Annotated in this window: 56 protein-coding genes (2 of these 56 cut by a window edge); 35 read left to right on the plus strand and 21 right to left on the minus strand. The window is 66.5% G+C overall.

Translation table 11 applies throughout. The features are described from left to right. From EZM81_RS00755 to ureC, 5 genes are all read left to right on the plus strand, one after another. Nucleotides 1-1171: the 3' portion of a phosphomannomutase gene (locus EZM81_RS00755; RefSeq protein WP_136644430.1), read on the plus strand. The gene continues 173 nt to the left of window position 1, outside the view; 1171 of the gene's 1344 nt are visible here — the last part of the coding sequence; its start codon lies beyond the left edge, outside the window; it ends in the stop codon at nucleotides 1169-1171. A gap of 146 nt (nucleotides 1172-1317) precedes the next feature. Next, the gene (locus EZM81_RS00760) at nucleotides 1318-2118 is read left to right on the plus strand and encodes an urease accessory protein UreD (protein WP_136644431.1); all 801 of its coding nucleotides are present in this window, start codon (nucleotides 1318-1320) and stop codon (nucleotides 2116-2118) included. Continuing rightward, on the plus strand, nucleotides 2115-2417 hold the full coding sequence (locus tag EZM81_RS00765) for an urease subunit gamma (protein WP_135447210.1): 303 nt from the start codon (nucleotides 2115-2117) through the stop codon (nucleotides 2415-2417). The genes EZM81_RS00760 and EZM81_RS00765 overlap by 4 nt, the downstream gene beginning before the upstream one ends. A 123-nt stretch (nucleotides 2418-2540) precedes the next feature. Then, a complete protein-coding gene (locus EZM81_RS00770) occupies nucleotides 2541-2846 on the plus strand; it encodes an urease subunit beta (protein WP_135447208.1) in 306 nt (101 codons plus the stop codon). 21 nt (nucleotides 2847-2867) lie between these two features. Then, nucleotides 2868-4589, plus strand: coding sequence for an urease subunit alpha (gene ureC / locus EZM81_RS00775; RefSeq protein WP_136644432.1), 1722 nt, complete (start codon nucleotides 2868-2870; stop codon nucleotides 4587-4589). 4 nt (nucleotides 4590-4593) lie between these two features. On the opposite strand, the gene EZM81_RS00780 is transcribed toward ureC, so the two are convergent. Further along, a complete protein-coding gene (locus EZM81_RS00780; protein ID WP_135447204.1) occupies nucleotides 4594-4785 on the minus strand; it encodes a hypothetical protein in 192 nt (63 codons plus the stop codon). Nucleotides 4786-4850: 65 nt separating this feature from the next. On the opposite strand from EZM81_RS00780, the gene EZM81_RS00785 reads away from it, so the two are divergent. From EZM81_RS00785 to EZM81_RS00800, 4 genes are all read left to right on the plus strand, one after another. Further along, complete coding sequence (locus EZM81_RS00785) at nucleotides 4851-5303, plus strand: urease accessory protein UreE (protein WP_136644433.1); 453 nt, start codon at nucleotides 4851-4853, stop codon at nucleotides 5301-5303. Next, nucleotides 5293-5922 carry an urease accessory protein UreF gene (locus EZM81_RS00790; RefSeq protein ID WP_136644434.1) on the plus strand — a complete coding sequence of 210 codons (630 nt, stop codon included), beginning with the start codon at nucleotides 5293-5295 and terminating at the stop codon, nucleotides 5920-5922. The genes EZM81_RS00785 and EZM81_RS00790 overlap by 11 nt, the downstream gene beginning before the upstream one ends. Then, the gene (gene ureG, locus EZM81_RS00795; RefSeq protein WP_136644435.1) at nucleotides 5919-6530 is read left to right on the plus strand and encodes an urease accessory protein UreG; all 612 of its coding nucleotides are present in this window, start codon (nucleotides 5919-5921) and stop codon (nucleotides 6528-6530) included. Before EZM81_RS00790 ends, ureG begins: the two co-directional genes overlap by 4 nt. A gap of 100 nt (nucleotides 6531-6630) precedes the next feature. Further along, nucleotides 6631-7740, plus strand: a complete 1110-nt coding sequence (locus tag EZM81_RS00800; RefSeq protein ID WP_136644436.1) for a hypothetical protein — start codon at nucleotides 6631-6633, stop codon at nucleotides 7738-7740. Nucleotides 7741-7801: 61 nt separating this feature from the next. Here the strand turns inward: EZM81_RS00800 and EZM81_RS00805 are convergent, their stop codons facing one another. The 15 genes from EZM81_RS00805 to bchF all read right to left on the minus strand — a co-directional run bounded on the left by EZM81_RS00805 (nucleotide 7802) and on the right by bchF (nucleotide 23787). Continuing rightward, nucleotides 7802-8275: a cytochrome c family protein gene (locus tag EZM81_RS00805; protein ID WP_135447193.1), complete on the minus strand. Its 474-nt coding sequence runs from the start codon at nucleotides 8273-8275 to the stop codon at nucleotides 7802-7804. Between the two features lie 74 nt (nucleotides 8276-8349). Next, complete coding sequence (hemA, locus tag EZM81_RS00810; protein ID WP_136644437.1) at nucleotides 8350-9558, minus strand: 5-aminolevulinate synthase; 1209 nt, start codon at nucleotides 9556-9558, stop codon at nucleotides 8350-8352. A 5-nt stretch (nucleotides 9559-9563) separates the two neighbouring features. Next, complete coding sequence (gene puhE, locus EZM81_RS00815) at nucleotides 9564-10364, minus strand: putative photosynthetic complex assembly protein PuhE (protein ID WP_136644438.1); 801 nt, start codon at nucleotides 10362-10364, stop codon at nucleotides 9564-9566. 97 nt (nucleotides 10365-10461) lie between these two features. Beyond that, complete coding sequence (gene acsF, locus EZM81_RS00820) at nucleotides 10462-11556, minus strand: magnesium-protoporphyrin IX monomethyl ester (oxidative) cyclase (RefSeq protein ID WP_371685704.1); 1095 nt, start codon at nucleotides 11554-11556, stop codon at nucleotides 10462-10464. Next, the gene (locus tag EZM81_RS00825; RefSeq protein WP_135447186.1) at nucleotides 11553-11849 is read right to left on the minus strand and encodes a hypothetical protein; all 297 of its coding nucleotides are present in this window, start codon (nucleotides 11847-11849) and stop codon (nucleotides 11553-11555) included. The genes acsF and EZM81_RS00825 overlap by 4 nt, the downstream gene beginning before the upstream one ends. 12 nt (nucleotides 11850-11861) lie before the next feature. Then, on the minus strand, nucleotides 11862-12323 hold the full coding sequence (gene puhC, locus EZM81_RS00830; protein ID WP_136644439.1) for a photosynthetic complex assembly protein PuhC: 462 nt from the start codon (nucleotides 12321-12323) through the stop codon (nucleotides 11862-11864). Between the two features lie 13 nt (nucleotides 12324-12336). Then, a complete protein-coding gene (gene puhB, locus EZM81_RS00835; protein ID WP_136644440.1) occupies nucleotides 12337-12972 on the minus strand; it encodes a photosynthetic complex putative assembly protein PuhB in 636 nt (211 codons plus the stop codon). 65 nt (nucleotides 12973-13037) lie between these two features. Then, entirely contained in the window at nucleotides 13038-13808 is a 771-nt protein-coding gene (gene puhA / locus EZM81_RS00840) for a photosynthetic reaction center subunit H (RefSeq protein ID WP_135447180.1), read from the minus strand. 18 nt (nucleotides 13809-13826) lie between these two features. Continuing rightward, nucleotides 13827-15260 carry a PucC family protein gene (locus tag EZM81_RS00845; RefSeq protein ID WP_136644441.1) on the minus strand — a complete coding sequence of 478 codons (1434 nt, stop codon included), beginning with the start codon at nucleotides 15258-15260 and terminating at the stop codon, nucleotides 13827-13829. Next, a complete protein-coding gene (bchM, locus tag EZM81_RS00850) occupies nucleotides 15257-15922 on the minus strand; it encodes a magnesium protoporphyrin IX methyltransferase (RefSeq protein ID WP_136644442.1) in 666 nt (221 codons plus the stop codon). The genes EZM81_RS00845 and bchM overlap by 4 nt, the downstream gene beginning before the upstream one ends. Further along, nucleotides 15922-16824 carry a ferredoxin:protochlorophyllide reductase (ATP-dependent) iron-sulfur ATP-binding protein gene (gene bchL, locus EZM81_RS00855; protein ID WP_136644443.1) on the minus strand — a complete coding sequence of 301 codons (903 nt, stop codon included), beginning with the start codon at nucleotides 16822-16824 and terminating at the stop codon, nucleotides 15922-15924. Before bchL ends, bchM begins: the two co-directional genes overlap by 1 nt. An 88-nt stretch (nucleotides 16825-16912) precedes the next feature. Next, on the minus strand, nucleotides 16913-20491 hold the full coding sequence (locus EZM81_RS00860) for a magnesium chelatase subunit H (RefSeq protein ID WP_136644444.1): 3579 nt from the start codon (nucleotides 20489-20491) through the stop codon (nucleotides 16913-16915). Beyond that, a complete protein-coding gene (bchB, locus tag EZM81_RS00865; protein ID WP_136644445.1) occupies nucleotides 20481-22019 on the minus strand; it encodes a ferredoxin:protochlorophyllide reductase (ATP-dependent) subunit B in 1539 nt (512 codons plus the stop codon). Before bchB ends, EZM81_RS00860 begins: the two co-directional genes overlap by 11 nt. Beyond that, the gene (locus EZM81_RS00870; RefSeq protein WP_136644446.1) at nucleotides 22016-23293 is read right to left on the minus strand and encodes a ferredoxin:protochlorophyllide reductase (ATP-dependent) subunit N; all 1278 of its coding nucleotides are present in this window, start codon (nucleotides 23291-23293) and stop codon (nucleotides 22016-22018) included. The genes bchB and EZM81_RS00870 overlap by 4 nt, the downstream gene beginning before the upstream one ends. Further along, a complete protein-coding gene (gene bchF, locus EZM81_RS00875) occupies nucleotides 23290-23787 on the minus strand; it encodes a 2-vinyl bacteriochlorophyllide hydratase (RefSeq protein WP_136644447.1) in 498 nt (165 codons plus the stop codon). The genes EZM81_RS00870 and bchF overlap by 4 nt, the downstream gene beginning before the upstream one ends. 331 nt (nucleotides 23788-24118) lie before the next feature. Between bchF and EZM81_RS00880 the strand changes: the two genes are divergently transcribed. From EZM81_RS00880 to idi, 8 genes are all read left to right on the plus strand, one after another. Next, on the plus strand, nucleotides 24119-24898 hold the full coding sequence (locus EZM81_RS00880) for a B12-binding domain-containing protein (RefSeq protein ID WP_169052268.1): 780 nt from the start codon (nucleotides 24119-24121) through the stop codon (nucleotides 24896-24898). A gap of 70 nt (nucleotides 24899-24968) precedes the next feature. Then, nucleotides 24969-26360: a transcriptional regulator PpsR gene (gene ppsR / locus EZM81_RS00885; protein WP_135447456.1), complete on the plus strand. Its 1392-nt coding sequence runs from the start codon at nucleotides 24969-24971 to the stop codon at nucleotides 26358-26360. 83 nt (nucleotides 26361-26443) lie between these two features. Continuing rightward, the gene (gene bchE / locus EZM81_RS00890) at nucleotides 26444-28114 is read left to right on the plus strand and encodes a magnesium-protoporphyrin IX monomethyl ester anaerobic oxidative cyclase (protein ID WP_136644449.1); all 1671 of its coding nucleotides are present in this window, start codon (nucleotides 26444-26446) and stop codon (nucleotides 28112-28114) included. Further along, nucleotides 28115-28693, plus strand: coding sequence for a bacteriochlorophyll 4-vinyl reductase (gene bchJ, locus EZM81_RS00895; RefSeq protein ID WP_136644450.1), 579 nt, complete (start codon nucleotides 28115-28117; stop codon nucleotides 28691-28693). It abuts the gene before it with no gap. A gap of 118 nt (nucleotides 28694-28811) precedes the next feature. Continuing rightward, nucleotides 28812-29711: a chlorophyll synthase ChlG gene (gene chlG, locus EZM81_RS00900; RefSeq protein WP_136644451.1), complete on the plus strand. Its 900-nt coding sequence runs from the start codon at nucleotides 28812-28814 to the stop codon at nucleotides 29709-29711. Next, nucleotides 29708-30994, plus strand: coding sequence for a BCD family MFS transporter (locus EZM81_RS00905; RefSeq protein ID WP_136644452.1), 1287 nt, complete (start codon nucleotides 29708-29710; stop codon nucleotides 30992-30994). Before chlG ends, EZM81_RS00905 begins: the two co-directional genes overlap by 4 nt. A gap of 2 nt (nucleotides 30995-30996) precedes the next feature. Continuing rightward, a complete protein-coding gene (locus EZM81_RS00910) occupies nucleotides 30997-32178 on the plus strand; it encodes a geranylgeranyl diphosphate reductase (RefSeq protein ID WP_136644453.1) in 1182 nt (393 codons plus the stop codon). Next, complete coding sequence (gene idi, locus EZM81_RS00915; protein ID WP_136644454.1) at nucleotides 32178-32726, plus strand: isopentenyl-diphosphate delta-isomerase; 549 nt, start codon at nucleotides 32178-32180, stop codon at nucleotides 32724-32726. Before EZM81_RS00910 ends, idi begins: the two co-directional genes overlap by 1 nt. On the opposite strand, the gene EZM81_RS00920 is transcribed toward idi, so the two are convergent. From EZM81_RS00920 to EZM81_RS00930, 3 genes are read right to left on the minus strand one after another with little or no spacing between them, the layout of a single operon-like run. Further along, nucleotides 32723-33235 carry a TspO/MBR family protein gene (locus EZM81_RS00920; protein ID WP_371685705.1) on the minus strand — a complete coding sequence of 171 codons (513 nt, stop codon included), beginning with the start codon at nucleotides 33233-33235 and terminating at the stop codon, nucleotides 32723-32725. The two genes, idi and EZM81_RS00920, sit on opposite strands and share 4 nt — an antisense overlap. Nucleotides 33236-33241: 6 nt before the next feature. Further along, complete coding sequence (crtB, locus tag EZM81_RS00925; RefSeq protein ID WP_136644455.1) at nucleotides 33242-34249, minus strand: 15-cis-phytoene synthase; 1008 nt, start codon at nucleotides 34247-34249, stop codon at nucleotides 33242-33244. Continuing rightward, a complete protein-coding gene (locus EZM81_RS00930; RefSeq protein ID WP_136644456.1) occupies nucleotides 34246-35790 on the minus strand; it encodes a phytoene desaturase in 1545 nt (514 codons plus the stop codon). Before EZM81_RS00930 ends, crtB begins: the two co-directional genes overlap by 4 nt. Before the next feature lie 121 nt (nucleotides 35791-35911). Here EZM81_RS00930 and crtA point away from each other — a divergent pair, with 121 nt between their 5' ends. The 4 genes from crtA (at nucleotide 35912) to bchO (ending at nucleotide 40565) form a co-directional block, all read left to right on the plus strand. Continuing rightward, complete coding sequence (gene crtA, locus EZM81_RS00935) at nucleotides 35912-36676, plus strand: spheroidene monooxygenase (RefSeq protein WP_135447147.1); 765 nt, start codon at nucleotides 35912-35914, stop codon at nucleotides 36674-36676. Between the two features lie 8 nt (nucleotides 36677-36684). Then, the gene (gene bchI, locus EZM81_RS00940) at nucleotides 36685-37701 is read left to right on the plus strand and encodes a magnesium chelatase ATPase subunit I (RefSeq protein WP_135447145.1); all 1017 of its coding nucleotides are present in this window, start codon (nucleotides 36685-36687) and stop codon (nucleotides 37699-37701) included. 185 nt (nucleotides 37702-37886) lie between these two features. After that, the gene (locus EZM81_RS00945) at nucleotides 37887-39713 is read left to right on the plus strand and encodes a magnesium chelatase subunit D (protein WP_305791166.1); all 1827 of its coding nucleotides are present in this window, start codon (nucleotides 37887-37889) and stop codon (nucleotides 39711-39713) included. After that, nucleotides 39714-40565, plus strand: coding sequence for an alpha/beta fold hydrolase BchO (gene bchO / locus EZM81_RS00950; protein ID WP_136644458.1), 852 nt, complete (start codon nucleotides 39714-39716; stop codon nucleotides 40563-40565). It abuts the gene before it with no gap. A gap of 60 nt (nucleotides 40566-40625) precedes the next feature. Here the strand turns inward: bchO and crtC are convergent, their stop codons facing one another. Both crtC and crtD read right to left on the minus strand, forming a co-directional pair. Next, nucleotides 40626-41465, minus strand: a complete 840-nt coding sequence (gene crtC / locus EZM81_RS00955; protein ID WP_136644675.1) for a carotenoid 1,2-hydratase — start codon at nucleotides 41463-41465, stop codon at nucleotides 40626-40628. A 2-nt stretch (nucleotides 41466-41467) separates the two neighbouring features. Continuing rightward, a complete protein-coding gene (gene crtD, locus EZM81_RS00960) occupies nucleotides 41468-43024 on the minus strand; it encodes a 1-hydroxycarotenoid 3,4-desaturase CrtD (RefSeq protein WP_136644459.1) in 1557 nt (518 codons plus the stop codon). Between the two features lie 140 nt (nucleotides 43025-43164). Here crtD and EZM81_RS00965 point away from each other — a divergent pair, with 140 nt between their 5' ends. The 14 genes from EZM81_RS00965 to EZM81_RS01030 all read left to right on the plus strand — a co-directional run. Continuing rightward, nucleotides 43165-44058 (plus strand): polyprenyl synthetase family protein, encoded by an 894-nt coding sequence (locus EZM81_RS00965; protein ID WP_136644460.1) that lies wholly within the window; start codon nucleotides 43165-43167, stop codon nucleotides 44056-44058. After that, nucleotides 44055-45173, plus strand: coding sequence for a methyltransferase (locus EZM81_RS00970; RefSeq protein WP_136644461.1), 1119 nt, complete (start codon nucleotides 44055-44057; stop codon nucleotides 45171-45173). The genes EZM81_RS00965 and EZM81_RS00970 overlap by 4 nt, the downstream gene beginning before the upstream one ends. 117 nt (nucleotides 45174-45290) lie before the next feature. Further along, nucleotides 45291-46235, plus strand: coding sequence for a chlorophyll synthesis pathway protein BchC (gene bchC, locus EZM81_RS00975; RefSeq protein ID WP_136644462.1), 945 nt, complete (start codon nucleotides 45291-45293; stop codon nucleotides 46233-46235). Continuing rightward, entirely contained in the window at nucleotides 46232-47233 is a 1002-nt protein-coding gene (locus EZM81_RS00980; RefSeq protein WP_136644463.1) for a chlorophyllide a reductase iron protein subunit X, read from the plus strand. The genes bchC and EZM81_RS00980 overlap by 4 nt, the downstream gene beginning before the upstream one ends. Nucleotides 47234-47377: 144 nt before the next feature. Beyond that, nucleotides 47378-48895 carry a chlorophyllide a reductase subunit Y gene (bchY, locus tag EZM81_RS00985; RefSeq protein WP_211195373.1) on the plus strand — a complete coding sequence of 506 codons (1518 nt, stop codon included), beginning with the start codon at nucleotides 47378-47380 and terminating at the stop codon, nucleotides 48893-48895. Further along, nucleotides 48895-50370, plus strand: a complete 1476-nt coding sequence (gene bchZ / locus EZM81_RS00990) for a chlorophyllide a reductase subunit Z (RefSeq protein ID WP_136644464.1) — start codon at nucleotides 48895-48897, stop codon at nucleotides 50368-50370. The genes bchY and bchZ overlap by 1 nt, the downstream gene beginning before the upstream one ends. Beyond that, nucleotides 50367-50600 (plus strand): cytochrome PufQ, encoded by a 234-nt coding sequence (gene pufQ, locus EZM81_RS00995; protein ID WP_136644465.1) that lies wholly within the window; start codon nucleotides 50367-50369, stop codon nucleotides 50598-50600. The genes bchZ and pufQ overlap by 4 nt, the downstream gene beginning before the upstream one ends. 231 nt (nucleotides 50601-50831) lie before the next feature. Continuing rightward, nucleotides 50832-50981, plus strand: a complete 150-nt coding sequence (gene pufB, locus EZM81_RS01000) for a light-harvesting antenna LH1, beta subunit (protein ID WP_135447125.1) — start codon at nucleotides 50832-50834, stop codon at nucleotides 50979-50981. 13 nt (nucleotides 50982-50994) lie between these two features. Beyond that, on the plus strand, nucleotides 50995-51168 hold the full coding sequence (pufA, locus tag EZM81_RS01005) for a light-harvesting antenna LH1, alpha subunit (protein ID WP_135447123.1): 174 nt from the start codon (nucleotides 50995-50997) through the stop codon (nucleotides 51166-51168). Between the two features lie 122 nt (nucleotides 51169-51290). Further along, nucleotides 51291-52139, plus strand: a complete 849-nt coding sequence (gene pufL / locus EZM81_RS01010; RefSeq protein WP_135447121.1) for a photosynthetic reaction center subunit L — start codon at nucleotides 51291-51293, stop codon at nucleotides 52137-52139. Further along, entirely contained in the window at nucleotides 52132-53055 is a 924-nt protein-coding gene (gene pufM, locus EZM81_RS01015; protein ID WP_136644466.1) for a photosynthetic reaction center subunit M, read from the plus strand. The genes pufL and pufM overlap by 8 nt, the downstream gene beginning before the upstream one ends. 12 nt (nucleotides 53056-53067) lie before the next feature. Then, nucleotides 53068-53298, plus strand: coding sequence for an RC-LH1 core complex protein PufX (pufX, locus tag EZM81_RS01020; protein ID WP_135447117.1), 231 nt, complete (start codon nucleotides 53068-53070; stop codon nucleotides 53296-53298). Nucleotides 53299-53465: 167 nt separating this feature from the next. Then, nucleotides 53466-55400: a 1-deoxy-D-xylulose-5-phosphate synthase gene (gene dxs, locus EZM81_RS01025; RefSeq protein ID WP_136644467.1), complete on the plus strand. Its 1935-nt coding sequence runs from the start codon at nucleotides 53466-53468 to the stop codon at nucleotides 55398-55400. Nucleotides 55401-55495: 95 nt separating this feature from the next. Further along, nucleotides 55496-55560 carry the 5' end (the start) of a hypothetical protein gene (locus EZM81_RS01030; RefSeq protein WP_248298091.1) on the plus strand. 877 nt of this gene lie beyond the right edge of the window, so only the first 65 of its 942 coding nucleotides appear in the window; the start codon lies at nucleotides 55496-55498; its stop codon lies beyond the right edge, outside the window.

Raw genomic sequence — 55560 nt, forward strand, 5'->3', positions numbered from 1 at the left:
GCTGATGGCCCATGGGGTGCGGGTGCTGGACCTGGGCCTTGCCGGAACCGAAGAGATGTATTTCGCCACCGCCCATCTGGGCACGGGCGGCGGGATCATGGTCACCGCCTCGCACAATCCCCGCGATTACAACGGGATGAAGCTGGTCGGGCGCGGAGCGGTGCCTCTGACCGATGCGGCCTTTGCCCAGGTCATGGCGTTGGCTGACGCGAACCCCGACCCTCTGCCAGGCGGAAGCCGAGAGGATGCAAGTGCCGTCCGCCAGGCCTATGTCGCCCATGTCGCCGGGCTTGTCGGTCCGGTCGGGCGGCTGCGGGTGCTGGTCAATTCCGGCAACGGGGCGGCCGGGCCGACACTGGATGCCCTGGCCGACGGCCTGGAAAGTCGGGGCGCGCATCTTGACCTGTTGCGGATGCATCATCACCCCGATGGACGTTTCCCGCACGGCGTTCCGAACCCGCTTCTGCCGGAAAACCGCCCGCAGACCGAGGCCGCCGTGCGCGCCGCCGGGGCCGATATGGCTGTTGCTTTCGATGGCGACTTCGACCGTTGCTTTCTGTTTGACGGGTCGGGCCGGTTCCTTGACGGCGAACATGTGGTGGCGCTGCTGGCCCGTGCGCGGTTGGCCCGGCACCCTGGGGCGGCCATCGTGCATGATCCGCGCGTGCTCTGGGCAGTGCAGGACACCATTGCGCAGGCGGGGGGGCGGTCGGTGCTGGCACCCACTGGGCATGTGTTCCTCAAGGCCGCGATGCGGGCAGAGGGTGCCGTCTATGGCGGCGAGATGTCGGCCCATCATTACTTCCGTGATTTCATGTGTTGCGACAGCGGCATGATCCCCTGGCTTCTGGTCGCGGGTCTGATCGACCGGACGGGTCAGAGCCTGGCCGAGATGGCCTCGGCGCTGCGCCGCGACTATCCGTCCTCGGGCGAGATCAACTTTGCCGTCCCGGATCCCGGGGCCATCGTCGCGCGGGTGCAGGCGGCGCTGGCTTCGCGGGCGCTGGGTCAGGACCGGACGGACGGTCTGTCGCTGGATTTCGGCGACTGGCGGCTGAACCTGCGCGCCTCGAACACCGAACCCCTCTTGCGCCTGAATGTCGAGGCAAGGGGAGATGCCGGGCTGGTTGCCGCGGGCGTGGCCAGGGTTCGGGCGCTGATCGAGGGCTGATTTCATCACGTGCCCTTAAATGGGGCGATTTGCCTGGAAAATGGGCGAAAGTGATCGCGGATCCCCCCACCGCAGGTTTGCCGCCGGCTGCGGCGTTGCCATCGCCGGCCCGACCATCCGACAGTGCCGCGCAACGGGGGGACCGGATGACGGCATTACAGGCCATCGAGACCATGCAGCGCGCAAGGGGCGAGGCGCTGGTCAGGCTTGGCCCCGAGCGGCTGATGAGGCTGCGCACCGAGGGCAGTGCCAAGGCGATCCTGCCTGGTGGGCACATGGGCCGCGAGGTTGTTTTCCTGAATACCGCCGGCGGGTTGACCTCGGGCGATTATCTGTGCTTCGGGCTTGAGATCGCTGGTCAGGCCGTCGCAACGACCCAGACTGCCGAACGTGCCTATCGCGCCAATGGCGGCCCGGCGCGCATGGATGTGCGTCTGTCGGTTGGACCCGGCGGCTGGCTTGACTGGCTGCCGCAGGAGACCATCCTGTTCGATCGCGCCGCGCTGGACCGCCGCACCATCATCGAACTGGCCCCCGGTGCCGGATGCCTTGCGCTGGAGGCGGTCGTGCTGGGCCGCGCCGCGATGGGGGAAACAGTGCGCGACATCCGTTTCCGCGACCGGCGCGAGATCAGGCGCCAGGGTGTGCCGCTCTGGCTGGACCCGCTGGCGATTGATGCATCGGCCCTTTCGGGGGCGGGGACGCTGAACGCGGCGCGGGCGCTGGCAAGTATCGTGATTACCGAAGAGGTTGCTCTGACCCCGCTGCGTGCCGTGCTGGATGAACCCGGTGTCGCGGCCGGGTCCAGTGCCTTCGCCGGGCGGACAGTGGTGCGGATGCTTGCCGCCGACGGCTTGCCGCTGCGGCGCCAGATCGCCCGCGTCCTGCACATCCTGCGGCGGGGCCAGCCCCTGCCGCGCGTCTGGCAACATCAGGGACCGCCATGAACCTGACTCCCCGCGAAAAGGACAAGCTTCTGGTCAGCCTTGCCGCAATGGTCGCCCGGGCGCGCCTGGCCCGGGGTGTCAAGCTGAACCACCCCGAGGCGGTAGCCCTGATCACCGATTTCGTCATCGAGGGTGCGCGCGACGGGCGTAGCGTGGCCGATCTGATGGAAGCCGGCGCCCATGTCGTCTCTGCCGGGCAATGCATGGCTGGCGTGCCCGAGATGATCCACTCCGTCCAGGTCGAGGCGACCTTCCCCGATGGCACCAAGCTTGTCACTGTCCACCATCCGATCCGATAGGAGGCCATGATGAACCCGGACCGCGTCGCTGTCATTGCCCTGCCGTTGCCCCGCAGCTGCGGCGCCGAGTGGCTGGTCGCCCTGGCGATCCTTGCCGCGCTGCCTGTCCTGCCGGTGTAGAAGATGATCCCGGGCGAGATCATCCCCGCGCCGGGCGATCTGGTGCTGAACGCCGGCGCCGAGGTCACCGTATTGACCGTGGCAAATACCGGCGACAGGCCGGTGCAGGTCGGCAGCCATTACCATTTCGCCGAAACCAATGCGGGACTTGCCTTCGACCGCGCCGCCGCGCGGGGCAGGCGGCTGGACATTCCCGCCGGAACGGCGGTGCGCTTCGAGCCAGGCCAGACCCGCGAGGTGCGCCTTGTGCCCCTGTCGGGCGCGCGGGTGGTTCATGGATTCAATCAGCAGGTGATGGGGCCCTTGTGACCGCCCCGCGAAGGATTTGACATGCCCTTCACGATCAGCCGCCGAACCTATGCCGACATGTATGGCCCCACTCTGGGCGACAGGGTGCGGCTGGGCGACACCGAGCTTGTCATCGAAGTCGAACGCGATCTGATCGCCGAACGCGGCGGGTACGGTGAAGAGGTCAAGTTTGGCGGCGGCAAGGTGATCCGCGATGGTATGGGACAGTCGCAGCTGACGCGGGCGCAGGGGGCAATGGACACGGTCATCACCAATGCCCTGATCGTGGACTGGACGGGCATCCTGAAGGCCGACGTCGGCCTGCGTGACGGCCGGATTGCCAGGATCGGCAAGGCCGGCAACCCCGATACCCAGCCCGGCGTCGATGTCATCATCGGACCGGGGACCGAGATCATCGCGGGCGAGGGCCGCATCCTGACGGCAGGCGGGATCGACGTGCATGTCCACTTCATCGCGCCGCAGCAGATCGACGATGCGCTGCATTCCGGCATCACCACCATGCTGGGCGGCGGCACGGGCCCGGCGCATGGCACGTTGGCCACGACCTGCACGCCGGGGCCCTGGCACATCACGCGCATGTTGCAGGCCGCGGATGCCTTTCCGATGAACCTGGCCTTCGCGGGAAAGGGCAATGCCTCGCTTCCCGCCGCACTGGAGGAACAGGTGCGGGCGGGCGCGTCCTGCCTGAAGCTGCACGAGGACTGGGGCACCACCCCCGGCGCCATCGACTGCTGCCTGACCGTGGCCGATGCGATGGACGTCCAGGTGATGATCCATACCGACACGCTGAACGAAAGCGGCTTCGTGGAAAACACGCTTAAGGCCATTGCGGGCCGCACGATCCATGCCTTCCACACAGAAGGTGCGGGCGGTGGTCATGCGCCCGACATCATCAAGGTGGTGGGGTCGCAGAACATCCTGCCCAGTTCCACAAACCCGACCATGCCCTACACGGTCAACACGATCGAGGAACATCTCGACATGCTGATGGTCTGTCACCATCTGGACCGCCGGGTGCCCGAGGATGTGGCCTTTGCCGAAAGCCGCATCCGTCGCGAGACGATTGCGGCCGAGGACATCCTGCACGACATGGGCGCCTTTTCCGTCATGGCATCGGACAGCCAGGCCATGGGCCGGGTGGGCGAGGTCATCACCCGCACCTGGCAGACAGCGCACAAGATGAAGGTGCAGCGCGGGCGTCTGGAAGGTGAGACGGGCGACAACGACAACCTGCGCGTCAGGCGCTATGTGGCGAAATACACGATCAATCCGGCCATCGTGCATGGGCTGTCGGCTCATATAGGCAGCGTCGAGGCAGGCAAGCGCGCCGATCTGGTCCTCTGGTCGCCGGCCTTCTTCGGGGCCAAACCCGAGATGGTGCTGATCGGCGGCTGCATCGTCGTGGCCCAGATGGGCGATCCAAATGCCTCGATCCCCACGCCGCAGCCTGTACACACCCGCCCCATGTTCGGGGCCTTTGGCGGCAGCCTGGCCCGTAACGCGGTGACCTTCGTCAGCCGGGCCGCCCAGCAGGCGGATGTCCGCTCGACCTATGGCCTTGTCAAGGAAACCCTGGCCGTCGAACATACCCGGGGCATCGGCAAGCGCGACATGAAGCTGAACGATGCGACGCCTACAATCGAGGTGGACCCCGAAACCTATGAGGTCCGGGCGGATGGCGTCCTTCTGACCTGTGAACCAGCACGGGAGTTGCCCCTTGCGCAGCGCTACTTCCTGTATTGATCTGTCAGGCATGCGCCGATGCAGCGCAGTTCGCCCCTTGCAGGGTGCGCTCCGCCGACCGTTGCCGACGGAAGACGGGCACCTTGGGAAAACAGTGTTCCAGCGAGGCAAGCGCGGTTTCCCGCTGCTTCAGGCGGGCGATTTCGGCCCGGATTTCGGCCAGTTCGTCAGCAAGTGCAAGCCGGGAAGCGGTCATGCGATCCTCCTTCGTTATGTGGGCCGCAGACTGCACCCCGAATCTGAAGGAATCGCTAAGGACAGATGATGACCCTTCCCGTTGCCCGGACCCTGCACCGTTCAGGCCACTGGCCGCGTCTGGCCACGGAGCGCGTTGTGCTGGACTATGACAACCGCTTCCTGCGGCGCAGGCGGCTGCTGACGGCAGCAGGCGAGCCGTTTCTTGTGGATCTGCCTGAAACGATGAACCTGCTGGCCGGCGATGCCTTCGAGCTGTTGGACGGTCGTCTGGTGGAGATCGCTGCGGCGGCAGAGCCGGTGCTGGTCATCCGGGGCGACCTGGTGCGCCTGGCCTGGCACATCGGCAACCGGCACACCCCCTGCCAGATCGAGCCCGACCGCCTCGTGATCCGTGCCGATCATGTGCTTTCCGACATGCTGCGCGGCCTGGGTGCCACCGTGACCGAGGCGCTCGAGCCCTTCAGCCCGGAAGGCGGGGCCTACGGGATGGGCCGCACGATGGGACATGCGCACTGACCTCCTGGTCATTCTGCAATGGCTGTCCCCGGCGTTCCCGACCGGCAGCTTCGCTTATTCGCATGGGCTGGAGGCAGTGATCGGCGCCGGAGAACGCTCTGCCTCGGGGATCGGGGCCTGGATCGAGGGGGTGCTGCGGCATGGAGCCGGGCAGTCTGATGCGGTGCTGCTGGCGTCGGTTCTGCGCGGCGGCGACGCAGCGGGGATCGACATGCTGGCGCGCGCCATGGCCGGAACGAAAGAGCGTCTTGCCGAGACGGTCGAGCAGGGCGCGGCTTTCGCGCGGACCGTCGCGGCCCTGACTGGACGCGACCTTCCTCCGCGCTGCCTGCCGGTGGCGGTGGGCGAGGCGGCCTGCGTGCTGAAGCTGCCTGTGGAGCAGGTGGTTGGGGTGTACCTGCACGCCTTCGCGGCAAATCTGGTGGCCTGCGCGACGCGCTTTGCCCCCCTAGGCCAGACCGAAGGGCAGGCGGTGCTGGCCAGGTTGCATCCGGCCGTAGCCGAACTTGCAGCCTGGGCTTCGGTTTCGGAAGTTGACGATATCGGGACGGCTGCGCTGGCGGCAGAGATGTCGGCCATCCGGCACGAGGAAATGGACGTAAGGATTTTCAAGACATGAACGGACCGCTCAAGGTGGGCATCGGTGGACCGGTCGGTGTGGGCAAGACCAGCCTGACCGAGGCCCTTTGCCGCGCACTGGCGCAGCGCTGCTCCATGGCGGTGATCACCAACGACATCTACACCCGGGAAGATGCCGAATACCTGATGCGGGCCCAGGTGCTGCCCCTGGACCGGATCCGGGGGGTGGAAACCGGCGGCTGCCCGCATACCGCGATCCGCGAGGACGCCAGCATCAACCTGGCCGCAGTCGCCGATCTGCGCGCGGCACATCCTGACCTCGACCTGATCCTGATCGAAAGCGGCGGCGACAACCTTGCGGCCACCTTCAGCCCCGAACTGGCGGACCTGTCGATCTATGTGATCGATACTGCTGCGGGCCAGGATATTCCACGCAAGCGCGGCCCCGGTGTCACGCGGTCGGACCTGCTGGTGGTGAACAAGACCGACCTTGCCCCGCATGTCGGCGTGGACCTAGCCCTGCTCGAGGCTGACACCAGGCGCGCCCGGGGCGACCGGCCCTATGTCATGGCCCGTGTCCGCCAGGGCGTGGGGATCGATGCTGTCGTGCAGTTCCTGCAAACCGAGGGCGGCCTGACGCTGCGCTGAACGGACACGAGGGCGTTGACATGGCCCGGCGCTGCCCTAGCATCGAAGGCATTTTTCAGCGGCGCCCCGGCGCCGATGTCTTTGCCGAAAGGAATTGCCGATGCTGCACAGGCCCATTTTCGCCCCGCTTGCCTTTCTTGTCGCAAACCTGATGGTCGCGGTTCCGGCGCTTGCCGGTCCACCCGCCTGTACCTGCACGCATCTGGAAAGTCTTCAACAGGAATACCGGAACGCAATCTACCTGGAAGGGTTCATGCGCCAGATGGCCGAAGTGCTGAAGGCAGAAGAACAGCGCCTGCGCAACCTGAAGCTTACGTCCAACGCCGATCCGGACGGCAATCTGGATATCCAGAGCACGGTTCTGGCAATGCGGGACCGCTATGTGGCGCAGAAGATGAGACTGCCCTTTCCCAAGGTCAAAGGCTACATGGGCCCTGACGAGGTTACCATGCCTCACGGCAGCTGCCAGCAGCCGGAGACCCAGCTCAAAGCAATGGTGGCAGGAGCGCCCTGCGACGCCATTGCCGACGCCACGGCTGCGCACGAGTTGATGCATCGTGACCTGTGCAGGGCCATGGGTGCTCATGCCTATTGGAGCCGGCTGCCCAGCGTCATGACCCTGGAAGAGGCAGAGCGCTACCGGGCGCAGGCGGCCAACCTGAAAAGCGAGATCGGCCGGGTGCTGGAAAGGTCCGAACTACGGCTGCACGGGGAATGGCATTACACCATCACCGGTCCCGACGTGGAGATTTCCTATAGCAACATCTTCGAAAGCGATAATCTCTCAAGGCTTCTGCAAGGGTCGGAAATCCTCAGCTTCTTCGGCCAGGGCAAGCATACGGCGGCCCTGGAACGCATGAAGGCCGCCGACATGACCTGCACAAGCGACAGCGTCATAAGCAACGACTTCCGCGTGACGGTCCAGACGGATGGTCTCAGTTTCGATCTGGACTACGAGGCCGGAGAGCAGAAGTTTGGAATGACTGTCCAATGCAAATCGCCCTATGGCGAAGGCTTCGGCATGTCGCTGCCAATCGAGGGGGCTGGCATCGGCTCGGGGCGGCTGGCCTCGTCGCAACCTCTGGTCGTCGGCGACAACGTGGTTGCGAACGACTGGGTGGATGGCGTTCGGGCAATTATCGAGGGTGGCGGCATGCGGCTGACAGGCGATCCCAGGACGGTGCTCAGCCTGACCTGCAATCGCAGCTGAAGAACCAAAGGCCCCCGCCCCGGCTGGGGACGGGGGCCTGGTCCGCGCGGGGCGGATCAGATCATTCGGTTGCCGGGGCCGCCTCTCCTTCGGCCGGAGCAGCCTCGGTCGGCGCCGGGGCCGGCGACAGCGATGCGATGAAGGCCCAGACATTCGCCGCGTCTTCCGGCTTCTTCAGCTGGAAGGCCATCTTTGACTTGGCCTTGTCGTCGCCCAGCCGCTCTTTCAGGAACTTGGCCGGGTTCTGGACGTATTCGACGAAGCTCGCCTCGTCCCAGACCGCGCCGGTCTGACCCAGAGCGACAATGGAGTCTCCGTACTTGAACCCCTCATAGCTGCCGATCACGCGGCCGGGCAGTCCGTAGAGGTTCGGCCCGGTCTTGGCATTCTTGCCCGCCAGCGTTTCGCCCGCCTCGTTCTGGATGACGTGGCATGTCTGGCACTGGTTGAAGGTCTTGGCCCCGGCCTCGATGTCCTGGGCCAGGGCTGGAACGGACAGGCTGGCGAAGACAAGGGCAGTCATAGTGAAACGCATGGGATCCTCCCGTTTCGGTTTCGGCTGTATTGTGATCCGCCCATCAGGCTTGACAAGGGGCCATCCACCCAAATTCACGCAACTGCGTGTGATATTGCGCAACGGCTCCACAGCGCGGTAAGCGCGGCGATCAGGTGATCGATGTCGGCATCGGTGTGATGGGGCCCCGGCGTGATGCGCAGACGTTCGGTGCCCTTCGGGACCGTGGGGTAGTTGATCGGCTGGACGTAGATTCCCCAGTCGGCCATCAGGATGTCGGAAATCATCCTGCATTTCACCGGATCGCCGATCATCACCGGAATGATGTGGCTTTCGTTGGCCATGTGCGGGATGCCCGCGCGGTCCAGCCGGGCGCGGACCTTGGCGACATTCGCCTTCTGGCGCGCGCGTTCCTCGCCCGACACTTTCAGGTGGCGGATCGAGGTGGTGGCCGCAGCGGCGACGGCCGGGGGAAGTGCTGTGGTGAAGATGAAGCCGCTGGCGAAGCTGCGGACGAAATCGACCAGGGCGGCGGTTCCGGTGATGTAGCCGCCGACGCAGCCAAAGGCCTTGCCGAGCGTGCCCTCGATAACGTCGATCCGGTGCGCGAGCCCCTCGCGTTCCGAGACCCCGCCGCCATGGTCGCCATACATGCCGACGGCGTGCACCTCGTCGATGTAGGACAGTGCGCCGTGCGCCTCGCAGACCTCGACGATTTCGCGGATGGGGGCGATGTCGCCGTCCATGGAATAGACGCTCTCGAAGGCCACGATCTTGGGCCGGTCGCCCACGGCGTTCAGCTTGCGGTCCAGATCGCGCCAGTCGTTGTGCTTCCAGATCACCTTGTCGGCGCGGGAATGGCGCACGCCCTCGATCATGCTCGCGTGGTTCTTCTCGTCAGACAGGATGACCGCGTTCGGGATGCGCGCCCCAAGCGTGGACAACGCCGCCCAGTTCGAGACATAGCCCGAAGTGAACAAAAGCGCCGCCTCCTTGCCGTGCAGATCGGCCAATTCCGCCTCGAGCGCACGGTGTTGCACCGAATTGCCGCCGATGTTGCGCGTGCCGCCGGCCCCTGTGCCGCAGGCCCGGACCGTCTCGATCATGCTGACCACCACCTCCGGATGCTGGCCCATGCCGAGATAGTCGTTCGAGCACCAGACGGTGACCTCTTCCACCGTGTCGCCATGGCGGTTCGCGCGGGGGAATGCGCCGCAGCGGCGTTCCAGATCGGCGAAGGTGCGATAGTTGCCTTCGGCTTTCAGGGCGTCGAGCTGGCTTTGGAAGTGGCTGGCGAAATCCATGGGCGTCACTTTCTTGCAGGGATCGAGGTGTCGGTGCCGGCGCTGTCGGGCAGCATCCAGCGCCAGAGCTTCTGGTCGGGCAAGGGCAGGACCATGAACCAGTGTTCCAGAAGGGCGAGGGCGGTCAGGACGGCCAGCAGGATGTGGCCGATCATGATGGCATCGGTCGGGGCGGCGTAGGCGCGCTCCAGCCAGCAGCCGGTGGCGAAGGTCAGCCCGGTGACCGAGAACGGGAACAGCCAGTTCATCCGGGCATGGCAGAAGTGGCTGGCAAGATGTGCCAGCGGGCGCGGCAGGAATTCGACGTTGATCCGGGGCACCCCGAGGTAAAGGTTCAGCTTGGCCGAGGCGCGGGCGAAGAACAGCAGCGCGAAGGTGTACAGGCCGAATGGATTTGCAGCGTTCCAGGCGGCGTAGGTCAGAAGGGCAAGGGCGGCCACCAGCGTCGCCTCATGCCAGATCAGCGTGAGGGTCGCGCGCCAGAACCGGTCCCAGCCGCGCGCGAAGGGGGGGCAGGGGTCGGTGTTCGGGCCGGTGATGACGCCGGACAGGAAGGCAAGCTCGATCCAGCCCCAGACGGCCAAGGCCGACAGGAAGGCGATGTAGGTGCCGATGGAACTGTCTTCGTCCAGCGACGTGCCAAGACCCCAGATTCCGCCGAGCAGCAGCGGCAGGCCCAGCAGGACAGAGGTCTGGTGAGCAGTGCCGCCCGCGCGGTCGGCATGGCGCACCCGCCACAGGATCACGCCGGTGGAGAACCACCACAGGAACAGAGTCACCAGCGCGGCGATCCAGGGATTTGTCATGTGCGGCCCCCCCGCAAGGAGGGGCCGCACAGGCCTGCGGACCGCGCCCAGTCCGCAAGGCCACCCGCTGCCGGAACAGCGGTATGGGGGGTGGCAGTCAATAGCTTGGCTCCAGCCGCACCGAGGCGGGCAGCGCGTGACGCTTGACCGGGATCGTATAAAGCGCGGCAAAGGCCAGCGTCGCCCGTGCACCCGCGGCCCAGCCCTTCAGCCTGCCCACGATGCCACCCTGCCGTTTGGCCGCATCCATGTCGCGGAAGGCGGCCTCCATCGCCCTCAGGCGGGGCTTCCAGCGCGGGTGGTCAATGTCCAGTTCGATCGGGAAAATCTGACGGCTGATCGTCGAGGTCTTGCGGAACACCTCCTGGTCATACCATTCGATGTCCACCCCCAGCGCCTTGTGGAATTCGGGCCGGGCATGGTCGCGAACCCACATGGTGGAATAGACCGCGGTCAGGAAGAACTTGATCCACAGCTTGTTGACGAAGCTTTGCGTCAGCTTCGGGTCGGTCTTCATCAGCAGGGCGAAGGCCTCGCCATGGCTGAACTCGTCGTTGCACCATTCCTTGAACCACTTGAAGATCGGGTGGAACCGATGCTCGGGGTGCGCTTCGAGGTGGCGGTAGATCGTGATGTAACGGGCGTAGCCGATCTTTTCCGACAGATAGGTGGCGTAGTAGATGAACTTCGGCCGGAAGTAGGTGTATTTCTTGGCCTTGGTCAGGAAGCCGAGGTTCACCGCCACCCCGGCCTCGCGCAGCGCGTCGTTGATGAAGCCCGCATGCCGTGCCTCATCCCGCGACATGTAGCTGAACAGCTCGCAGATGTCGGGGTTGTTACCGCGGCGCTTCATCTCCTTGTAAAGGACGCAGCCCGAAAACTCGGCGGTGCAGGAACTGACCAGAAAATCGATGAACTCGCGCTTCAGGCCCGGTTCCATCCCCTCCCAGTCGATCTGGTTCCAGTCGGCTGTCTTCTTGAAATGGCCCTTGTTCGGGTCGGACTTCATCTGTGCCAGAAGCGCGTCCCATTCCTTGCGGACCGGGGTCACGTCGATGCGGTCCATTTCATCGAAATCCGTGGTGTAAAAGCGCGGGTTCAATAGCGTGGTTTCCGTCGCCATCGCGGTGGTGTCGAACTGGCCCGCCACCTCGGCATGCAGTTCGTCATGTGCGCTGTTGTGCATGTTCATAGCCGGATCTCCTCGGAGAAGGAAAACTCGCACAGTTCCATGAAGCCGAAATCGCCGGTCAGCCGGGTCCACAGGCGTTCGATCGGCGTGGCGCGGGTGATGGTGGCGGTGCGGTCCTCGACGATGACCTCGCCGAAGGCGGCCATGATCGGTGCCCCGTGTACCAGCACCTCATCCCCCGGATGGACGACGGCGCCATTGTTGAAACGGACGTGGGCGTGCAGGCTTTCGAAACGGTGGCTGACCTCGACGGTGCAGGGCACCCTTTCCTTGGTTCGCGTAAAAAGTCCCATGAGCGTGGTTCCCTATTTCTGATCCAGAAGCCGTTCGAACGCGGCCTTGTTGTCGGCCCCGAAGGCGTAAAGCTCGATGCTCCAGCCGGTCAGGGGGTCTTCGGCAGCAAGTCTGCCGTTGGCATATTCCACGATCCGCAAGGGAGAGAGCGGGTCGAGCCTGTGCTTGCGCCTTTCGGTCGCAAGCCCGTTCTGGATGACCGTGACGAATCCGCCGTGCGCCAGGTCCAGAAGCACCGAACCATCGGGGTTGCGCACGGTGACAGCCTGGGCATCGCGGCCTTCAAGCACGATCCAGCGTTCGCGGATGACCTCGGCCTGGGCAGGCTGGGCCACGGGCTCGCGCCCGGTGACGACCGCGAAGGTGGTGATGGCAAGAGAGGCCATGGCAAGCCCGAACATCGCCCAAAGAAGCGTGCGCGGGACCATTTCCTTGTCACGGTTGCGGAAGGAGGGGCTGGGGGATTGCGTCATGATCCGCCTCTCTCTATTCCGCTGCGACCGGCGACAGCGCCGGGTCGCGGACGATTGCCGGCTGGGTCAGACGTGCCTCGGCGGCCTCGGCCAGCATGCGCGCAACATTCCCCGCATCGGGGATGGAACGCAGCGCAGGCTGGGTCTTCTTCCAGTGTCCAGGGCGAAGGTGCGGCCAGGCTACCAGAACGGAGATCCGCGTCTCGCCAATGGTTTCGAGCGCGATGGTCCCGGTGCCGTCGCGACGCAGATCGAGGCTGGCTGCGCCCACCTGCCTGAAGGGGATGTTGAAGGTCACGGGCAGGGCCGCGCCGATCCGCATCACCACGCGAGCGGTCGTCAGCGTGTAGGTTGTCGCCCGCGCCTGAGCCCATGCGAGGGCATAGATCACTGCGAGGCCCAGAAGGCCGAGCGCCAGATAGGGCAGCCCGACGGCAACTGAAAGCGACAGCCCGCCATCGGCCCAGGCCGCGCCTGCGCGCCAGATCACGATCAGCGCGAAATAGACGGCGAACCAGCGGATCTTGTAGGCGTCCCGCGCCAGTGCCCAGGGGTCGGGGCGCCCTTGCCACAGGATCAGCTCGCCTCGCGGGGGCCGTTCCGGCAGCCCTGGTAGCGCGTCGAAGGCGAAATCGTCATGGCCTGACATGTCAGACCCTCCGTATCTGGGGTGAAAGCCGGGGGCCCGGGCGCGGGTCCCCGGCTGTCAGCGTGTCAGAAGCCCCGCTTGCGCTTGGGGGCGTCATACATCCAGCCGCCGGCAATGAAGCCCGATATCTTGTCTTCCTCGAGCTTGGTCACCTCGGTCGAGGACCGGGTGGCGGGAATGTTCTCGAAGCTGTCCGATGCGATGAAGTTGATGCGCACCCGGTCTTCCCAGATGCGGGCCATCGTCATCGGCACCAGCCGCTTCTTGCCGGAGTTCAGTTCGATCTCCAGATAGCGGACCAGCTGTTCCGGCGCGTCGACCCAAAGGTCGGAGACGCGGCCCACCACCTCCAGGTCGGCGGCCTGCACCGGCAGCCCGCGCGGGTCGCGCCCGGCGCTGATGGCAAAGCCTTCCAGCCTCGACATGGGCACGATCTTGTTGTGGCCGTGGCCGTCCAGTTCCGGTTCGTCCCGGCGCGGCACCCACGAGGCGGGGCCCACGCCATCCAGCATCGGGTTGCCGGTCGGTGCATGTGGGAAACCTTCGCTGATGGCGGTGCGGGCCAGCGCCAGGTTCTCGCGGCGGTGGGCGGCTTCGTTTTCGGCCGACGGCACGGTGACCTCGCCGCGTCCGTGTGGAAGGCGGAAGGTCTTGGGTTTGGGCACGGGGAAGGGGCCCTGGTTCGGGGCGGGCGAGCCATCCTCAAGTTCCAGCGGATAGCCTTCGCGCATGTTCTCGGTCTGCAGGTAATAGATCAGCAGGGCGAAGAAGCCCCAGAACAGCCAGATTGCCAGACTGGCCAGGTCGAAGTTGCCGAAGAAGTTGACACCTACCATTGGGTGGTCCTCCGTGGGTCAGGTGGGAAATTCGGCGATGCCGAAGCGGTCGCCGGAGTTCGGGGTTGCGGTCAGGGGCTGCACGCGGACCAGCGGGCCGAGTGCGACGAGGGTCAGGAACAGAAGGGCTATCTCGGCGTGATAGACGAAACTGTAGCCGAGGGTCGGGTCGGTCAGGGCGGGGCCGAGATAGCCATTCTCGGCCAGATGGCCGACGATGTCGCGCATGGCGCCACCAATGAAGATCGAAAGTCCCGCCGCCGTCGCCTGCGCCGCGCCCCAGGCGCCCAGCGCAAGACCCGCGCCCGTGCCCGAGGTTTGCAGCGTCATGGCGGCGGTCAGGGTAGAGACGGCGAAAAGCCCGGCACCCAGGCCGATCAGGAAGGCCCCGCCATAAAACAGCGCCGTGCTGCCCAGAGGCCCCGCGAAAATGACGGCCGAAAAGGCCGCCAGCCCGACCAGCAGACCGCGCGCCGCGGTACGGTGCGGATCGCGGCCCTGCGCCAGCCAGCGCGCGGCCAGCAGGAAGCCGACCAGGGCGCCGAAGGCATAGGTGCCTGTCAGTAGCGTGGTCATGCCGACCGAAAGGCCCAGCACCTCGCCGCCATAAGGCTCCAGCAGCACGTCCTGCATGTTGAAGGCAAGCGTGCCCAGCACCACAACCGCAAGAAGCCGCCCGGCCCGCCCACCCGCCATCAGGTCGGCCCAGGCATCGCGGAAGCGGGGCCGGGGGGCCTCGCGTTCCTCGCGGGTCATCGGGCGGACCTTCTCCTGCTTCCACAATGCGATCAGGTTCAGCGCCAGTGTGGCCAGGGCGCAGCCCTGAACGACCCGGATCAGACGGATCGGTTCATAATCCCGCAGAAGCCAGCCGACGATGATTGCCGACAGACCCATGCCCAGCAGGAACATGACGTAAAGCAGCGCGACGACGCGGGGGCGTGTCTCGTCCGTGGCACGATCGCTGGCCAGTGCCAGACCCGCGGTCTGGGTCATGTGCAGGCCAAGGCCGGTCATCAGGAAGGCCAGGGCTGCCAGAACCTCGCCAGCCCAGGCGGGGCCGTGGAACTGGTCACCCGACAGCACGATCAGTGCGAAGGGCATGACCGCAAGGCCCCCCATCTGCCATAGCGATCCGAACCACAGATAGGGAATCCGTTTCCAGCCGATCGCCGACCTGTGGGTGTCGCTGCGGTGACCCAAGAGCGCGCGGAACGGGGCCACAAGCACGGGAATCGCGATCATCAGTGCCACGACGATGGCGGGCACCGACAGTTCGACGATCATCACCCGGTTCAGCGTGCCCAGAAGCAGCACGGTGGCCATCCCGACCGAGACCTGGAACAGCGACAGCCGCAAAAGCTGGCCTAGGGGAAGCCCTTCGGACGTGGCCTCGGCAAAGGGCATCCAGGCAGGCGACAGGGCCTTGATATGCTTCTGCCGAAGGATCATGGCACATACTCCAGGCAGTCCGAGATGTAGAAGCCGCGTGCCACGCGGCCGACGCGCGACAGGCCGGGGCCGGCGGCACGGGTCAGATCCTTCAACCCGTGCGGGATCATCACGGGCGATCGGTCCGATCGCGGGAAAAGCTTGCCTGCTTGCCACATGATCATCAGCAGGGGTGTGCGCGGCGCGACGGTGAAGACCACCTGATCGGCCCGTTTGCCCAGCGATCCAAGCGTGCTGGCGATGTCCTGGGCGGTGTAATAGATCAGGCTGTCCATCGCCATCACGGCATCGAAGACCCCGAGCGCCGGATCGGTCATGTCGCCGGCGTGGAAGGTCACCTGCTGCCTCAGGGCCGTAGCCAGCCGGTCATGAGCGATCTGCACCAGCCTGGGCGAGATGTCAGCCGCGACCACTTTTGCGCCGCGTCTGGCCAGCTCTTCGGTCATCGTCCCCGTGCCGCAGCCGGCATCCAGCACCCTTGCGCCGCGCAGGTCGGCCGGCAGGCGCGACAGCATCAGCGCGCGCATCCGGTCGCGCCCCTCGCGCACCGTCTGGCGGATGCGGGACACGGGCGCGTCCGAGGTCAGCCGCTCCCAGGCCTTGGTGGCGGTGCGGTCGAAATAGGTCTCGACCCGGTCGCGCGTGGTGGCGTAGTCGGCCATCAGTCGAACCCCAGCAGTTCAAAGATCTCGCGGTCGGGCAGCGGTTCGGGGAAGGTCTCGGGCAGGTTGACCGAGGCCCACAGCGTTTCCGCAAGCCGCAGGTATTCGGCGCGGGCGATCAGGATGTCCTCCTCGTCCGGCATTTCGAAAAGCGTCTTCTTCTTCAGGCGCGAGCGGCGGATCGCGTCGATGTCGGGCATATGGGCCAGGCGGTTGAAGCCGACCCTTTCGCAATAGCGGTCCACCTCGTCGGTGGCGCGGCTGCGGTTGGCCACACAGCCCGCAAGCCTGACCTTGTAGTTCGACGATTTCGCCTGCACGGCGGCGATGATGCGGTTCATCGCGTAGATCGAGTCGAAGTCGTTCGCGGTCACGATCACCGCGCGGTCGGCATGTTGCAGGGGCGCGGCAAACCCGCCGCAGACCACGTCGCCGAGGACGTCGAAGATCACCACGTCGGTGTCATCCAGAAGGTGGTGCTGCTTCAGAAGCTTCACCGTCTGGCCCACGACATAGCCGCCGCAGCCGGTGCCGGCCGGGGGGCCGCCCGCCTCGACGCATTTCACCCCTCCGAAGCCTTCGGTGACGAAATCCTCGGGCCGCAGCTCTTCGGCGTGGAAATCGACCTCTTTCAGGATGTCGATCACCGTGGGCTGCAACCGGCCGGTCAGGGTGAAGGTCGAGTCATGCTTCGGGTCGCAGCCGATCTGCAAGACGCGCTTGCCCATCATGGCAAAGGCGGCCGACAGGTTCGACGATGTGGTCGACTTGCCGATCCCGCCCTTGCCGTAGACCGAGAACACCTTGGCCCCCTCGATCCGCTGCGTCGGGTCCAGATGCACCTGGACCGAGCCCTCTCCGTCCAGCCCCCTGAGGTTGGGAATGTCGTCTCTCGGGCTCATCTCTGATCCCCTTTCATCTGTCCACAAATATCCCGGGGGTGTGGGGGCTGGCCCCCACTCTGCCGGGTCCGAAGGGTGCCATGCCGGGTCATTCCGCCGCGATCCCTTCCATGCGATCCTCAAGCTCGTCGGCAGCGCGTTGCAGCGCGGCGAGCGTTTCGGCATCGGGCTGCCAGTAGTTGCGGTCCGAGGCTTCCAGCAGTTTCGAGGCCATCCGCACCGAGGCCTCCGGGTTCAGCCTGGCCAGCCGGTTGCGCATTGCCTCGTCCAGCACGAACGTCTCTGACAGGCGCTGATAGACCCAGGGCTCGACATGTCCCGTTGTGGCCGACCAGCCCATCGTGTTGGTCACATGCGCTTCGATCTGGCGGACGCCTTCCGCCCCATGGCGCAGAAGGCCCTCGTAGAACTTGGGGTTCAGGCTGCGGCTGCGGGTTTCCAGCGCGATCTGGTCCCGCAGCGTGCGCACCTTGCCGCCGCCCCGGGTCTGGTCGCCGATGTAGACCGGCGTCGCCTCGCCGCCGCGGGCGCGCTTCACCGCGCGGGCGATGCCGCCCAGCGTGTCGAAGTAGTGATCGACCGTGGTCACCCCCAGTTCGACCGACTCCAGGTTCTGATAGGCCAGGTCCACGTCTCGCAGCGCCTTCTGAAGCAAGGCGGGCTGCTTCACGGGCTTGCCGTTCACGCCATAGGCAAAGGACTTCCGCGCCTCGTAGGCGTCGGCCAGTTCGTCTTCCTCGCCGAAGGCCGAGGATCCGACCAGAACGTTCACGTTCGCCCCGTAGGCGCCTTCGGCGTTGGAAAACACCCGAAGCGCGGCGGTGTCGAGGTCCACGCCCATCTCGTCGGCATAGGCCAGCGCATGGGCGCGGATGAAGTTCTGGGCGAGCGGCTCGTCGGCATGGGCGGCCTTCCAGGCAGCCTCGGCCAGCATCCGGGTCTGAAGGGGCAGAAGGTCGCGGAAGATGCCCGAGAGCGTCATCACCACGTCGATCCGCGGGCGTCCCAGTTCGGAAAGCGGGATCAGGTCGGCGCCCGAGAGGCGGCCGTAATGGTCGAAGCGGGGACGCGCGCCCATCAGGGCCAGCGCCTGGGCGATGGGGCCGCCGTCCGACTTGATGTTGTCCGACCCCCATAGGACCAGCGCCACAGTCTGCGGCAGCCGCTCATGCGCGTCCAGCAGGCGCTGCGCCTGGGCCGCGCCATCGGCCAGCGCAAAGGCCGTGGGCATGCGGAACGGGTCGAAGGCATGGATGTTGCGGCCCGTGGGCAGGATCGCGGGCGAGCGGATCAGGTCGCCGCCGGGAACGGGCGGGATGTAATGGCCGCCCAGGGCGCGCAGCAGCGCGGGAATTTCCGTGTCCTGCGTCAGATGCCGCGCGGCCTCGGCCCGGGCCTCCTCTGGGATCAGCGACAGAAGCTCTTCCAGCGCCGCCGGATCGGGCTTCTTGCCCAGGACATGCAGCCCGTCGGTGATCAGCGCGCCTTCGGTTTCCAGCACCTTCAGCCACAGCGTCTCGGGGTCGCCCGACAGGTCGACCACGGCCGCCTGTTCGGCTGCCAGTAGGGCCAGCTCCTCGCGCTCGGGCGCATCGGGGGCCACAGCGCGCAGGCGGGTCAGCGTGTCCTTGAGGTCGGCGAGCCCCTTGTACAGGCCGGCGCGGGCCAAGGGCGGGGTCAGATGCGTGACCGTGATCGCATTCGACCGGCGCTTGGCCAGCGTCGCCTCGGACGGGTTGTTGGCCGCATAAAGATAGACGTTGGGCAGGTTGCCGATCAGCCGGTCAGGCCAGCAGGAACCGCCGACCCCCGCCTGTTTGCCTGGCATGAACTCCAGCGCGCCATGCATCCCGAAGTGCAAAAGCGCATCGGCCCCGAAATCCTCGCGCAGCCAGCGGTAGAAGGTGGTGAAGGCATGGGTCGGCGCGAAACCCTTCTCGAACAGAAGGCGCATCGGGTCGCCCTCGTAGCCGAAGACAGGCTGCAACCCGACAAAGACCTTGCCGAACTGCGCCCCCAGAACGTGCACCCCGCGCCCGTCGGTCTGGATACGGCCGGGGGCGGGGCCCCAGGCAGCTTCGGTTTCCTGCAGCCAGCGGCTGCGGGCGACGATCTCGGAGGCCGGGATCGTGACATGCACGTTCGCTGGCTGGCCGTAGCGGGCGGCGTTGCCGTGCAGTACGGCCTTGCGCAGCGCCTCGACGCTGGCAGGCGGGGTCAGATCGTAGCCCTCCCGCGCCATGGCGTGCAGGACGTTGTAAAGGCTTTCGAAGACCCCAAGATAGGCGGCGGTTCCGGCAGCCCCGGCATTTGGCGGAAAGCCATACAGGATGACGGCGATCCTGCGGTCCCTGGCCTGTGATGCCCGCAGCCGCGCCAGCCGGGCCACCTTGTCGGCAAGCGCATCTACCCGTTCAGGGCAGGCCGCCATGACGCGCGTTTCCAGCGCCTCGGCGCTGACGGCACGACAGGTCCGGCCGCAGCCGTTGCACCCCTCGGCCCCGTGGCGGCCGGCAAAGACGGTTGGATTCGACGCCCCGTCGATTTCCGGCAGGGCCACAAGCATGGTGGTTTCCACCGGGCCGAGGCCGCCCGAGGAGGCCTGCCACTGCCCAAGCGTCTGGAACTCCAGCGGATGCGCGGCGATATAGGGCACATCAAGCGCCGTCAGGGCCGCGACTGCCGCCGGACTGTCGTTGTAGGCCGGGCCACCGACCAGGCTGAAGCCGGTCAGCGACACCAGCGCTTCGACGCGGCCCTGAAGGTAGGTGTCGATCGCGGGGCGGCCGTCCAGCCCCCCGGCGAAGGCGGGCAGGCAGGCGATGCCCTTCGCCTCGAAGGCGCGGATCACGGCGTCGTAGTGCGCGGTGTCGCCCGCCAGGATGTAGGAGCGCAGCATCAGAAGGCCGACCGTGGCCGTCGCCCCCTTGGGTTGGGGCAGATCGCGCGGGTCGGTGGTGATGCGGGCCTTGAGGTCCGGATGGTAAAGTCCGACCTCCGGGTAGTCGATGGGCTCTGCCGCCTTGACCTTGCGCCACTCCGGGTTCGCGGCATAGCGCGAGACGAGAAAGCGGATCATCGCCTCCAGATTGTCGTCCGAGCCGCCCAGCCAGTATTGCATCGACAGGAACCAGGCGCGCATGTCCTGTGCCTTGCCCGGGATCCAGCGCAGGATCTTCGGCAGGCGGCGCAAGAGCGCCATCTGCTTCTGCCCGGACGAGGCGGAGGGGGCCGAGTTCCCGCGCAGCTTCTTCAGAAAGGCCATGGCGCCGGAGGCGGGCCTGGACATGTCCAGATCGCCCATCCTCGTCAGCTTGACGATCTGCGGATCGGCGATCACGCCCACCATGGCATCGAGACGCGGCCGCGCCTCCTGCAAGGCAGGCAGGATTGCAGTGATGTGCTCCTCGATGAACAGAAGGTTCGCGACGACGATGTTCGCCTCGGCCACGGCGGCGCGCGCCCGGGCGAGGGCCGAGGGGTTTTCGGCCCATTCGGCGGCCGCGTGGACGCTGACCTCGATCCCGGGAAAGACCTTCGTCAGTCGTGGGGCGATGCGGGCGGCGGGGCCGGCGGCATGGGCATCAAGCGTCAGGATCACGAAGCGATAGGACACCCGTTCCTTCGCCGTAACCCTTTCGGCCTGGATGTGCCGGTCATCGCGCATAATGGGCCTTCGCCTCGTAGAGAGTGTCGATCGAAATCGCGGTGACCCCGCGCTCGACAGCGAATTTCTCGGTGTTGCGCTTGGCCTTGCCCCGCACGAAGAAGGGGATCTTCTTCAACTCGCGTTCGGCATCGGCCAGCCAGATGACCTCGCCCGAAGCGGCCTCGACAGGCGCTTCGCGCTCCAGAATCTCAACCTCGGCCTCTGCTTCGCGAGCCACGGCCTTGGCCCCGTGGTGGCTGGGGCCGGCGGCGTCGTGGAATTCGAAATCCTCGCGGAACATGGTCAGGAGGTGTTCCTCCAGCCCCATGACCAGGGGGTGAACCCAGGTGTCGAAGATCACGTTCGCGCCCTCGAACCCCATCTGGGGGCTGTAGCGGGCCGGGAAGTCCTGCACATGCACCGGCGCGCTGATCACGGCGCAGGGGATGCCCAGCCGCTTGGCGATGTGACGCTCCATCTGCGTGCCGAGGATGAGTTCTGGTTGCAGGCGGGCGATCTCGGCCTCGACCTCCAGATAGTCGTCGGTGATCAGCGCCTCCAGGCCATAGGTCTTGGCGGCGGCGCGGACCGGGCGGGCCTGTTCGCGGTTGTAAGCCCCCAGGCCCACGACCTCGAACCCGATCTCCTTTGCCGCGATCTGGGCGGCGGCGATGGCATGCGTTCCGTCGCCGAAGATGAAGACGCGCTTGCCGGTCAGGTAGGTCGAGTCCACGCTGGCCGCATACCAGGGTTGGCGGAGGCCGGTCTCTGGCGGCAGCGGCAGGCCGGAAAGCTGGGCGACCTCGGCCAGGAAGTCGCGGGTGGCATGGGTGCCGATCGGGACGACGCGGGTGAAGGGCTGGTTCAGCGCCTTTTCCAGATGCCGGGCAGCGGTCTCGGCGGTCTCGGGATACATCAGCACGTTGAAATGCGCCGCGCCGAGGCGCGCGATGTCGGCAGGCGTCGCATCGAGGGGCGCGCAGACGTTGACCGCGATGCCCATGGAGCCGAGGAGTTTCGTCAGTTCCGCCACATCGTCGCGGTGGCGGAAGCCAAGCGCGGTTGGCCCCAGAAGGTTGCAGGTCACGGCCTCGGTCCGCTCTACCGGCCGGGCCAGCGCCTTGACGATCTGGAAGAAGGTCTCGTCCGCGCCGAAGTTTTCCTTGCGGCTGTAGGAGGGCAGCTCCAGCGGGATGACCGGGACGGGCAGCGCCAGCGCCTCGGCGAGGCCCCCGGGGTCGTCCTGGATGAGTTCCGCGGTGCAGGAGGCGCCGACGATCATCGCCTGCGGGGCAAAGCGCTGGAATGCATCCCGCGCCGCATCCTTGAACAGGTTCGCCGTGTCGGCGCCCAGATCACGGGCCTGGAAGGTGGTGTAGGTGACTGGCGGGCGATGATTGCGCCGCTCGATCATCGTGAACAGAAGGTCGGCATAGGTATCGCCCTGCGGCGCGTGCAGGACATAGTGCAAGCCCTTCATCGCCGTGGCGACGCGCATCGCGCCAACATGGGGCGGGCCTTCATATGTCCAGAGCGTCAGCTTCATGCCGCGACCTCCGGCGCAAGCAGCGCGCGACGGCGCAGGGGCCTGGCGAAAAGGCCAGCCAGATCAGCGGCCTGTTCGTAGAAATGGACGGGCGTGAACACCAGTTCGATGGCCCATTTCGTGGCCAGCCCCTCGGCCTCAAGCGGGTTGGCAAGCCCAAGGCCGCAGACCGTGAGGTTCGGCCGCGCCGCGCGGACCCGGTCGAGCTGGCGTTCGACGTCCTGGCCTTCCGACAGGACCGGGCCTTCCGGCAAGAGGTCCAGCTCTGGTTCCATCAGCTCGCGGTGCAGATATGGCGTGCCGACCTCGACCGCGACCATGCCGCATTCGCGGACGAGGAACCGGGCCAGCGGAATTTCCAGCTGGCTGTCGGGGAAGAAGAAGATGCGTTTGCCGCGCAGGGTCTCGCTGACCGAGGCGAGTGCCCGTTCCGCCCTGGCACGCGGGGCGGCGATCACCGCCTCCACCCGCTCGCGCGGGATGCCGAAGGCGGCGGCCACGGCATGAAGCCAGAGCGTCGTGCCCTCGGCGCCGAAGGGGAAGGGGGCCGAGATATGCTGCGCCCCGCGCTTCACCAGCGCCGCATGGGTCGCGCCAAGGAAGGGCTGAACCAGCGCGACACGGGTATTCGGACCGACTGCTGGCAGATCGGCCGAACGGCGCGCAGGCAGGCAGCGGACGTTCGGTACCCCGATTGCGGTCAACAGGCCAAGCATCTGGTCTTCCACCACATCGGGCAGGGCGCCCACGACAAGAAGCCCGGCGTCCAGGGTGGACGGCAGGCCTGGCACCATCGCGGCAAGGCAGGCATCCTCGCCCTCGGTGAAGGTGGTCTCGATGCCCGAACCGGAATAGTTCAGCACCCGCACATGCGGGGCATGGGCGGCATTCAGCCGTTCTGCTGCGCGGGCCAGATCCAGCTTGATGACCTCGGACGGGCAGGAGCCGACCAGGAACAACTGACGGATTTCAGGGCGGCGTGACAGCAGGCGCGCAACCTCGCGGTCAAGCTCGGCGTTTGCGTCGGCAAGGCCGGCCAGATCCCGTTCTTCCAGAATCGCCGTGCCAAAGCGGGGCTCGGCGAAGATCATCACCCCGGCGGCGGCTTGCAGCAGGTGTGCGCAGGTGCGCGACCCCACGACCAGGAAGAAGGCATCCTGCATCTTGCGGTGCAGCCAGACGATCCCCGTCAGACCGCAGAACACCTCGCGCTGACCACGTTCCTTCAGGACCGGCGTGTCGCGGCAGGATCTGATCGGGGTGTCGAGGCTCATGCCCGCGCCCCCTCTGCCGGGACCATGTCCAGCCGGGCGCGGCGCAGCTTCCACAGGAACTGTCCGGCATTGACGACATAGGCAAGATAGGCGGCAAGGGCGATGAACATCAGCCCGTGCGGCGTGAAGCGTTCGCCCAGCAGTGCGTAAAGATACAGCGTGTGCAGGGCGATGACGGCAAAGCTGAACGCGTCTTCCCAGAAAAAGGCTGGGGCAAAGAGATACTGGCCGAAGACCTCCTTCTCCCATATCGCGCCGGTCACCATGATCAGATACAGGAACCCGGTCTTGACCAGGATCGAGACTGTCGCCGCGCCATAGCCTTCGTCGGTCCAGAGAAACCGCAGCACCAGCGCCAGCGAAATCAGGAAGACCAGAAACTGCGCCGGAGCGAGGATTGCCTGCACCACAGTCCAGCGCGAGGCATCGCGGCGCGCGCGCTCTTCGGGCGTGTAGAGCAGTTGCCTTGAGCCGTTGACTTGGGTCGTCCGCATCGCCTGCATGCCCCTCCCCAGGGCCGGTTCCGATACTGAGCCTAGATCAGCAGGACAGTGTGTCAACTAAAACTTACATAGATGACCCTGACATGTCGTGCAGCATTTTGGTGGCGCGGGGAAAGACAGATGTAAACATACTCAATTAAAAACAAGCTGTTGATGCAATAACTTGCAGTGATTTCGCAAAATGCGGCTGTCAGTGTCAATTTGCTTTGACAATACGAGCGCCATGCATGACAGTGAAAGGCAGAGTGCGGGATGCAGAACTGCCCGCACACAACCCCGCATCAGGGCCGACCGGGCACTTGCGGCAGGCGAGGGTGGCGAAATGCGCGACAGCCAGCATGGCGGGCAAGGCGATCGCAGCGGTGACGGTTTGTCGGCCCTGGCAAGGACTGTGGTGGCGCGGCTGGTGTCCCGCGAGGCTGATGGGGCAAAATCGCCGGACCCGGCAATGGTTGCCGCGCTGGCACGCGCTGTCGCCTCGCCCGACTTTTCCCTTTTCGAGGCGCTGCGCCCCGAATTGCGCCGTGCCCGGATCGGCGAGACCGAACTTGTGGACAGCTACTTTCCGGCCGTGGCCCGCCATCTTGGCTGCGAATGGTCCGAGGACCGCGCGGCATTCACCGACGTAAGCATGGGCCTTGCCCGGATGCAGTCTATCCTGCGCCAGGTTGGCCGGGACTGGGCCAGCAATGCAACCGCGGGCCCCGACAGCGCGACCGTGCTGATGGTTCTGCCAGAGGGCGAACAGCACAGTTTCGGCATTATGCTGCTGACAGGGCAGTTGCGCCGGAAGGGAATCTCGGTCCAGTTGCAGATCGGGGCAAGCGCCGACTTTCTGTTCTCTCTGGTCCGCAATAGCGATTTCGATTGTGCAATGATTTCGATCGCCTGCGAAGAGAGGCTTGAACTTTGTCGCAGAGTGGTGAAAGCACTCAAGGACGGTTCGGCTGGACGGCTTTGGGTGGCGGTTGGCGGGGCGGTGCTCGCGCGGGCGGTCGATGTGCAGGCTGCAACCGGTGCAGATATCGCCACGAACGACCCGATGGTCGCTATTCAGGGTGCGCGCGTCCGTAACGGGCTTCCGGTCCGCGAATTCGGTTGAAGCGATGGTGGGCCGCGATGATGGCCGAACGAATATGGTTGGAAAAGACGTGACCACGGATGGACGCCATCTGCTGAACTCGGGCAAGTTGCCCGTCATTGCTCCGGATCTCATGACCGAGATCCTTGCAACGGCGGCCGATATCACCCTGCTGGTCACGCCGGGACAGCGCATCGTCTCCGTCCTGGTCAATCCGGCGCATCGTTCCTTCGGCCAACTGACCGACTGGGAGGGGCTGCAGCTTTCAGAGATCCTAACCGAAGAGAGCCGTCGCAAGCTGGAGGCCCGCCTTGCCGATCTGCACCGTGGTCGGTCGGGGGTGGCGGTTGAACTGAACCACGTCAGCCAGCAGGCATGGGATTTCCCGGTGCGCTATTCGCTGCACCTCTTGGGGCCGGACGGGTCGCTGCTGATGCTGGGCCGCGATCTGCGGCCGCTTGCAGAGGTGCAGCAGCAGTTGGTCGCGGCGCAGCTCGCCCTTGAGCGCGATTATGAAACCCAGCGCGAGCTTGATACCCGTTATCGCGTGCTGATGGAGATGACCCGGGATCCCGTAATGCTTGTCTCCATGGCGACCGGGCGGATTGCCGATCTTAACCCTGCGGCTGCGCTGCTTCTGGGGGGTACGCGGGCCGAGCTGCTGGGCAGTGCGGTCGCGCAGGAATTCGACGGTCGCCGGCGGGGTGAGTTCCTGGATGCGCTGTCCAACGTGGCGGCGATGGATTCCTCGGCGCCGCTTGAGGTCACGGCGCGCCGGTCGCAGCGGCGGGTGCTGGTCACCCCGCGCCTGTTCCGCGCGGCCGGAGAGCGCCTGCTGCTATGCCTGATCGATCCGGGCGACCGGTTGACCCAGGCCTCTGACGAGCTGTCGGAAAACCTGCAGCGGCTTTACCACGAAGGGGTGGATGGCATAGTCTTTGCCGATGGCGAAGGTGTGATCCGCGCTGCGAACGAGGCGTTTCTGAACCTGACCGATGCCAGCGGAATCGCGGCCGTTCGCGGCCGTTCGATCGCCGACTATCTGGCGCGCGGGCAGGTGGATCTGCGTGTCCTGCTGGACAATGTAAAGCGGACTGGACAGCTTCGGCTTTATGCCACCCGCCTGACCACGGACTTTTCCGGCCAGATCGCCGTGGAACTTTCGGCCAGCTGGCTGAACGACAGGCCAAACCCGGTTCTGGTGCTTGTGGTGCGCGATGCAAGCCGGGCCGATGCCCTGCGACGGTCCGGGGCGGTCATCCCGGACGAGGGCACGCGTTCGGTGATGGAACTGGTGGGGTCGTCCACGTTGAAGGATATCGTTGCCGAAACCACCGATGTCATTGAAAAGATGTGCATCGAAACTGCGCTTGAACTGACGCGCAACAATCGCGTGGCCGCAGCCGAGATGCTGGGCCTGTCGCGCCAGTCGCTTTATGTGAAACTGCGCAAGTACGGGCTGCTTAACCGCGACGGCGAGTAGCATCCTGCCGCAGGCTTGATCTGGATCAAGGAAGACCGGCCTTCGTAACTGTCAACATAAGTTGACATAAGGAGGGCTGACCCATGCGCATCGTCTTCGTCCATCCGAACTATCATTCCGGAGGCGCCGAGATCGCGGGGAACTGGCCACCCGCCTGGGTGGCCTATCTGACCGGCTCTCTGAGGGCGGCGGGGTTCGACGACATCCACTTCATCGACGCGATGACGCATCACATCGACCATGTCGCGTTGCGGGCGCGGCTTGCGGCGTTGAAGCCCGATCTGGTGGGCGTGACCGCGATCACGCCGTCGATCTACGAGGCGGAAGAAGTTTTGAGGATCGCGCAAGAGGTCGCACCCGACGCCCTGCGCGTCCTGGGTGGCATTCATGCAACCTTCATGTTCCGGCAGGTGTTGTCCGAGGCCCCCTGGATCGACGTGATCGTTCGCGGCGAGGGCGAAGAGATCATGGTCACTCTTGCAGAAGCGCTCCGCGATGGCCGCTGGCCTGACGACAGGCGCCGCATCAAGGGTCTGGCTTTCCGCGACGGGGAGGAAATCGTCGCCACGCCGGCCGCCAGCACGGTGAAGAACCTGGACGGCATCAAGCCCGACTGGTCGATCCTGGAATGGGACCGGTATATCTACATCCCCCTTGGCGTGAAGGTCGCGATCCCGAACATGGCGCGGGGCTGCCCGTTCACCTGTTCCTTCTGCAGTCAGTGGAAGTTCTGGCGCGACTACCGGGTGCGCGACCCGAAGAAGGTGGCCGACGAGATCGAGGATCTGGTGTCGAACCACGGCGTCGGCTTCTTCATCCTCGCCGACGAGGAGCCCACCATCAACCGAAAGAAGTTCGTCGAGTTCTGTCAGGAACTCATCGACCGCGGCCTCAACAAGCGGGTGAAATGGGGTATCAACACCCGCGTCACCGACATCTGGCGCGACCGGGACCTGCTGAAATTCTACCGCAAGGCGGGGCTGGTGCATGTCAGCCTCGGCACCGAAGCGGCGGCGCAGCTCAAGCTCGATCTTTTCAACAAGGAAACCACCGTCGCGCAGAACAAGGAGGCGATCCGGCTTCTGCGCGAGGCGGACATTTTCACCGAGGCGCAGTTCATTGTCGGCCTCGACAACGAGACGCCGGAAACGCTGGAAGAAACCTATCGTATGGCCTGGGACTGGCAGCCGGACCTGGCCAACTGGTCGATGTATACGCCTTGGCCCTTCACGCCCCTGTTTCAGGAAATCCGCGATCAGGTGGAGGTGTTCGACTATTCGAAATATAATTTCGTGACCCCGATCATGAAACCCGCCGCGATGACGCGCGGGGCACTGCTGGAAGGGGTTCTGAAGAATTATCGCCGTTTCTACATGAAGAAGGCGCTGTTCCATTACCCTTGGCGGGGCACGGGTTTCCGGCGGCGCTATCTGCTGGGCTGTCTGAAGGCATTCCTCAAGGCCGGTGTACAGCGCAGCTTCTATGACCTTGGAAAGCATGGCTATTTCAAGCCCGTAAAGCGGGACAACCTGGAGTTCGGCTTCGATACTTCGCGGACCATCGCCGAGCCGCAGATGGCCGACTGGGAGGCCGCGGCTGACCGGGCCGTCCGGGCGGCCGAGCGGCGCGCCGCCGTCAGGGCCCAGATGAAGGAACGGGCGGCGGAACGGGCCGACGGGTTCCAGATGCCCGATGGCGCCCAGGTCATGGCCTGCGGCGGGGGGCGGGAACAGATGCAGGAACCGGCAGACTAGATGGACGGCGATGGTAAAGGGCAAGACACGGGCGCAAGGATCGGCCCCAACGCAATCCTGCAACTGGTGCCCGTTCTGGACCGGCTTCAGGGGCGGGCGGGGCGCGACCGTGTGCTGGGCGCCGCGGGCGTTGCGGTTCCGCCTGATGATGCCGGCATGTGGCCCGAGAGCCAGTGCCGCGCGGCCCATCTGGCGGTCTGGCAGGGCTGTGGCGACCGCGCGGCCGAGATCCTGGCCGCGGCGGGGCAGGGCACGGCGGACTATATCCTCGCCCACCGCATCCCCGGGGCTGCCAAGGCGGTGATCCGTGCCCTTCCGGCCCCCATGGGTGCGCGCCTGCTGAGCGCGGCCATTGCGCGCCATGCCTGGAGCTTCGCCGGATCGGGCCGCTTCGGCATCGTCTCGCGCCGACCGCTGACCTTCCAGATCGAAGGCAACCCGCTGGCCTTTCCGGGCCTGCCCTGCCCCTGGCATGCGGCGGTGTTCGCGAGGCTTTTCCGCGCCCTGGTCTGGCCCTGCGCCCGGGTGGAAGACTGTCACAACGGTGCAGCCAGCCGTTTCATCATTCTTCCGCACTAGCGGCGGCTGATCCTCTGGCTGAGCTTGCTTTTGTGGGCGGCTGAAGAACGGACCGGGAATTGCGCGCCGCGATAAATGCGCACTTGCTCGACTCCCAAGTGTAATGTTTACTTTACACATGACTGTTAGCACCGCTTGCCCCTCCCGCCAGTATCCCGAGCCGCGCGCCATGGTGCGGCTGATCAAGCCGATCACCTGGTTCCCGCCGATCTGGGCCTTTCTCTGCGGCGCCGTCTCGTCAGCCGTGCCGCTGGGCGAAAACTGGCCCATCGTCCTGCTGGGCATGATCCTTGCCGGCCCGATCGTCTGCGGGATGAGCCAGGCTGCGAACGACTGGTGTGACCGGCATGTGGATGCAATCAACGAGCCCGACCGCCCGATCCCCTCGGGCCGCATTCCGGGCCGCTGGGGCCTTTGGATTGCGCTGGCCATGACCGCGCTTTCGCTTGCTGTCGGCTGGTTGCTGGGCCCCTGGGGGTTCGCCGCGACCCTGGTGGGCGTGATTGCCGCCTGGGCCTACAGTGCCGAACCCGTCCGACTGAAGCGCTCGGGCTGGTGGGGTCCGGGCCTTGTGGGGCTGTCCTACGAAGGGTTGCCCTGGTTCACCGGTGCCGCTGTCCTGCTGAACGCAAGCCCCAGGTTCGAGGTCGTCACCATGGCCGCGCTTTACGCCTTCGGCGCGCACGGGATCATGACGCTGAACGATTTCAAGGCGCTGGAGGGCGACCGGCAGCATGGCGTGCGGTCGCTGCCGGTGGTTCTGGGGCCCGAGGTTGCGGCGAAGATCGCCTGCACGGTAATGGGCATGGCGCAGGCGCTGGTGATCGCCTTCCTTCTGGTCCTTGGCAAACCTTGGCACTCGCTGGCTGTCGCAGCACTGCTTGCCGCGCAGATCGCCGCGATGCGCGTTCTGTTCCGCGACCCGAAAGGCAAGGCGCCCTGGTATAACGGCACCGGCGTCGTGCTTTACGTAAGCGGCATGATGGTCACGGCCTTTGCCATGCGGGGGCTGGCGTGACGCTGTCCTGGCTCCAGATCGTCCGGCTGGGGCTGGTGCAGCTGTGTCTTGGCGCGGTGGTGGTGCTGACCACCTCGACGCTGAACCGGCTGATGGTGGTGGAACTGGCACTGCCTGCGATGCTGTCGGGCGCGCTGGTCGCGCTGCATTCCTTCGTCCAGATCACCCGGCCCAGCTGGGGCTTCTGGTCCGACGCCCAGGGCAAGCGGACGCGATTCATCATCGGCGGCATGGCGGTGCTATCCTGCGGGGCGGCGCTGGCCTCGCTTATGGTCGCGCTGGCGGTGGCGGGGCAGGGCTGGGGTCTTGCGGTATCGGTCCTTGCCTATGTCCTGATCGGGGTCGGGGCGGGGGCGTCGGGCACCTCGCTCTTGGCGCTTCTCGCAAGCGGCTGTGCGCCTGACCGCCGGGCCGCAGCGGCCACGATCACCTGGCTGATGATGATCTTCGGCATCGCCGTCACCAGCGGTGCGATCGGCACGCTGCTGGATCCCTATTCACCCCGGCGGCTGATGGTCATCGTTGCCATCGTCACCCTGGGCGCGGTGCTGATCACCGCCGCCGCCGTTGCCGGTATCGAGCGGAAGGTGATGCCGGCCCGCCTGCCAGACGAGACCCCGCTGCGCAAGGGTCTGGCCGAGGTCTGGGCAGAACGCCGCACGCGGATCTTCACGCTGTTCATCTTCCTGTCGATGACAGCTTTCTTTCTTCAGGAGTTGATCCTGGAACCTTACGCCGGCCTGGTTTTCCAATTTACCCCCGGCCAGTCCACCAGCCTGTCGGGGGCGCAACATGCGGGAATGTTCGTGGGCATGCTGGCGGTCGGCATCGCCGTGTCGGGGCTCAAGATCGGCTCGCTGCGCGGATGGGTGGCGGCCGGCTGCTTCGGTTCGGCCGCGATGCTGACGGTGATTGCAGGGCTTGGGCAGGTCGGCATCGGGCTTCTGACCCCGGCGGTCACGCTTCTGGGGGTGTTCTCGGGCATGTTCGCCATTGCCTCGATCGGGGCGATGATGCAACTGGCAGGGCAGGGCCGGGCGGGGCGCGAGGGCACGCGCATGGGGGTCTGGGGCGCAAGCCAGGCCATTGCGCAGGGCCTGGGCGGCTTTGCCGGGGCGGCCTTGGTCGATCTGCTCCGCCTGTCGCGCGACAGCGCCGATGCCTTCGGGATGGTGTTCCTGATCGAGGCTTTCCTCTTCGTTGCCGCTGGCCTGATGGCCTGGCGGATCATTGGCGGCGCCCGACTGCGGGCCGCCGCACCGCAACTGCTTCCGGGAGAATGAGCATGGCCTACGATGTCTTCGTTGTCGGGGGCGGTCCGGCAGGCGCGACTGCGGCCGAGGATCTGGCGCGCGCCGGCAAGCGCGTGGCGATGCTGGACCGCGCCGGCCGGATCAAGCCCTGCGGCGGCGCTATCCCGCCCCGCGCGATCCGCGACTTCGCCATTCCCGATGACCAGATCGTCGCCCGGATCGAGACCGCGCGCATGATCTCGCCCAGCGGGCGGTCGGTCGACATCCATATCGAGAACGGCTTCGTCGGCATGGTGGACCGCGAGCATTTTGACGAGTTCCTGCGGGTGCGCGCCGCGCAGGCCGGGGCCGATCGGCTTACCGGCACCTACCTGCGGATCGAGCGGGACGCGGAAGGGGCGCATGTCGTCTGGCGGGAAAAGGCCAGCGGGCAGGAACGCCGCAGCCTGACCAGGATCATCATCGGGGCCGACGGGGCGCGGTCGGATGTTGCGCGCGACGAGGTGCCGGGCGGCGACCGCATTCCCTACGTCATCGCCTATCACGAGATCATCAGGGCCCCCGCCGCCAATGCCGCCTATGACCCGAAGCGCTGCGATGTCGTCTATGACGGCCGCATTTCGCCAGACTTCTACGGCTGGGTCTTCCCGCACGGTGCGCAGGCAAGCGTGGGCATGGGCACCGGAAAGGACGGTGTGGACCTGAAGCGCGCCACGGCCGACCTGCGCGCGGCCAGCGGCCTTGCAGAATGCGAGACGATCCGCAAGGAGGGCGCACCGATCCCGCTGCAACCGCTTGACCGCTGGGACAACGGCCACGATGTGGTGTTGGCGGGCGATGCGGCCGGGGTGGTGGCGCCGTCCTCGGGTGAGGGGATCTATTACGCCATGCTTGGCGGTCGGGTCGCCGCGACGGCTGCACAGGCGGCGCTGGCCTCGGGCAAGACCGCCGACCTGAAGCTGGCGCGCAAGCTTTTCATGCGCGACAACAAGACCGTCTTCAAGGTCTTGCGGACGATGCAGGACGCCTACTACAAGTCCGACGAACGGCGAGAGCGCTTTGTCAGCCTCTGCCACGACATCGACGTGCAGAAGTTGACGTTCGAGGCCTACATGAACAAGAAACTGGTGGCCGCGCGGCCGTTGGCGCATCTGAAGATCGGCGTGAAGAACGTCGCGCATCTGCTGGGGCTGGTGAAGCCCGGGTGGGTGTGATGGACGGCGCCCTTGACGAGATGATCCCCGCCTGGGTCGAGGGCCGCCTGGCGCCAGTCGGCAAGCTGGAGGTGCATCAGCTCGGGCTGCGCCACAAGGCCGTTTCGGTCTTCGTGATGGAAGGCGCGCGCGTCCTGATCCAGAAACGCGCGGCAGGAAAGTATCATACGCCGGGCCTGTGGGCGAACACCTGCTGCACCCACCCCCGCTGGAACGAAGATGCCGCGACCTGCGCCGTCCGCCGGCTGCGCGAGGAACTGGGGATCACCGGGCTGTATCCGCATTATGCGGGCCGGGTGGAATACCGCGCCGAGGTGGGCGGCGGGCTGATCGAACACGAGCTTGTCGATATTTTCCTGGCCGAGGCCGCGCCAGGACTGATCGTGGTGCCAGCCCCCTCGGAAGTGCAAGATGTGCGCTGGGTCGATCTGTATGATCTGAAAGCCGAAGTCCTGCGCCAGCCCGAACGGTTCACGCCGTGGCTGCGCATCTATCTGACCGATCACATGGACCGCATCTTCGGCGCGCGAATGATGAGCACCCGCTAGGACGCCCGTGCCGCGTCCGGGTTCAGCCGAACCAGCGAAAGATTCAGCGCGGCGGCGATGCTGACCCATACGAGGTACGGAACGAACATCAGCCCCGACCAAAGGTCCAGCGTGAAGAACACGACCGTGGTCGCGGCAACCGACAGCCACAACCCCGCCATCGGCACCAGCGCAGCCTTCATGCGTCTGAGCCCGAAGAAGACCGGCGTCCATAGCGTGTTGAAGGCGATCTGCACCGACCAGAGCGCCAGCCCCAGCGACGAACCTTCGACCGTGGCAGCCCTGGCAGCGGCGGCCGACATCATCAGGTAAAGCGAAAACCACACCACCGGAAACATCCAGTTTGGCGGGGTCCAGTCCGGTTTGCGCAGCGCCGCATACCAGGGTCCGGTCGGAAACAGGGCTCCCGTGGCTGCGGCGGCACCGCAGGCAGCGAGATAGATGAGAAACAGGCCGAAATCCATGCAATCACCCCCCTTGCCGACATAGGCCAGATCGTCGGAAGTCACAACCGGTCAGGCCTTCAGCCCGCGGTCGCGAGCCTCCAGCTGGGCCAGAACGGCAAGAAGCGCTTCGCTGCGGGCTTTCTGAGGTGCAAGGCGCGCCGCGGCCTGGACCAGGAAGGCAACCTCGGGTTCCGGCGGGGCGTGCAGTGTGGCGGGGCGCGGCATCAGCACTGTGGCAATCGCGCGGATCATGGCCAGGGCCAGCCAACCCAGTTTCTGCGCCCGGCTGGTGCGGGCGCGCCATGCGATGTTGTCATGGCCGTTCCGCGCCACGACCCCGCCAATCCCTGCATAGATCGTGCGGGCAGCCAGTATGCCGGGGCGGCAGCCGAAGGGCAGGGCGGGAACCCCGGCTTCGGCCCGCACGTAAAGCCGGTCGGCACAGGTCAGGATACGTTCCGTGGCCATCCGGATCGCAGGGGCCGGTTTCGGGGCGGCAAGGAAGGTCTCCGGGTCCTGCCCGGCCTCGATCAGCCAGCCGGTCGGCAGATATAGCCGCCCCGCACGGGCATCCTCGCCCACATCGCGGGCGATGTTTGTCAGTTGCATTGCCAGGCCCAAGTCGCAGGCGCGGGCCAGCGCGTCGGCCTCGCGCACCCGCATCAGGACGCACATCATCGCCCCGACCGCCGACGCAACCCGGGCGGAATAGGCCAGGACACCGGACAGATCCTCATACCGCCGACCAGCCGCGTCCCAGGCCATTCCTTCCAGCAGGGCATCCGGCAGCGCACGGGGCATCTCGAACGTCTCGACCACGCAGGCAAAGGCCCGGTCGGGCGCAGCATCGATCGGGCGGCCTTGATACAGCCGGTCCAGCCGGTCGCGCAGGCGCAGGACCGCCGCCGTCTTGTCGGTGCCATCGTCCACTGCATCGTCTGCCAGCCGGCAGAAGGCATACAGCGCCAGCGCCGGGTCACGCACCCGCGCGGGCAAGAGCCGCGAGGCCGCATGGAACGACAGACTGCCTGTGCGGATCGCGGCCCGGCATGCCTCCATGTCGTCGGGGCGCATCATTCTGCGGCCAGGGGCAGGCGTGCCGGGCCTGCCCGAACGGCCGGCGGCGGCACCAGTTGATCCACGATCTCAGCCGTGCCGAGCACGCCCGGAACGCCGGCACCGGGATGCGTGCCCGCGCCGGCAAGATACAGGCCAGGCAGTTCCTCTGACACGTTGTGCGGACGGAACCAGGCCGATTGCAGGATGCGCGGCTCCAGCGAGAAGCCCGCGCCAAAGGGGGACAGATATCGCGACCGGAAGGTTTCGGGGGTAAAGACACGCTCCACGGTGATCCTTTCGCGAAAGCCGGGCAACACGGGTTCCAGCATTCGTGCCACCCTTGCCTTGTAGCTGTCGGCCAGGCTTGCCCAGTCGGCGGCCCCGTGCCCCAGGTGCGGGACGGGGCTGAGCGCATAGAACGTGTCGTTGCCTTCCGGTGCCGCCGAGGGGTCGGTGACCGTCGGGCGGTGCACGTAAAGGCTCATGTCCTCGTCGATCCTGCCCGCGCGGAAGATGTCGCGGATATGCTCGCGGTAGCGGGGGCCGACAAGGATGGTGTGGTGCCCCGCATCGGGCCACATCCGGCGCGTGCCCTTCGTGCCGAAATACCAGACGAACAGGCCCATCGACCAGCGCGAGCGCGCCAGCCTCCGGTCTGTCCAGCGCCGTTTCGGATGGTTGCGCAAGAGCTGGCCGTAGGTAAAGCCCGGGTCGGCATTCGAGACGGTGACTTCCGCGGCGATTTCCTCGCCCGTTGCCAGCCGTGCGCCCGCGACACGGCCATTGCGTACCAGAATCTCGTCCGCCTCGGTCTCAAGCCGGACGGTGCCGCCCTGATCGCGGATCACACGCACCATGGCATCAGCAATCGCCTGCACGCCGCCCATCGCGTAGTGGACGCCGAATGCCGCCTCAAGATGGCTGACCAGCGCGTACATGCTGGTCACCCGGAACGGGTCTCCGCCAATGAACAGGGGATGGAACGACAAAGCAAAGCGCAGGGCCGGGTCCCGCACGCGGCGGGCGGCGTGGGCGTGAACGCTGCGATCGGCGCGCATCATGGCGAATTTCGGCAGAACCTTGATCAGATCGATCAGCCGATGCATCGGGCGGCGGCCCAGATCCTCGAACCCGAAATGATAGCGGGCGGTCGCATCCTTCAGGAACCGCTCGAACCCCGGCATGTCGGCCGGCGCGATCCGTGCCACCTCTTCTCGCATGGCCTTTGCGCCGGCCCGCATGGTGAAACGGCGGCCATCGTGGAAGCGGATTTCGTAGAACGGGTCCAGCGGGCGCAGGTCCACGTCGTGATCGAAGTCGCGGCCGCAGGCGGACCACAGGTCGCGCAAGGTCTGCGGCACGGTGACGATGGTGGGTCCAAGGTCGAAACGGTGGCCCTGTTCGGTGATCGACGATCCTCGCCCGCCGGGCCGGTCAAGCCGGTCGATCACCGTGACGCGCCAGCCCTTGGCGCCCAGGCGCATGGCGCTGGCAAGTCCCCCAAGCCCCGCACCGATGACGAGGGCTTGGCCTTGAGCGTTGGTGGTTATCCGGGTCATGCCATGGATGATAGAATGTCTAGCCAAATTTACAACTACGCATATACTGCGGCAAATGAACCCCTTCACGAGCCGCCATTTTGCGCTAGACTGTCAATGTAAAGTTACATCGGAGGGGTCGATGCCCACCGCCACCCTGTCCCTTTTCCGCTTTCAGGGCCTGATGGCCAGGCTCTGGGTGATCGGGCAGATGGGGGCGGCGCGCCTTACTCTGCGACAAGAGCCGCATCTGATGTTCTGGAAGCTCTGCGGCTCTGGCACGGGCGAGGGGTTCACGCCGAAACCGAACTGGGGTGTCTGGGCGATTCTTGCCGTCTGGCCGAACGAGGCCGCAGCACGGCAAGGCGTGGCGCAAGGCCCGGTCTGGCGCCACTGGCGGGCAAGGGCGACAGAAAGCAGCACTGTCTACCTCTCGCCCCTGTCGGCGCGCGGCGTCTGGTCGGGCGTCAATCCCTTCGTTCCCGAACCGCGCCCGGCCGACCTGGACGGTCCCCTGGCCGTTCTCACCCGCGCCAGCGTCAAGCCGGCAATGGCCCTGCGCTTCTGGCGCCGGGTGCCCGACATCTCGGCGGTGATAGGGGCCGATCCCGACGTTCTGTTCAAGATCGGGATCGGCGAGGTGCCGTTACTGCACCAGGTCACCTTCTCGATCTGGCCTGACATGACCAGCATGTCCCGCTTCGCCCGAGGGGACGGCCCGCATGGCCGCGCCATCAGGGCCGTGCGCGACGAGGGCTGGTTCATCGACGAGCTTTACGCACGCTTTCGCGTGCTGGGCGTGGAAGGCCAGTGGAACGGCGCGCCGCTTCTGCGTAGCCGTGCCCTGCCGGACAGGCCATCACGCGCCGCCGACCACCCCGCGCCCCACCCGACCCAAGCCGCATGAGGCCAGCGATGACCAGAACAGCCCGTCAGCCCTTCCCCTTCTCGGCCATCGTCGGTCAGGAAGACATGAAGACCGCGATGATCCTGACGGCCATCGACCCCGGGATCGGCGGGGTTCTGGTCTTCGGCGATCGGGGGACAGGCAAATCCACCGCCGTCCGCGCGCTTGCCGCGCTGCTGCCGTCGATCGACGTGGTCGAGGGGTGCCCCGTGAACTCTCCTCGCCGCGACCTGTGCCCGGACTGGGCGCAAGGTGTCGCCGACCGGATCGTGACCCGACCGACCCCGGTCGTGGATCTGCCTCTTGGCGTGACCGAGGACCGGGTCGTGGGTGCGCTGGACATTGAAAGGGCCCTGACCCGGGGCGAAAAGGCGTTCGAGCCCGGCCTGCTGGCCCGCGCCAACCGCGGATACCTGTACATCGACGAGGTCAACCTGCTGGAGGACCACATCGTCGATCTTCTGCTTGACGTAGCGCAATCTGGCGAGAACGTGGTCGAACGCGAGGGCCTGTCGATCCGCCACCCGGCGCGCTTCGTGCTGGTGGGTTCAGGCAACCCGGAAGAGGGCGAACTGCGTCCGCAACTGCTGGACCGTTTCGGCCTGTCGGTCGAGGTTGCCAGCCCGAAGGACATCGAAACGCGGGTCGAGGTGATCCGGCGGCGCGACGCCTATGAGAACCAGCATGACCGCTTCATGAAGACCTGGCGGCCGATGGATGCGGGGCTGCGCAACCAGATCCTCGCCGCCCGCGAGGCGCTGCAGAAACTGAAGACCCCGGGTGCGGTCCTGCACGACTGCGCGGCCCTGTGCCTGGCGCTTGGGTCTGACGGCCTTCGTGGCGAATTGACCCTGCTGCGCGCCGCCCGCGCCCTGGCTGCCTTCGAGGGCGAAGCCGCCGTTCACCGCCGCCACCTGAAGCGCGTGGCGCCGATGGCGCTGTCGCACCGTCTGCGCCGCGACCCGCTGGATGAGGCAGGGTCCGCCGCCCGCGTTGACCGCTCGCTTGCCGAGGTGCTGCCCTGACCGAGACGCTGTCATACGCGCCGCTGTTCCGGTCCGAACCGGAGGCTGGTCCCGGTGGCCCCCTTCCCCCGCGCGGGGGAGGGACGGAGAGGGGCATGGTGCCACCTTCCCCGTCTGGGCTGTGCGCTGCGACAGTAACCCGGGGCCAGATCGCCCGTCCCGAACATGCAGGCGGGCGCGGGGACGTGCCTGACCGTCAGATCGCCCCTCTGGCGCCGTGGCAGCGCGTCGAGCTGGCGCTCATGGCGCTGGCGGTGGACCCGGCGGGGCTGAAGGGGCTTTGGCTGCGGTCCCGGGTCGGCCCGGTGCGCGACAGGGTCACGGCCGCCCTGTCCGCGCTGCCGCTGCCCCTGCGCCGTCTGCATCCCTTGATAGGGGACGAGGCGCTGTTCGGCGGGCTGGACCTGACGGCCACGCTTGCGGCGGGGCGCCCCGTGCTGGCAGAGGGGCTGCTGGCACGGCCGGCGGCGCTGGTCCTGACCATGGCGGAGCGCTGCCCGGCAGGGCTGGCCGCGCGGCTGGGCCAGGCGCTGGATGGCCCGGGCCATTGTCTGATCGCGCTTGACGAGGGTGCCGAAGCCGACGAAGCGTTGCCCCCCGCGCTTGCCGACCGGCTGGCCCTGTTCCTGACCCTTGATGGGATCGCCGACAGCGACAGCGCGCCCTTGCGCCTTGACGCCGAGGCGCTGTCTGCCGCCCGCGACCGCCTGCCCCGTGTGCGTATCCCGGCCAGGGCGGGCGAGCACCTGACCGCCGTCGCGCTGGCCCTTGGCATCCCGGGACTGCGTGCTCCGCTTCTGGCGTTGCGGCTGGCCCGTGTGATCGCAGCGTTGCGTGGCCATCCCGGCGTGCGGCGCGGGGATGTGCTGACGGCGGCCGAACTCGCCTTTGCCCATCGTGCCAGGACCTGGCCCGAGGCCGCAGCACCCAATGTCCCCCCGCCGCCTCCTCCCGACCCCGGTGCAGATGCGGAGCAGGCCGACAGCCTGGATCTGCCGGAAGACCTGATCCTCGAGGCCGTCAGGGCTGCGCTGCCGGCCGAACTGCTTGAGCACCTGGCCGCCGCGCGCGCCTCCCGCGCGCTGACGGGGGGCACTGGCGCGGGCGAGGCGCGTTCCGGGCACCGGCGCGGACGCCCGCTGCCATCGCGCCCAGGCAAACCCGACGCAAACCACCGGCTCGACCTGATCGCCACGCTTCGCGCCGCCGCGCCCTGGCAGGCGGTGCGCCGACGGCAGGCGGCGTCGCCCATCCCCATCTCCTCCCCACCGGGGGAAGGAGAGCCTCCCCTGTTCGCGCGAACCGCGAGTCCCCATTTGGCAACGCTTGCACAACCCGCGTCTCCCTCCCCCCTTGTGGGAGGGGGTGGGGGGGTATTCCAGAACCGCAGCCTGCATATTCGCGGGTCCGACCTGCGCATCCGCCGCCACCTGGAACGGTCCGAACGGGTGCTCATCTTCGCCGTCGATGCGTCTGGTTCCGCTGCTCTTGCCAGGCTGGCCGAGGCGAAAGGTGCGGTGGAGCTGCTGCTTGCGCGCGCCTATGCCCGGCGCGACCATGTGGCGCTTATCGCCTTCCGGGGATCGGGGGCAGAACTTGTGCTGCCGCCCACACGGTCGCTGGTACAGGCGAAGCGCCGTCTTTCCGGTTTGCCTGGCGGCGGGGGCACGCCGCTGGCGGCAGCCTTGCGCCTTGCGGGCGAGACGGCGCTGCGTGCGCGCGCGCGCGGTCTGACGCCGGTTCTGGCACTTCTGACTGATGGGCGCGCCAATGTGGCGCTTGACGGTGCGCCGGGCCGCGACCGGGCCGAGGCCGAGGCCGTGCAGATGGCCCAGTCCTGGGCCGCGACCGGGGCCGCGTCTGTCGTGATCGACACGGCCAGCCGGCCAGAGGCCGGGCTGAAACGGCTTTCGCATTCGCTTGGTGGGGTCTATCTGCCATTGCCGCGGGCCGATGCGGCGCGGATGTCCCAGGCTCTTGAGGCGGCGTTGGCTCCGCTGAAGTCTGACTGAATGATCACCACGGCACATGACCCGCCAGCCGGCTGGCCCTTCCGCGCGCATGGCCGCCGCGTCCGGGCGCGGCACGACTGGTGGGTGGTCGAGACGGGTGAAGGGCCCGATATCCTGCTGCTGCATGGCGCCGGTGCCTCGGGCCATTCGTTCCGGCATCTGGCGCCAATTCTTTCAGGTTTCCGGTGCCTTATCCCCGATCTGCCCGGTCAGGGGTTCACGCGCGCCGGCACGCGGGGGCGGTTCGGGATCCCACCCATGGCTCAGGATCTGGAACAGCTTTGTCAGGTGGCGGGCTGGCGACCACGGCTGGTGATCGGCCATTCCGCCGGTGTGCCGCTTGCCTTGCAGTTGTCCACGCTGATGCCGCTGCGCTCGGTGATCGGTCTGAACGCTGCGCTGGGCCAGTTCGAAGGGGCGGCGGGCTTTCTGTTTCCGCTTCTGGCGCGGGCGCTGGCGGCCACGCCCTTCGTGCCTTCGGTCGTCAGCCACCTCTGGGGCAACGAGGCGAAGGTGCGCCAGCTGATCGAGGGCACGGGGTCGCACCTCGATGCCGCCGGGATCGCCCAGTATGTGACGCTGGTGCGCCGCCCGTCGCATGTCGATGGAACTCTGGGCATGATGGCGGCCTGGCGGGTTGACCGGCTGATGGCGGCAGCGGCGGGACTGTCGGTGCCGACCCTGCTCGTGACCAATGCGGGCGACCGGGTGGTGCCGCCGCAGGTCTCGCGCGAGGCGGCCGGGATGCTGCCCCGGGCCGAGGTACGCCAGATGCCGGCACTCGGGCATCTGGCGCATGAAGAGGACGCGGCCGCTGTCCTTGCAGAATTTTCGGACTGGTTGCGCGGCTGACCCCTTGTTCGGGGTCTGGATGGCCGTGCAACTGGCTGTCGAAGGACGCCTTGATTGCAGTCAGTCGAACCGCCAGCCGCTGCGTCTTGGCACCCGGAAGGCGATCATCGGTTTCAGCCAGGGCTGGCGATAGCGCGCCAGGTCCAGCGCCTCGTGCACACCGATGCTGGATTCACCCATGATCCGGGTTTCCACCAGGCTGCGCGAATAGAAGGGCGCGTCCAGCAGGTTCATCCGCTGGCGCGGGACCACGCCGGGATCTGCCCGCGTTTCGCGTCTGACCGCCCATAGACTGCGGCGGAAGCGCACAAGAGGGGGCGGGGCGATTTCGCGCACCTCACCCTGCCGGGTCACCTCGACGCCAAGGGCAAGGGTGGTGCCGTCGCGTCGTGTGGCATCGTAGAAGCAGACCGTGCGATCACGCAACGGAAAGCGCCCCCAGGTCCAGAAGCGGAAGTCGGTCTCCAGCGCGGCAGTCCCGAAATTCGCGTCCCAGTAGCCGTGCCCTTCCCAGATGTGGCCCTGGCTGAGATCGACCTTCACCCGCGCGATGGGGGCGAAGGGGCGCCAGAGATGCGACCCGTCCGTGGTCAGCCGCGCCTCGACCCCGGTCATCACCTCGGGCGTCAGCGTGATGGTGCCCCGGACGCGGCTGATGACGGGCGGCGCCGATATCTCGTCAACCTCCACCACCAGCTCGCCGCCAGTCCAGTGCATGGCGGAGGGGCCGATCTGCAATCGTTCAGGACTTTGGCGCAGTGCGGAACGGCCGCGGTCGGTCATGGTGAAGCGACCGCCCGGGCCGTAGGTGGCCACGTTCAGGCAGACGTGGTTCTGCGGCTCGCGCCGCCCCGACCAGCGATACCAGGGTGAAAAGACCGAGCCGATGAAGCCGATCACGCTCAACGCGCGGGCCCCGTCGTCGGCGACGGCGTCGAGATACCACCAGGCATAGCCGTCCGGCCCGACATCGACGGAAAAGTCAGGTCCGCCATTACCGCCTCGGCCGCGTGCCTGCCGGAGAGCGCCGCCATCGGCACTCCAGCCCCCGGATGCGCCCCCCCGCCCGCCAGGTAGAGCCCCGGCACCTTCGTTCGCGCCGGCGGCCGGGCGAAGGCTGCGAAAGTTCCCTCCGGGCTGCGGCCATAGATCGCCCCGCCCGATCCCGGGAATAGCCGGTCCAGCATCGCCGGCGTCGTCAACGCCTGCGGTCCCGGTTCGGGGAGGAAGCGCAGGCCGAGCATCCGAAGTGTCTGGAAGGTGCGGGCGTGACATCGGGCGAAATCCTCTGGCTGGTCGGTGCGGCCGGGCGGGGCATTCACGATGATCTCGAACCGTTCGGGGCCCTGCGGGCGTCCGGCCGAACGATCCTCGGCACAGACGTAAAGCGTTGGTGTCTCGGGCATGTCGCCCCGGCCCAGCGGGCCGAACTCGCCGCTGGTGTCGGCGGGGAAGAAGATGTTGTGGTGAACCAGGTCGGTGGCAAGCGGGCCTTCGGGAATGGCCGCAAAGGACCAGACCCAGGCCGAAAGGCTGCGGGGCTGCGTGGCTGATGGGGGAAGGGCGTCGCCCAGCCCCGGACCCAGATGACCTGCGACCAGTGCGGCCGGATCGCCGGCAAAGATGCAGGCCGCGCAGGGTAGGGTGGCCCCGCTGGCCAGCTGCACCCCGCAAATGCGCCCGCCCTGCCGCACGACGCGCAGCGCCGGTGTCGAAAGGCGCAGGTCAACCCCCAGACGCCGCGCCAGATCGGCCAGGGCCAGGGCCAACCGGTGCATCCCGCCCTCTACCGCCCACACCCCTGCAGCCTCCGCCCGCCAGATCAGCGCCAGCACGCCGGGCACATGGGCGGGCCGGCCGCCGACATAAGTGGCATAGCGGGCGAAAAGCTGCACAAGCCGGCGGTCCCGGAACTGGCGGGCAAGCAGGCCGTGTAGCGACTGTCCCGGCAGAAGTGCGCGCCAGAGCACGGGGCGGGTCAGCGTAGCCTTCAGGATCGCCGCCAGATCCGGGTGCGGGGCCTGAATCACCGGACCCTCAAAGGCGTCATGCAGGGCGCGCGCCAGCCGGTCGAAGCGGCGGAAGGCCAGCGCCTCGCCCGGGCCGGAAAAGGCGGCGACCGCGGCAGCGTCGGTCTCGGGGTCTCCGGTCAGGTCCAGCCGGCTGCCGTCCGGCCACCAGTGCCGGGCAAGAATCCGTTGCGGAAGAAGGGTAAGGTGATCCTCAAGCCGCGCGCCGGCCAGGGCGAACAGGTCGTCGAAGACCGCGCGCAGGGTCAGAACCGTAGGCCCGGCATCGACTGGCCCTGCGGACGATGGCAGCGTGCGCATCTTGCCGCCGGGCATGTCCTGCGCTTCGACAAGGGTCACCGCGCAGCCCCGCGCCGCCAGGCGGATTGCCGCCGCGAGGCCCCCCATTCCGGCACCGATCACCACGAACCTGGTTGCGTTCCCGTCCATGGCGCCAGTCTAGCCGGGTGCGGCGACTTGTAAACAATGACGAACGAGCGACTGTAAATTTTGATTTACACAATCGGACGGCGGTGCCAGACTTGCTCAAGGGAGCCCACGGCGGCCGCGGCCAACAGAGAGGGTGTGCGATGGATCTTTTCCCCAGAATCGATGCCGCCCTGCGCGAGGCTGTGCGGCTGGCCCAGGGCCCGGACGGCGAAACGCCGCAACGCCTTGCCGCTGCGCTGGATCATGCCACCATGTCGGGTGGCGCGCGGGTCCGGCCGACGATCCTGCTTTCGGTTGCGCTGGCCTGCGGCGACGATCGGCCGGGTCTGTCCGATGCGGCGGCGGCGGCGCTGGAGCTTATCCACTGTGCAAGCCTCGTCCATGACGATCTTCCCGCCTTCGACAATGCCGACCTGCGGCGCGGCAAACCCTCGGTTCACCGCGCCTATGGCGAGCCCGTGGCCATTCTTGCCGGCGACAGCCTGATCGTCCTCGCATTCGAGGTGCTGGCCCGTGCGGGCACCATCGCGCCCGACCGGGGGCTGCGGTTGGTGTGCAACCTGGCACAGCGGACGGGCATGCCTGGCGGCATCTGTGCCGGTCAGGGCTGGGAATCCGAGCCGCAGGTCAACCTGGGCGCCTATCATCGGGCCAAGACCGGGTCGCTTTTCGTGGCTGCAACCCAGATGGGTGCCATAGCCGCAGGCCAGGAGCCCGAACCCTGGGAGGAGCTGGGTGCCCGCATCGGCGAGGCCTTCCAGGTCGCGGATGATCTGAAGGATGCTCTGCTGACCGAGGCCGAGACCGGCAAGCCCGCAGGGCAGGATGCCGTGCATGGCCGACCGAATGCCGTGGCGCTCATGGGCGTGCAGGGTGCGGTGCGGCACCTGAAGGACATCCTGGGCGGGGCGATCGCCTCGATTCCGGCCTGTCCGGGCGAGGCGCGGCTTGCCGGCATGGTGCGCGCCTATGCCGAACGGATGACGCCCGTCAATCTGGGCGCGCAGGCGGCGCGGGCCACGGGCGCGAAATGACAGAAACCGGCCTTGGCAGCGGACTGCCGCGGCGCCGATGCGGTCCGGGCTGGGCGGCGCGGCTGGCAATGCAGCCGTGGTTCCACCGGTTCTGCGCCCGCATGCCCGGACTGCGCGGCATCGCCAGGGCCGAGGGAGAGGCGCTGTTTTCGGTCGTGTCGGGCTTTGTCCAGTCGCAGGCCCTGCTGGCGCTGGTCGAGTTGCGCGTGCTGCACCGTTTGGCCGAAGGGCCGCTGTCCACCGCCAGGCTTGCACATCTGTGCGGCCTGCCGCCCGAACGCATGGCGGTGCTGCTCCAGGCGGGGGCGGCCCTGCGCCTGCTGCGGCGCAGGGGCGAAGGTTGGGGCCTTGCGACCCGTGGTGCGGCCTTCCTGACCGTGCCGGGGCTGGAGGCGATGGTGCGCCACCATCCCGTTCTCTACCGTGACCTCAGCGATCCCCTGGCCTTCTTCAAAGGCGAGACGCAGCCAGAACTGGCAGGCTTCTGGCCCTATGTCTTTGGCGCAGGCGGTGCGGCCGATCCGGCTCTGGCCGAGCGGTATTCGGCGCTGATGGACGACAGTCAGGCGCTGGTGGCTGAGGATACGCTGCGTCTGGCCGATTTCCGGGGGATCGACACGCTGATGGACGTGGGCGGCGGGACGGGGGCCTTTCTGGCCGCGGTCGGTCGCGCGCATCCGGGCATCCGGCGCCGGTTGTTCGATCTGCCCGCCGTCGTCGCCGGGGCCAGGGCGCGGCTGGGTGAGGGGGTCGAGATCATCGCCGGCAGCTTCCGCGACGATCCCCTGCCGGAAGGCGCCGATGCGATCAGCCTGATCCGCGTGCTTTACGATCATGCCGATTCCACCGTGGCGGCGCTCCTGTCCGCCTGCTTCCAGGCCCTGCCGCCGGGCGGCCGCCTCATCCTCTCGGAGCCCATGTCGGGCGGCGAGCGGCCCGATCCCGCGACCGATGTCTACTTTGCCATCTACACCCTGGCGATGCAGACCGGACGCACGCGATCCGGCGCCGAGATCGCGGAAATGGCCCGTCTCGCTGGCTTTCAGGTCGATAAGCCCGCGAAAACCCTTCGTCCCTTCGTCACATCCTGCATTGTCGCGACAAGACCTGCCTAGATTCTGCACATTCACTGTCTAATTTAATTGACAGTCTGTGATGTCACTCTAGACTTACATTCAGGAAGGCCGAGGGGACCGCGCATGGTCACCCGGCGCGACCAGGGGGAATGAGACGTGCAGACGACGGCGGTGATCCTCCACGGTGCAAGGGACCTCGGGCTGGAAAGCCTTGGGCTTGTCGCGCCCGGGGCCGATGACCTGATTGTCGAGGTAACGCATTCCGGAATCTCCACCGGCACGGAAAAGCTGTTCTGGTCCGGCACGATGCCGCCCTTCCCGGGCATGGGGTATCCCTTGGTCCCGGGCTATGAAGCCGCGGGGCGAGTAGTCGAAGCCGGGGCAGATACCGGGTTCCGTATCGGGGAGGCTGTCTTCGTTCCGGGGGCCAGCTGTTTCACCGGCAATGTGAAGGGCCTGTTCGGCGGGGCGTCGCATCATCTTGTGACCAGGGCCGGGCGCGTTGCCCGGATCGATGCGGGCATGGGCGCCGAAGGTGCGTTGCTGGCCCTGGCCGCGACCGCCCGTCACGCGCTGGCCGGGTTCAACACGGCGCTGCCCGATCTGATCGTCGGCCATGGCACGCTGGGGCGTCTTCTGGCCCGGTTGACCATCGCCGCCGGCGGCAAGCCTCCGACCGTGTGGGAGACGAACCCGCATCGCCGTTCCGGGGCGACGGGCTATGTTGTCATCTCACCCGAGGACGACCCCCGCCGCGACTATCGCGCCATCTATGACGCTTCGGGCGCCAAGGGCCTTCTGGACCAGCTTGTCATGCGCCTCGCCAAGGGGGGCGAGATCGTGCTGGCCGGCTTCTACACCGAACCGGTGGCCTTTGCCTTCCCGCCCGCCTTCATGAAGGAGGCGCGCATCCGCATCGCTTCCGAATGGGCGCCCGAGGATCTGGTGGCCACCCGCGCGCTGATCGAAAGCGGGGCGCTGTCGCTGGCGGGCCTGATCACCCACACCCTGCCCGCCGCTGACGCGGCACAGGCCTATCGGACGGCATTCACCGATGCGGGCTGTCTGAAAATGATCCTCGACTGGAAAGGTCAGGCATGAACGACGTTCCGAACCTCAAGGATTTCAACGCCCGCTTGCGGCGCGAAGCGGCCGAGGAACCATCCCTCGAAATTCCGCAGGATCCGCCGTCGAAAAAGACCCAGATCATCGCGATCTACGGCAAGGGGGGCATCGGCAAGTCCTTCACGCTGGCCAATCTCAGCCACATGATGGCCGAGATGGGCAAGCGCGTGCTGCTGATCGGCTGCGACCCGAAGTCGGACACGACGAGCCTGCTGTTCGGCGGCAAGGCATGTCCCACGATCATCGAGACCTCAACCCGCAAGAAGCTGGCGGGGGAAGAGGTCAAGATCGGCGATGTCTGCTTCAAGCGCGGCGGCGTCTTTGCGATGGAGCTGGGCGGGCCGGAAGTGGGGCGCGGCTGCGGCGGGCGCGGTATCATCCACGGCTTCGAACTCCTTGAAAAGCTTGGCTTCCATGATTGGGACTTCGACTATGTGCTGCTTGATTTCCTGGGCGACGTGGTCTGCGGCGGCTTTGGCCTGCCGATCGCGCGGGACATGGCGCAGAAGGTGATCCTGGTCGCCTCGAACGACCTGCAAAGCCTGTATGTCGCCAACAACGTCTGCTCGGCGGTGGAATACTTCCGCAAGCTCGGCGGCAATGTCGGCATCGCGGGGCTGGTCATCAACAAGGATGACGGCACCGGCGAGGCTGCGGCCTTTGCCCAGGCCGTGGGCATTCCGGTTCTGGCGGCGATCCCGGCGGACGAGGATCTGCGCCGGAAGTCGGCGAATTATCAGATTGTGGGCACGAAGGCGGGGCCGTGGGGCGATATGTTCGCTGCTCTTGCTTCCAATGTGGCCGACGCGCCACCCCTTCGTCCCAGGCCCCTGTCGCAGGATGGTCTGCTGAACCTGTTCTCGGCCTCCGAGACAGGGGCCGATTTCGTTCTGGATCCGGCAACCGACGCCGACATGCGTGGCAAGAACGCCGTAGGAAAACCCTCATTGGAAGTGATCTACGACAATGCTTGATCTTGACCGCCTCGCAGCATTTGACGCCGCGCTCGGTGATCTGGCACCGCGTATCCCTGGCTTGACCCGGAACCTGCGGTTGTCCCGCGAGGCCCCCGATCAGGTCCGGGGCGGGTGCGCCGCGAAACAGGAGGCGCGCGCAGCATGAACGACCAGGGCGATGACATTCGGGCGATGGCGGCCGTGGCCGACGGCCTTGGCTGTCACGCCGGGGCCGAGATGCAGGCCGCTGCCCGCGCCGCCGGCAATGCCGAGGTGCTGGACCGCTATGCTGCCGACTATCCGCAAGGCCCGCACGACAAGCCGCAGTCGATGTGCCCGGCTTTTGGCAGCCTGCGCGTCGGCCTGAGGATGCGGCGGGTGGCCACGGTTCTGTCGGGCAGTGCCTGCTGTGTCTACGGACTGACCTTCGTCAGCCATTTCTACGGCGCGCGTCGATCGGTGGGTTATGTTCCTTTCAACAGCGAGACGCTGGTCACCGGCAAGCTGTTCGAAGATATCCGCGATGCTGTTCACGAACTGGCAGACCCCGACCGGTATGACGCCGTTGTGGTGACAAACCTTTGCGTGCCAACGGCTTCCGGGGTGCCGTTGAAGCTTCTTCCCAGCGAGATCAACGGCGTGCGCATCGTCGGCATCGACGTTCCTGGCTTCGGCGTGCCGACCCATGCCGAGGCAAAGGATGTGTTGGCGGGTGCCATGCTGCGCTACGCGCGGGAAGAAATCCTGGCTGGCCCGGTCGCTGCACCCGCGCAAGGCCGGTCCGACCGCCCGACCGTGGCGCTTCTGGGCGAGATGTTCCCGGCCGACCCGATGATGATCGGCGCAATGCTGGCACCCATGGGGCTTGCGGCTGGTCCCGTCGTGCCCTGCCGCGACTGGCGCGAGCTTTACGCGGCGCTGGACTGTGGGGTCGCGGCGGCGATCCATCCATTCTACACGGCAGCAGTCCGCGAGTTCCAGGCCGCAGGCCGCGGCATCGTCGGCAGTGCCCCGGTGGGGCATGACGGGACGATGGACTGGCTGAGAAACATCTCGGAAGCCTATGGAATTGCTTCGGAAAAAGTGGCAGCAGCGCAGAATGCTTTTGGGCCTGCGATCAAGGGGGCGCTTTCGGCGAACCCGATCAAGGGGCGGATCACGCTGTCGGGCTACGAGGGATCAGAGCTGCTGGTCGCCCGTCTTCTGATCGAAAGCGGCGCCGAGGTGCCCTATGTCGGCACTGCCTGCGCGCGGACTGACTGGTCGGCAGCGGATCGTGACTGGCTGGAAGCCAAGGGGAGCGTAGTCAAGTTCCGCGCGAGCCTGGAGGATGACCTGGCCGCGATGGAGGCATTCGGGCCGGATCTGGCCATCGGGACGACGCCGGTGGTGCAGAAGGCGAAATCTCAAGGTATTCCAGGGCTTTACTTCACGAACCTCATCTCGGCTAGACCGCTGATGGGGCCCGCCGGAGCGGGGTCTCTGGCGCAGGTGGTGAATGCCGCGATTGCGGGGCGCGAGAAGATGGCCGGGATGAAGGCCTTCTTCGAGGGTGTGGGCGAAGGCGACACCGCAGGTATCTGGGAAGGCGCGCCGAACCTGCGGCCGGACTTCCGGGCGATCCATCAGAAGAAACTCGACAAGGCCGCGAAAGCCGCCAAGGCCGAGGAGATGATCTGATGCTGATCCAGGACCACGACCGGGCGGGCGGTTACTGGGGGGCGGTCTATGCCTTCTGTGCCGTGAAGGGCCTTCAGGTCGTCATCGACGGGCCCGTGGGCTGCGAGAACCTGCCGGTGACTTCCGTCCTGCACTACACCGACGCGCTGCCGCCGCATGAGCTGCCGATTGTCGTGACGGGCCTTGGCGAGGAAGAACTTGGCCGCGACGGCACCGAAGGGGCGATGAAGCGGGCGTGGAAAACGCTCGATCCGGCGCTGCCGGCGGTCGTCGTGACCGGCAGCATCGCCGAGATGATCGGCGGCGGGGTCACGCCGCAGGGCACCAACATCCAGCGCTTCCTGCCGCGCACCATAGATGAGGACCAGTGGCAGGCCGCCGACCGGGCAATGACCTGGATCTTCACCGAGTTCGGGATGACCAAGGGCCGGATGCCGCCCGAGACGCCGCGCCCGGAAGGCGCAAAGCCGCGCGTCAACATCCTGGGCCCGATGTATGGCACGTTCAACATGGCATCGGACCTGCACGAGATCCGCCGTCTGGTCGAAGGCATCGGGGCAGAGGTCAACATGGTGATGCCGCTTGGCGCCCATCTGGCCGAGATGCGGAACCTGGTGAACGCAGACGCAAACATCGTCATGTATCGCGAATTCGGACGCGGCCTGGCCGAGGTTCTGGGGAAGCCCTACCTTCAGGCGCCGATCGGGCTGGAAAGCACAACGCTGTTCCTGCGCAAGCTGGGCGAGATGCTGGGGCTGGACCCCGAACCTTTCATCGCCCGCGAGAAGCATTCGACGCTGAAGCCGCTGTGGGACTTGTGGCGGTCGGTCACGCAGGATTTCTTCGCAACTGCAAGCTTCGCGATCGTTTCGAACGAGACCTACACACGCGGCATCCGAAACTATCTGGAAGGCGACCTAGGGCTGCCCTGTGCCTTTGCCACGCCGCGCGTGGCGGGGGCCAAGACGAACAATGAGGGGGTGCGGGCAAGCTTGCGCCAGCACCGGCCGCTGATCGTGATGGGATCGATCAACGAAAAGATCTACATGGCCGAACTCAAGGCCGGCCACGGGCCGCAGCCGGTTTTCATCCCCGCAGGCTTCCCCGGTGCGGCAATCCGCAGGGCCACGGGCACGCCCTTCATGGGCTACGCTGGCGCGGTCTATCTGCTGCAAGAGGTCTGCAACGGCCTGTTCGACGCGCTGTTTCACATCCTGCCGCTGGGGTCCGATCTGGACAGTGCCGCCGCCACGCCAACGACCCTGCGCCGCGATTTCCCCTGGGATGCCGATGCTCAGGCCGAACTGGACCGCATCGTCAGCGAACACCCCGTTCTGACACGGATTTCCGCCGCGCGCACGCTGCGCGACGCTGCAGAGAAGGCCGCGCTTGACCATGGGGCCGAGCGGGTCGTGCTGGAATTCGTCGCGGCCCTGCGGGGCCCCGGCACTGGAACACAAGGGAGGGACGCATGAGTGACCATACCGCGGGCCACGGGGCCGGGCAGGGCGCAGCCCATGTCCACCGGACACCGAAGGCCGAGTTCTACGTCTATTTCGCGCTGATCTTTCTGGTCGCGATCCCCTTTGCGACGCTGGCCTGGGTCTTTGCCCTGGTCCGCGACCGCCATCTGCCGGTGCATGGGCCCATGGCCCGCGCCTGGCGCGAGGCCGGGGCCATCACCCCGGCGATCTTCCGGCCCTGACGGACCGGACGCCATTGCCCTTCCCGCAGTTGTGGGCCGGGCAGCTTTCGCCGGGGGGCCGGAAACCCCACGGTGGCTCGATCTTTCCGGTGGGCGTGCGCCCGCCCCGCCGGACCAGCATTCACCGTATCCCGCGCGATCGGGGTGCGGAGAAACTCGGGGAGGCATGCCGCCGAACCGTGAACCCAGCCGCAGGGTATGCGGCGTCAGTCTGACCATCCGGAGGATCGAATGGCTGATAAAACCGACCTGAGTTTCACAGGTCTCACCGACGAGCAGGCGCAAGAGCTGCACTCCGTCTACATGAGCGGGCTTTGGCTGTTCGTGGCCATTGCCGTCGTCGCTCATCTGGCGGTGTTCATCTGGCGTCCGTGGTTCTGAGGAGGAGTGAGAGATGTCAAAGTTCTACAAGATCTGGCTGATCTTCGACCCCCGCAGAGTCTTCGTCGCCCAGGGCGTGTTCCTGTTCCTGCTGGCGGCGATGATCCACCTCGTGCTGCTCAGCACCCCCAGCTACAACTGGTTCAACATCGCGGCAGAGAAATACAACCGCGTTGCGAGCGAGTGAGCTGATGTCTCCGTTGCGGGCGGCGGTCGGATTGTCGCCGCCCGCAACAAACCAGGGAACGTCACATTCCGGGACAAGCGTCCCGCGCCCGATGCGGCCCCGGACCTAGCGGAGATAGAAGCATGGCACTGCTCAGCTTCGAACGAAAATACCGCGTGCCGGGCGGCACGCTGGTCGGCGGGAACCTGTTCGACTTCTGGGTGGGTCCCTTCTACGTCGGTTTCTTCGGCGTAACGACCTTCTTCTTTGCCGCCCTGGGCACCATCCTGATCTTCTACGGAACCGCGCTGGAAGGCGTCTGGAACCCGTGGCTGATCTCGATCGACCCGCCGCGGGTGGAATACGGGCTGGCTTTCGCGCCGCTGCGCGAGGGCGGGCTTTGGCAGCTGATCACGATCTGCGCCATCGGCGCCTTCGTCAGCTGGGCGCTGCGCGAGGTGGAAATCTGCCGCAAGCTGGGCATGGGTTACCATGTGCCCTTCGCGTTCGGCGTGGCCATCTTCGCCTATGTCACCCTGGTCGTGATCCGGCCGGTGCTGATGGGGGCCTGGGGCTATGCCTTCCCCTATGGCATCTGGACCCACCTCGACTGGGTGTCGAACACCGGCTACACCTATGGCAACTTCCACTACAACCCGGCGCACATGATCGCGGTGAGCTTCTTCTTCACCAACGCGCTGGCGCTTGCCCTGCATGGCGGCCTGATCCTTTCGGCGGCCAACCCCGAAAAGGGCAAGGAGATGCGGACGCCCGACCACGAGGACACCTTCTTCCGCGACTTCATCGGCTATTCGGTCGGCACGCTGGGCATCCACCGTCTGGGCCTGCTTCTGGCGCTGAACGCCGGCTTCTGGAGCGCGGTCTGCATCGTGATCTCGGGCACCATCTGGTTCGATCAGTGGGTCGTGTGGTGGGACTGGTGGCTTCAGCTGCCTTGGTGGGCCGACATTCCGGGAGGCGTAAATGGCTGAGTATCAGAACATCTTCAACCAGGTGCAGGTTCGCGGCGCCCCCGAAATGGGGATGGTCGAGGGCGTGGATCTGGCCAACCGGACGCGCAGCGCCAGCTTCTCGACGCTGGCCGGCTGGTTCGGCAATGCCCAGCTCGGACCTGTCTATCTGGGAACGATGGGGGTGATCTCGCTTTTCTCCGGGGTCGTGTGGTTCACCATGGTGGGCGCATGGTTCTGGTATCAGGCGGGCTTCAACCCGGCGGTGTTCCTGCGCGACCTGTTCTGGCTGTCGCTTGATCCGCCGTCGCCGCAATACGGCTTGGGCTTTCCGCCGCTTGCCGAGGGCGGCTACTACCTGATCGCGTCCTTTTTCCTGCTGATCAGCGTGCTGGCCTGGTGGGTGCGCAGCTATCTGCGGGCACAGGCCCTGGGCATGGGCAAGCACATCTGCTGGGCCTTTGCCAGCGCCATCTGGCTGTTCCTGGTGCTGGGGCTGATCCGGCCAATCCTGATGGGATCGTGGAGCGAGGCGGTGCCCTATGGCATCTTCACCCATCTCGACTGGACCAACACCTTCAGCCTGACCTACGGCAACCTGTTCTACAACCCGTTCCACGCCCTCAGCATCGTCTTCCTTTACGGGTCGGCGCTGCTGTTCGCGATGCACGGGGCGACGATCCTTGCAGTTTCCCGCTTCGGCGGTGACCGCGAGCTGGAGCAGATCGCCGACCGCGGTACCGCCGCGGAACGCGCGGCTCTGTTCTGGCGCTGGACCATGGGGTTCAACGCCACGATGGAGGGCATTCACCGCTGGGCCTGGTGGTTCGCGATCCTGGTCACGCTGACCGGGGGCATCGGGATCCTGCTGACCGGCACGGTCGTGGACAACTGGTATGTCTGGGCACAGGAACACGGCTACGCGCCGATGAACTGAGGAAAGGAACGGATGATGTCCGACGACTATTTCCGCGAAGGGCGCTTTGCCGGGCTGGCCTACTGGGGCCTAGGCCAGATGATGAAAGGGGCCGGAATGGCCGCCATATTCGTCTTCTCGGTCGGCCTGATCCTCTGGGCGATCTATGGCGTCAGCCTTCTTCTGCCTGACGAAAGCAAGCAGGCCCCCGACCCTAACACCTGGTCTAACCTTTTCGTGATCGAGAAAACCGTCCAGGTCTGACGCGATCGGGGGGTGGGCACATGACCCGCCCCCTGCAACACATCCGGGCAACTGCCAGCCCGGATCCGGGGCGCAACCACAGCCCGGTTCCCTTCCTGTTGGCGACAGGGACCTGGTGCCGTGTGGGCCACTTCCACACGGCACCTTTTTCCCGAACGGAGGCCACGATGGACCACGAAAGCCGTACCCCGACCCTTGACCGGGTGGCCAGCCCGGTGGACCTGAAGGCCTTGAGCGATGCTGAACTGGGCACCCTTGCGCGCGAGTTGCGGCAGGAGACGATCGAGATCGTCAGCCGTACCGGCGGGCATCTGGGCTCTTCGCTGGGGGTGGTGGAATTGACGGTGGCAATTCATGCCGTGTTCAACACGCCCTTCGACAAGCTGATCTGGGACGTGGGCCACCAGTGCTATCCGCACAAGATCATCACCGGGCGGCGTGACCGGATGGGAACGCTGCGACAGAAGGGCGGGCTGTCCGGTTTCACCAAGCGCAGCGAAAGCGAATATGATCCGTTCGGGGCGGCGCACAGCTCGACCTCGATCTCGGCGGCGCTGGGGTTTGCCATGGGTCGCAAGATGGGGATGCCGGTTGGGGATACCATTGCCGTCATCGGCGACGGGGCGATCACCGCCGGCATGGCCTATGAGGCACTGAACCACGCGGGCCACCTGAAGGAACGCCTGTTCGTCATCCTGAACGACAACGACATGTCGATCGCCCCGCCTGTGGGCGCCATGTCGGCCTATCTGAACGCGATTGCCGAAAAGGGCCCCTTCGCCATGCTCAAGGCCGCGGCCGAAGGGCTGGAGGCGGCGCTGCCCGGCCCGGTCCGTGACGGCGCGCGGCGGGCGCGGTCGCTGGTGACAGGATTGCCAGGTGGGGGCACGCTGTTCGAGGAGTTCGGTTTCGAATACATCGGCCCGATCGACGGGCATGACATGGGCCAGCTTCTGACCACGTTGCGGGCAGCCAAGGCGCGCGCCTCGGGGCCCGTGCTCATTCACTGCGTCACGGTCAAGGGGAAGGGCTATGCCCCGGCCGAGGGGGCAGACGACAAGTATCACGGGGTAGCCAGGTTCGACGTGGCGACTGGCCAGCAGGTCAAGGGCAAGTCGAACGCGCCAAGCTACACCCAGGTCTTCGGCGACAAGCTGACCGAAATGGCCGCGCGCGATCCGCGCATCGTGGCGATCACCGCCGCGATGCCGGGCGGCACGGGGCTGGACATCATGCAGCGCCGCTTCCCCGCGCGCGTCTTCGACGTGGGCATCGCCGAGCAGCACGGGGTGACCTTCGCGGCAGGCCTTGCCGCAAGCGGCATGCGGCCCTTCTGCGCGATCTATTCCAGCTTCCTGCAGCGCGGCTACGACCAGATCGTGCATGATGTGGCGTTGCAGAATCTGCCCGTCCGTTTTGCGATCGACCGCGCGGGTCTGGTGGGACAGGACGGCGCGACCCACGCCGGCGCGTTTGACATCGGCTTCCTGTCCAGCCTGCCGAACATGGTGGTGATGGCCGCCGGGGACGAGGCGGAACTCGTCCACATGCTGGCCACGGCGGCGGCGCATGACGCAGGCCCCATCGCCTTCCGCTATCCGCGGGGCGAAGGTGTGGGGGTGGATCTGCCCGCCACGGGCGAGGTGCTGAAGATCGGCAAGGGCCGCATGGTGCGCGAAGGCAAGGGGGTTGCGATCCTGTCCTTCGGGGCGCACCTGTCGGAGGCGCTGGCGGCGGCCGACCTGCTGGCGGAGGAAGGCATCGACATCACGGTGGCCGATGCCCGCTTTGCCAAGCCGCTGGATACGGGGCTGATAGACCGGTTACTCGACAGTCATGAGGTGCTGATGACGCTGGAACAGGGGGCAGAGGGCGGCTTCGGCGCGCAGGTGCTGCACTACCTTGCGCGATCGGGCGGACTGGACCGGGGGAAGATGGTCCGCACGCTGACACTGCCCGACCGTTTCATCGATCAGGCAAGCCCGTCCGAGATGTATGCCGAGGCCGGTCTCCGCGCCGGGGACATTGCCGCAAAATGCCGAGAATTGTTGACCAGAATGGAACCAGTCGTCGTGCCCATGTCGCGGCCAAGGCTGATCTGACGCTTGCATTCCGGCTGGTCCGACGCCACGCTTTGCGCCTGTCGATTTCAGGTGTGCAGATGTGGGATTTCAGCATTTTCAAGGCCTTTCGGATCATGCTGCGCACGGCCCCATTCCTGGTGTTCCGTGTCGTCGTCTATTTCGGCATGGCTGCGGCCCT

The organism is Tabrizicola sp. YIM 78059 (genome assembly GCF_004959785.1).
GTDB lineage: Bacteria > Pseudomonadota > Alphaproteobacteria > Rhodobacterales > Rhodobacteraceae > Tabrizicola > Tabrizicola caldifontis.

Coding starts and splice junctions, on each gene's coding strand:
- EZM81_RS00760 (WP_136644431.1), top strand. CDS start 1,318: ATGACGGCATTACAGGCCATCGAGACCATGCAGCGCGCAAGGGGCGAG.
- EZM81_RS00765 (WP_135447210.1), top strand. CDS start 2,115: ATGAACCTGACTCCCCGCGAAAAGGACAAGCTTCTGGTCAGCCTTGCC.
- EZM81_RS00770 (WP_135447208.1), top strand. CDS start 2,541: ATGATCCCGGGCGAGATCATCCCCGCGCCGGGCGATCTGGTGCTGAAC.
- ureC (WP_136644432.1), top strand. CDS start 2,868: ATGCCCTTCACGATCAGCCGCCGAACCTATGCCGACATGTATGGCCCC.
- EZM81_RS00780 (WP_135447204.1), bottom strand. CDS start 4,785: ATGACCGCTTCCCGGCTTGCACTTGCTGACGAACTGGCCGAAATCCGG.
- EZM81_RS00785 (WP_136644433.1), top strand. CDS start 4,851: ATGATGACCCTTCCCGTTGCCCGGACCCTGCACCGTTCAGGCCACTGG.
- EZM81_RS00790 (WP_136644434.1), top strand. CDS start 5,293: ATGCGCACTGACCTCCTGGTCATTCTGCAATGGCTGTCCCCGGCGTTC.
- ureG (WP_136644435.1), top strand. CDS start 5,919: ATGAACGGACCGCTCAAGGTGGGCATCGGTGGACCGGTCGGTGTGGGC.
- EZM81_RS00800 (WP_136644436.1), top strand. CDS start 6,631: ATGCTGCACAGGCCCATTTTCGCCCCGCTTGCCTTTCTTGTCGCAAAC.
- EZM81_RS00805 (WP_135447193.1), bottom strand. CDS start 8,275: ATGCGTTTCACTATGACTGCCCTTGTCTTCGCCAGCCTGTCCGTTCCA.
- hemA (WP_136644437.1), bottom strand. CDS start 9,558: ATGGATTTCGCCAGCCACTTCCAAAGCCAGCTCGACGCCCTGAAAGCC.
- puhE (WP_136644438.1), bottom strand. CDS start 10,364: ATGACAAATCCCTGGATCGCCGCGCTGGTGACTCTGTTCCTGTGGTGG.
- acsF (WP_371685704.1), bottom strand. CDS start 11,556: ATGAACATGCACAACAGCGCACATGACGAACTGCATGCCGAGGTGGCG.
- EZM81_RS00825 (WP_135447186.1), bottom strand. CDS start 11,849: ATGGGACTTTTTACGCGAACCAAGGAAAGGGTGCCCTGCACCGTCGAG.
- puhC (WP_136644439.1), bottom strand. CDS start 12,323: ATGACGCAATCCCCCAGCCCCTCCTTCCGCAACCGTGACAAGGAAATG.
- puhB (WP_136644440.1), bottom strand. CDS start 12,972: ATGTCAGGCCATGACGATTTCGCCTTCGACGCGCTACCAGGGCTGCCG.
- puhA (WP_135447180.1), bottom strand. CDS start 13,808: ATGGTAGGTGTCAACTTCTTCGGCAACTTCGACCTGGCCAGTCTGGCA.
- EZM81_RS00845 (WP_136644441.1), bottom strand. CDS start 15,260: ATGATCCTTCGGCAGAAGCATATCAAGGCCCTGTCGCCTGCCTGGATG.
- bchM (WP_136644442.1), bottom strand. CDS start 15,922: ATGGCCGACTACGCCACCACGCGCGACCGGGTCGAGACCTATTTCGAC.
- bchL (WP_136644443.1), bottom strand. CDS start 16,824: ATGAGCCCGAGAGACGACATTCCCAACCTCAGGGGGCTGGACGGAGAG.
- EZM81_RS00860 (WP_136644444.1), bottom strand. CDS start 20,491: ATGCGCGATGACCGGCACATCCAGGCCGAAAGGGTTACGGCGAAGGAA.
- bchB (WP_136644445.1), bottom strand. CDS start 22,019: ATGAAGCTGACGCTCTGGACATATGAAGGCCCGCCCCATGTTGGCGCG.
- EZM81_RS00870 (WP_136644446.1), bottom strand. CDS start 23,293: ATGAGCCTCGACACCCCGATCAGATCCTGCCGCGACACGCCGGTCCTG.
- bchF (WP_136644447.1), bottom strand. CDS start 23,787: ATGCGGACGACCCAAGTCAACGGCTCAAGGCAACTGCTCTACACGCCC.
- EZM81_RS00880 (WP_169052268.1), top strand. CDS start 24,119: ATGCGCGACAGCCAGCATGGCGGGCAAGGCGATCGCAGCGGTGACGGT.
- bchE (WP_136644449.1), top strand. CDS start 26,444: ATGCGCATCGTCTTCGTCCATCCGAACTATCATTCCGGAGGCGCCGAG.
- bchJ (WP_136644450.1), top strand. CDS start 28,115: ATGGACGGCGATGGTAAAGGGCAAGACACGGGCGCAAGGATCGGCCCC.
- chlG (WP_136644451.1), top strand. CDS start 28,812: ATGACTGTTAGCACCGCTTGCCCCTCCCGCCAGTATCCCGAGCCGCGC.
- EZM81_RS00910 (WP_136644453.1), top strand. CDS start 30,997: ATGGCCTACGATGTCTTCGTTGTCGGGGGCGGTCCGGCAGGCGCGACT.
- idi (WP_136644454.1), top strand. CDS start 32,178: ATGGACGGCGCCCTTGACGAGATGATCCCCGCCTGGGTCGAGGGCCGC.
- crtB (WP_136644455.1), bottom strand. CDS start 34,249: ATGATGCGCCCCGACGACATGGAGGCATGCCGGGCCGCGATCCGCACA.
- EZM81_RS00930 (WP_136644456.1), bottom strand. CDS start 35,790: ATGACCCGGATAACCACCAACGCTCAAGGCCAAGCCCTCGTCATCGGT.
- crtA (WP_135447147.1), top strand. CDS start 35,912: ATGCCCACCGCCACCCTGTCCCTTTTCCGCTTTCAGGGCCTGATGGCC.
- bchI (WP_135447145.1), top strand. CDS start 36,685: ATGACCAGAACAGCCCGTCAGCCCTTCCCCTTCTCGGCCATCGTCGGT.
- bchO (WP_136644458.1), top strand. CDS start 39,714: ATGATCACCACGGCACATGACCCGCCAGCCGGCTGGCCCTTCCGCGCG.
- crtD (WP_136644459.1), bottom strand. CDS start 43,024: ATGGACGGGAACGCAACCAGGTTCGTGGTGATCGGTGCCGGAATGGGG.
- EZM81_RS00965 (WP_136644460.1), top strand. CDS start 43,165: ATGGATCTTTTCCCCAGAATCGATGCCGCCCTGCGCGAGGCTGTGCGG.
- EZM81_RS00970 (WP_136644461.1), top strand. CDS start 44,055: ATGACAGAAACCGGCCTTGGCAGCGGACTGCCGCGGCGCCGATGCGGT.
- EZM81_RS00980 (WP_136644463.1), top strand. CDS start 46,232: ATGAACGACGTTCCGAACCTCAAGGATTTCAACGCCCGCTTGCGGCGC.
- bchY (WP_211195373.1), top strand. CDS start 47,378: ATGAACGACCAGGGCGATGACATTCGGGCGATGGCGGCCGTGGCCGAC.
- bchZ (WP_136644464.1), top strand. CDS start 48,895: ATGCTGATCCAGGACCACGACCGGGCGGGCGGTTACTGGGGGGCGGTC.
- pufQ (WP_136644465.1), top strand. CDS start 50,367: ATGAGTGACCATACCGCGGGCCACGGGGCCGGGCAGGGCGCAGCCCAT.
- pufB (WP_135447125.1), top strand. CDS start 50,832: ATGGCTGATAAAACCGACCTGAGTTTCACAGGTCTCACCGACGAGCAG.
- pufA (WP_135447123.1), top strand. CDS start 50,995: ATGTCAAAGTTCTACAAGATCTGGCTGATCTTCGACCCCCGCAGAGTC.
- pufL (WP_135447121.1), top strand. CDS start 51,291: ATGGCACTGCTCAGCTTCGAACGAAAATACCGCGTGCCGGGCGGCACG.
- pufM (WP_136644466.1), top strand. CDS start 52,132: ATGGCTGAGTATCAGAACATCTTCAACCAGGTGCAGGTTCGCGGCGCC.
- pufX (WP_135447117.1), top strand. CDS start 53,068: ATGATGTCCGACGACTATTTCCGCGAAGGGCGCTTTGCCGGGCTGGCC.
- dxs (WP_136644467.1), top strand. CDS start 53,466: ATGGACCACGAAAGCCGTACCCCGACCCTTGACCGGGTGGCCAGCCCG.